We start from the raw sequence: 57,671 nt of genomic DNA, 5'->3' as shown, positions 1-57,671 counted from the left end.
CCCAGAAATCACGACCGACATGATTGAACACACCATCCAAAACGATGCGGATATCGGCTGCATGCAGGCTGTCGCATACCCTCTTGAAATCATCGTTTGTACCTAAGCGATGATCCAGCAAGCGGTAATCACTTGTGTCATAGCCATGCTCATGGCTTTCAAAAACCGGCCCCAGGTACAAGGCATTGACTCCCAGCTTTTTCATATGGAGAATCCAGTCCTCCACCTTCTTTATGGAGTGCGTGATCTCCTCCTCATGATACTGCGCTGCGCCAACAAAGCCCAGCGGATAAATGTGATAAAATACTGCTTCTTTGATCCAGCTTGTCATAAATTCACCTCTAATATTAGTATACCATGGAACCTGGTTGGCAAAAAGAAAAAGGATGCTTTTTACGCATCCTCTCACACTTATTCAATAGGAATAAAGCGTTTTTCTTCAACCTTGCGGCTCTCTTCCTTCGGGAAGGTGATTTTCAGTTCGCCGTTGTCGAAGCTTGCACGGATATCCTCCTCACGGATTGCATTTCCGACATAAAAGCTTCTAGCACAGGAACCGCTGTAGCGCTCCTGACGGATGATGTTTCCTTTGTCATCCTTCTCTTCGTTGGAACTGTTTTTTGCGGCTGTAATGTTGAGGTATCCATCCTTTAAATCCAGATGAATGTCTTCCTTCTTATAACCAGGCAGCTCCATGTCCAGCAGATAGTTACCGTCTAGCTCACGAACATCTGTTTTCATGCAGCTGTTGCTCTTTGTGAAAAACGGATCCTTCCACATGTCTTCAAATGTGTCTGTAAATACGTCAGGCAAAAATCTCATCATAAAGTCCACCTCTTTCTATCGTATTGTATGATTCAGATTTTTCAGATGTGTACAAATATCTGCGGGAAGCAATACTATATCCATCGCCTCGATTCCTAAAACCATGTCCTACAGGTACCTTACCTCATCTTCACTGTTATTATATCACATAATTTAGCACTGTCAATACCTGAGTGCTAAAAACATGATTTTTTTCTAAAGTCGTTATGATTTTAGGCTTTAAATAATCAGTGCAAAGGCTGTAAAACACTAGAGATAGAAGGACATGTACCTTCTATGCTCTTGTCATCATCAGAGGAAGCCTCACATATTTTACACGGGCAGTGAATTGAGTCCTTCACGAAAACGATGCCTGCAGGCTTTTTCGTTTAGCATCCGCACAAGAGAACTTATGCCGTTTTGCGTCTTGTGAAATAATAATACATAGCATATAATGATGAAAAAGAAGGGGAGGAAGCGATATGGCAGCTATTATTTTTCTGGCATTGGGTGCGCTGATGCTTTATTTTGCAGTGGAGATTGGCATGCGAAGGCGTATTGCATTTCTGCATGATTATCATTATCAGAATATGAAGGAAGAGGATATCACACCCTATCTGCATCTGATGGGAGTGGGGCTTGCTGTTGTGGGGATATGCTTTGTCAGCTCTGCAGTGATTCTGTCGTGCCAAAAGGTGCTTTTTCTGCCGGTGTTGTTTGGCGGTCTGCTTCCGGGAATCGGAGTTATGCTCTATGCTCAGTATCGCTATAACGGAGGTATCTTCAGCTGATCATACATATAATACATATAAATAAAGAAGCTGTCGGACTGTGAATCGTATAAAGCAGCGTGAAGCTTTAAGGGAAAATGCTGGCATACGGCATCTTTGAAAAGCTTAGCAGGCAGATAAAGAGTAGAAATCTTTGCTGCAGCTTCAGGATGGCAATCAAAAAAAACAGGCAATTTTGAATTTTGCCTGCTTTTCATCAGCCTAAGTCCCTGTTTCATTGCCCATATTGCTTATGGCTATGCTGCTTTTTTATAAATAGTACGGCCTTCCTTGATGGTTTCCATGACCTGAATGTCACGGAGCTTCATCGGCTCAGCCTTTAATGGATCCTCATTTAGAATAACCAGATCTGCCAGCTTTTCGGCCTCCAGTGTACCCTTGCGGTCCTCCTCGAAATACTGATAGGCGGCGTTAATGGTCACAGCCTTCAGTGCTTCCAGAACACTGATGCGCTGCTGTTCACCCAGTACGACACCATTCTTCGTGACACGATTGACTGCAGCCCATACACTTTCCAGCATATCCGGCAGAATAACCGGGGTATCCTGATGGAAGGTAAAGGGAATGTGATTTTTCAGGGCACTGGCGGTACAGGAGATATTTTCTGCCCGCTGTTTTCCGAAATTGACAAGGTGTACATCACCCCAGTGATATACATGGGCAACAAAATAGCTTGGCATCACGCCGGTTTCTTTCAGCTGCGGCAGCTGATCCGGACGCAGGGTTTGGGAATGTACCATGACCGGACGGGTATCTGTGGTTTTCTGTCTGCTGTGATGATAGCCGTTCAGCATCTGCTGGCTTGCGGCATCTCCGTTGCAGTGCACCAGCAGCTGGCGGTGTTCATCAAGAGCCTGCTGTACGTAGCCGTCCACCTGCTCATCCGTATAGATCGGATAGCCGCAATAATCACCGCTGTTTACATACGGCTTGCTCATCCATGCCGTCTTACCCTGTGGGGAGCCGTCCAGAAACAGCTTGTAGCCGCCGATGCGAAAGTGGTTCCTGTACTCCTTAAGGTCCTCTCTTTGCTGAACAACCTCGCTGTCCTCCACGATATCCACGTATGCAACCATATCCAGCAGCATCTGATCGCTGCGGCCAAGGCGTTCGTAAATATCCACCTCGCTCCTGTGCGCAAAGCCCTCCTGTGCTGTGGTAATACCGAAGCTGGCATAGATTTTCTGTGCCTCGACGGCATACGCATCAATGTTTTCCAGACTCATGACACGTTCTCCGGGACCACGCATGAAGGTAACCTCTTCCATATATCCGTTCAGGTGTCCCTGCTCATCACGGCCATAGCTTCCACCCTCCGGATTCTTCACGCTGTCATCCAGACCATAAGCCTGCAGAGCCATGGTATTTAAGACTCCCATGTGGAAGGAGGAGTGTGCAAGAATGATAGGATGCGTACGGCTTGCGGCATCCAGCTCATGGCAGTTTGGATGCCGGTGCTCAGCAAGTGCATTATGGTCATAGCCAAAGCCCATCACCCATTCACCATCCGCTAGCTGTTTCTCTTCAATGTAGCGTTTGATTTCCTCCTGAATATCCGCAACACAGGTGCAGCTTTTCAGCGGAACAAATTTCAGGGTGTTCGCAAACTGCAGCATGTGGGAGTGCGCATCGATAAAGGAGGGCATCAGGCATGCTCCCTGCAAATCGATTCGCTCACAATCTGCCTCGCATAGAGGCTCCAGATCCTTCCTTGTGCCGACTGCCTGAATACTTCCGTTCTTGATCAGCAGTGCCTCACTGTATAATTCGTTTTCCTTCATCGTAAGGATGGTACCATTTGTATATAATTTCTGCATCTTTCCTCATCTCCTTATCACTGATGCATGAATTTATGCCTGTTCTTTTTTTGTAATCGTAATGCCGCCGGTACTGAAAATACATACAAGGGAAAGAATTCCCAGTACATAGAGTGCATACTGTGTGGAATGCATGCGGGCCTGTGCATTCAGACGGACAAGCTCCTGCTGCTCCTGCGGCTTCATGGTGAGATCCGACAGGGAAGAGATAAAGGCCTCATCCGACATAAAGCTGACATTTTTTGCTTCCTCCTGCTGTACAAGGGAGGCGGAGAGCAATGCATCCTTTTCCATACTGCTTCCCAGATTGGCATTGATCGTGAAAATCATAACCATGCCAAGCACCGCAACACCGATTGCCTGTCCGACATTTCTTGCGGTAGCCTGTATGCCGCCGGATTGCTGGGCATCACGCTCATTGACAGCCAGTGCCACGACATTGCTTGCCTGTGCACTCAGCATTCCCTGACCGATACCGGCAATGATCAACCCGATATACATGCCGATGGATACTCCGTGCTCCTGCAAAGAGAATGCCATAGGGATCACGGAAACGGCAAGCAGGATATAGCCGATGCGAAGAATCGTTTTCGGATGTACCTGCGCTGCATATTTCGGAACCCCCATGGATGCCGCAAACATGGGAGCACCGACACAGATCATCGCAACCCCCGTCTGAACGGCATTGAACCCACCGACAACCTGCAGATAGGGATTTACCAGCATAACAGTACCTCCCAGATACAGGAATACAATGGCGCTGGCGAACAGTCCTGCACGGACCTGCGCGGATTTCAGAAAGGAGGAAGGAAGCAGGGCACATCCGTTCTTCTGTTCAATGCTTTTTTCCATAACGACCAGTAGAGCAAGAATGATGACACCAAGCAGCGCAAGCGGCAGGGATGGGGAGATTCCAAAAAGCGTAAACGGTGCCTGCAGCGGTGTTATAAGTCCCCATACGGAAATCTTGGAAATACCGATCAAAAACAGGAACAGACCGATTGCCGCAACGATCGTTCCGCGCACATCCATTTTCAGATTCTTTGTTGAACGCTCAACCTCGGGGATTGCCGTTGAACCGATGAGAATCAGGAAAAAGTAAACGGCGAGTGCACCAAAGGCAACCCGAAAACCAAATGCATCCAGCAGAAAGCCGGCTACGATGGGACCTGCGGCTGCCGCAATCCCGGTGGCTGCACCGATGGCACCAAACGCGAAGACGCGTTCCTTACCACTGTAGATTCCCGGGATCAGTCCGAGAACGGAAGGTATCATAAAGCTTGCGCCCAGACCGACCAGCAAACGGCCGCCCCAGGTAAACATAACAACATTGGTGGAGATGGCCAGCATGAGCTCTCCGATGATGGCAAGAATCACACCGATGCGGAAGTTCTTTTTCCAGCCGATGATGATTCCCAGCATTCCGCCGGCAACCATAAACGCCCCGGCACAGAGCGAATACACCATATTGGCAAGCTGAATGTCATTCATACTTGCATGCAATGCGGATATCAGTGCGTTTGTCGCGACACTGAGAACCGCATTATCCCCTGAGGTTCCAATCTGTGTAAACATGAGAACGATCAGTGGAAGATATATCATCTGTTTCTTTTGTTTTAGTACAGTTTCCATAGCTATTGCCTCCTCAAATACTTACTTTCTATACCATAGTCCATTATAGGCCTGTTGAAGGCGTTGTTAAGTAGCAAAATTACCGTAACTGTGGTAAAATTTTTACAAAGAGGAAAGCGGGAGATGTATGAACCAGCGACAGCGAAAACTGCTTCTGTATCTGCTGTCACAGAAGCATTATCAGCCAATTCAGGAATTATGCGGGGAATTCGGCTTCAGTGAGAAAACGATACGCAATGATATTAAGGCAATCAATGCCTATCTGCATATGAATGAGGTAACATCACGGATTCAGACCAAGCGGGGAAGCGGTGTACGGATGCTTCTGATGGAGCGGGAGGAGGAGTATGTCCGCTATCTGCTGGAATCCAGGGTTCTGGAAATCAAGCCGGATTTGGACAGGTTTTATCACGGTATGATCTTACTGCTGTTTCGACAGGAGCCGTACACGATGGATACGCTTGCCGATGAATTGTATACAAACCGTCTTCAGCTGAAGGAAGATTTGCTGTGCTGGGAAAGTATGCTGCGGATGTTTCATCTGAAAATCACGAAGGGGACACATTTGCATATCGACGGGGACGAGCGGCAGCTTCGTCTGTTTGTGCTGTACTATTTTTATCAGCGAGCGGATAAGGCGATGATTATGAGTATTGAACCGGTTTTTCTGCAGGAGCATCAGTCTCTGTTTCGCGATATTCTGCGGCTGTACGAGGATGCCTATCGGTATCGCTTTACGGCGAATGCGCTGCATCATTTCAGTATTTATCTCGGCGTTATGATGAAACGGATTCAGATGGGCTATGGCCTGCAGGAGCAAACGCCCTATGTGGGAAACAGACGGGTCCATACCATGCTTCAGGATTATTTCCATGTGGATGTTAACGGTGAGGAAATGCGGTTTCTGGAACAGCTGATAGAAAGCGGGGCACGGCAGTGGAATAGAAGCATGCTGCATGAATTTGTAGTGGATGAGGAAACCAGGCAGCTGAGTGCGCGTTTCTTTGCGTTGCTGAAGCAGGAATATCACGGGGAGCCGGATGAGGAGCTTCCGATTCTCTTTTCCATTCTGCTGCAGACAGCGATGATACGAAAGCATCATGCCATGCGGGTGCTCCATTATAATGATACACAGGTGAAATTTGATTCCATGGCGGAGTTCCTCAGTGTTATGCGCCTGTTTCATAAGGATGAAAAACTGCGCGGGCTGCAGCTGTACGAGAGCGAATATACACGCTTATCCATGCTTTTACTGCCATATTTTCATCAGCTGGATATGCAGGTGCGTTTTCGTGCGGGAATGATTGTCAACTGCTCCTTGGAGCAAGCATATTATGGCCGTATGCGGATCAGTGAAGCGCTGCCGAATATTGATATTGTGCGTATTCTGACGGAGGATGAAATTGATGCGGCTGCTGCAGAGGTTGATTTCTTCATAACATTCGATTATCTGCATAAACAGGTTCCCAATGTGGAGATCAGCAGTATGATACAGGACAGCGATATTCAAAAGCTCCAGCTTTATCTGAAGCAGCTGCGGCAGCAGCGATCAGCACTGCAGCCGATATCCTGCAGCATGTGTGCGCATCATGCCGCTGATGAGGATGCTCTTGTTTCGTATCTGTTTCAATGCTATCAGGAAAATTGCAAAACAGGTACGTATGAGGAATTCACTGCCATGCTTCCCATGCATCGGCTTCTGCTTCGCGACTGCATGCTGGTGGTGCTGTATGATGAGCGATTCAGCAAATCCTTTATCTCGATGATTGCGCTGAAAAAGCAGCTGTATATCGAAGGGAAGGGAATCCGTCAGGTATGTATGGCAGGCTTTGTCCATACCTCCTATGAGCGATTGCAGGAGCAGCTGATGCAGCTGAAGGAGTGTCTGCGCAAGCAGCTGCCGCATCTCATGTAACTTGCAGAAGCAGCTGTGTTCTGCGCTACTTCTAAGCATAATGCAGCCGCTGCCTATAATGGTATACAGAAAAAGGTACAGCGTCACAGGGAGTTTCATCTTTCAGTGTTCATAAAAAGAAGAATTCAATTTCTATTGATGAAATACAATAGGATTGAATTCTCCTTTTTTCATTATTTATATCGGGTAAGATCCGCAGGGATGCTGCACCTTTTGTGATATAGAAACAGCTTTTGCAATAGATACGGGTAGGAGCTGAGGAAACCTTTTTTACCTCACAGCATACTTTTAGCTGCCGTGCAATAGCGATGCTAAAGATTACTGAGCTTTCTGCGTATGTCTGCTTCGCAGATATCGCTTATCTGAAGTGCCGGCTTTCCAAGATAATAGCCCTGTACAAAATCCACATCCATGCGAATCAGCTGCTGCAGCTCTTCTTTGGTTTCCACACCTTCAGCGATTACACGGATATGCTGGCGATGGGCAAAGGTAATCATGTTTTCAACCAGTCGCTGCCTGTTTTCATCCTTATGAATATCACGTACAAACATCATATCAATCTTAATATAGTTTGCTGCGACGTTTAAGAGGGTGGAATCGTTGCTATAGCCGCTTCCGAAATCATCAATCGCGATATGTGCGTCCCAGCGCTTTGCAAACTGCTGCTTAGTTTCCAGATAATGCTGTTCGATTTCATCTGTTTCAATCATCTCGATGACCAGCAGCGGCAGATACTCTTTATACTGCTGTTCGAGACTCTGTGTCAGATCATCCAGCATCGGGATGCTGGGGATGGAGTTGATGAACAGACGGGTCTTGGGAAAGGCAGAGTGGAAGTCCGCAAACTGAGCGATTGACTGCGTCCAGGTCATGAATTCCACACGGTAAAGCTGACTCTGCGATCTGGCAACGCGCAGGATATCCACCGGAGATGTGATAATCGTACTGCGTGGACGCATCAGTGCTTCAAAGGCGTAGATTTCTTTTGATTTCAGGTGGACGATCGGCTGATATGCATAGCTGACCAGATTATGGTCCAGTATTTCATTCAGCTCATTGCGGCCGCTGAGCAGCAGCTTGTCCTTATGATAGGTGCTTGGCTGGAATTCTTCAATACCGCCCTTCTGTGTACTCTTGATGGAATACATGGCAAAGTCGGCATATTTACTGAGCGTATCAAAGTCCTGCGCATCCTTTGGATACCAGGCAATCCCCGCAGACAGGCGAATTCGGATTTCTTCTTTCCCTGTAAAAGTGATTTTGTGTGCGTTGATCTGCCGATGCATACCCTCAACAATCGTACGAATTTCACTTTCCTTTTGATAGTGATGGAAGAAGACAAGGAATTCATCCCCTGCCATGCGCGATACGATACAGCGGGAGGAGGAGAGCTTTTGCAGATAGCGGGCGGTGGCACAGATGAGCTGATCACCGGCGTCGTGTCCATAGGTGTCATTGATTACCTTCAGGTTGTCAAGATCCCATAAAATCATGGCGCAGATTCCGCAGGCATCTCCGCTCAGAATCGCTTCCACGCGGCTGCGGAAGGCCCTTCTGTTAAAGAGCTGCGTGAGTACATCGTGATCGCGCTCATAGGTCAGCTTGCGTTTTTCGCGGATTTCATCACTGACATCCATAACGACAATGACATGGGTTCCCTCATGTTGGGAAAGAATGAAGCGTAGCCATGTTTCATGCTCATCCAGCTGATGCGAGATCACATAGGTGTGGACCTGTCTGCCGTCCTGCCATTCCTCTTTTTCTTCAAAGATTTCTATACGCTTTTTGAAAACCTCGATTTCCTGTACAAATTCCTTATGTGTATAGGAGGTTCGTTTTCTGTTATGAAAGCAGAGCAGATGGGGAATTTCCTCCGTGCAGTAAACGAGTCCGGAATCATAGACCTCAATGGCGCCGATTGGCATATCCAGCGCATGGATGACCTGGGAAAGTCTGGATTCCGCTGTGGACAGATTTCTGCTTAATTCCTCAATGGAGGAAGCAAGCTCATCAACCTCCAGTACTTTCACTCTCGGCAGATGCATTTCATCATTCGGATCGAAATTCTTCAATACCTTGGCAAGCTGTGCAATCGGATGTGAGAATTTCATGCTTGTGAAAAGAGCGATGATGAAGGCGAGCAGTATCGAGCCCAGCATTGTCCAGAGAATGGTTTTCTGAAGACGAATTGCGCTGCTGTACAGTGCGTCGTATTCCAGCGTACCGATCAGATACCATTCCTGCTCGACAAAGGGCGTATTGCTTTCATAAAGGTGCAGCTGTTCCTGCTGCATGACAAGTAATCGATCGTTTACCGTCAGGGTGGAGCCGCGTTCACCGGCGGCATCCTCCAGCTCGAATTTCTTTCCGATAGGAAACAGACTGCGATAGTTGGGACCATTGCTGTATACCACTTCATAGGTGTCGGTATTCTTATTTTTGCATGCCAGCAGATAGGCATTGCTGGAATCATCGTTTAATTCTTCATAGGGAAGATATTTTTTTAGAAAATCAAGGGATATTTCCACACCGGCAACACCGTACACCTGATGCTCAGAGCTAATCAGAGGAAAGGAATAGGTGATGAACTCGGTTTCATTATCCTGCATACGTATGCTCGTACCCCAATAGCCGTAGCTTTTAATTTCTTCCCTTGGATTGTTTACCGCCGCCTGATAGGGACGGAAGTAAAAGCCGTCGTTTTCATCCTTTTCTGATAGCTTCATGAAGGTTTTCCACTCGGAATGCAGAGAGTAGCCTGCTTTTTTGAGAGCACTTGCATTGCCAAAGCGTGCAATGATATCGCTTTTATCATTATATGTGTCACCGGGGGTACCATCTGTCAGATAATAGGCAGGGTAGCTATCGGTATGAAAGACATCCTTATCAAATATAACATAGGAGCCTGTGATGTATTTCAGCTTGGAGAAGGCATCCATCTGCTTCAGGACGGATGCCGGCAGCTCCCTGCTGTTCTGATAGGCGGCAGCATTATGATAAACCTTTTCACATTCCTGTAGCAGTTCCTTGTAGGTATCCTGCTGATACAGATCGGTTGCCATGATTTCCTGCAGATCCGATACCCAGAATTTCACCCGCTGATGAAAGAGATGATAAGAGATATCCTTCAGATTGCTGATGGTACCACCGGCAAAAACCGTACCCATAAAGATCAGACAGATCGCGGCACCGGTCAGCGTGAGCGTTATCAGCAGCCTGCGAAACAGGGAATTCTTCTGCATTATGCATCACTGTCCTTCATCTTTTCGTTAATATCCTTTGTAATCTGTTCAAACCATGTATTGAAATTTTCATCGCTGAGATATTGCTTCCAAGCTTTTTCGCGGCTGTCTCCACGCTTTATTGCCTTTTGTATTTTAAGGGCATCCCCGGCGCATTTTTCATTCAGTGCTGTTTCCAGATAATTGCGGATTTCAAAGCTTTTGTTAAATGATTTCTGCGAGGTCAGAGTACTCTTTGAGACAGTTTCCATCGAGGTTTTGACGATATCTCTTACGAGCTGATTCGCAGTAACCTTTTCGGCTTCCGTAATGGAGTTCCAGGATTCAAAGGAGTTTGCCTCCTTTTTCACCGGCAGATAAGAGGATTCTGCGGAGAACAGCGTATTTCTTTCCTTTTCCGTGAACCATTTTAAGAACTGAATGGAAGCATATTCGTGTGTTTCATCGCTTTTACTGACAGCCATACCAGCTCCCTGTGTAATCGCATAGCTCTTTTTTCCCTCGAAGTTGGGAACCTGACATACGATATATTTCACAGCATAGCCTGTTCCATCATCACTGATGATTTCCTTCGGAAAGAAGGTTGCTCCTGCAGAGGAGGCAACACAGGCAATGACATCCTCGGTTTTCATGTCATCACTGGCAAACCGTCCGTTTTTGGTATAATAGCCCTTTACAAACGGAACATAATACTGATTCCAAAGCTTGCGCATGGTTTCTTTGCTGACGGTGAAGGAGCCGGAGTATCCGGTTATGGTAAATAGCGGTGTACCCAGCTGTTCGCTTCCGGCATTGAGATAATTCATGAGGGCATCTCTCGCAAAAAAGGCTTTTCCTCCACTGTATGTATAGTATTTCTCACTGACATGGGCAAGTCCCTCCCATGTATCCAGATCGGAAAGCTTTACATCTTCCTTTTTCGCAAATTCATCCCATTTATTCTTATTGATAACCATGACCTCCGTTGCCTTTGCTATTGGGAAGATATTGACATCATCATGATTGTGCAGAATGCCATCCTTCATATAGTCATCGACATATTCTGCCATTTCCTCATCTGACATATAGGCATTGATGGAAACGAGCTTTTCCGCTTTTTCCATATCCTCCGCCGTATCTCCATAGGCGGCAAAAATATTCGGAAGCTCCGGAGCATTTACTTTTTTCTCCAGAGAGCTTTTTAAATCTGCGGAAATGTTGGATATGCTTCCCTTTGCGACAGCATCCACACTGATTCCCTGCTTTTTCCCCTGTGTTTCATTGAATTCATCAACAAGCTCATCAAATGCCTGCTTCTGTGAACCGCTGTAATAATGCCAGAGGGTCAGAGTGATAGGCTTATCGGGGTCCAGTCCATGGTCATTAGCGGAACAGCCCTGTAAAACAGTAGCAGATAATAGGAGCATACAAACGGCTGCGAGTCTGAGTTTTTTCATGAAGGAATCCTCCCTTGTTATGATTTATATCCCCTCCATTATACCACATAATAGCTTTATAATTCTTTCTACATAAGGAAAAGCTGACATTTATGAAAAAAGCTGTTCCTGAACGGACAAGGTGTGGGCCTATGAGGGATGAGATAGAAGAAGATGGGATATCTGTGTCACGAATTATCAGTCAGATTCTAAGAGAGCCTGCATAAAATACGGAGATAGCAGGATTGTTGATAAAGTATAGCCCGTTTCTTTTTACTTTTATTGCAGTTTTATGTACCTCGTTATGCAATAGAGTTGAATAGGATTGTTAGTTGATTTTTTTAAGAAATTTCAGAGAAAGGATTGCAATTATCACAGGATATGTTATAATATTAAAGCATTTGCGGGCGTGGTGAAATTGGCAGACACGCTAGACTTAGGATCTAGTGCTTCGCGCGTGCAGGTTCAAGTCCTGTCGCCCGCACCATTTGAAATTATCAGGTTATATACATTTTGCCGAAAGGTTAAAAGGTCTTAAATAAGGGCTTTGGAAAATGTGTAGCCTGTTTTTTTAACCCTTATATGTAGGATCCTGTGTTTCACATTTTATGATTTTCACCTGGATACAGCTATCCTATGGGCAAATCGCAAATAAAAAGCGATGATTACGGAAGGTTTTCCAGGAAAAGTAATCATCGCCTTTTGGTGTTCGGGAAGGCTTGCATATAGTTGAAGCATTCAGCTCAAGGGCTATCTTATTATACAGGAGATAGCCCGGCTTTTTGATTGGAAATAGACAGGAAGGTTTTACTGCCTGCTAGATGAAGGTCATTGCACTAAGCACAAAGCCGATAGCGCCTGTTACTGGGAAGAGCAATCCGATACCAGCGGCTTTCTTTCTTCTCTCGATTTCCGATTGGGCATCTGAAGTGAGATTGACGAAAGGATAGTTTCTTCTGGTAATCAGATAAAGGATCAAACCGCTGGAATTATTTCCATTCATGGCTAATAATCCCCAGAGCTTTGGGTGCTTCAGACCTCTCGCATTTGCATCGGTGACGGTGATATGATAGATTTGATATACAATTTCAATGACACCTACAAAAAAAACTGCGCTGCATACCACTGCTGTTATTGTCGTATTGATATTCATAAGATACTCCTCCTTAAAGTTTTTTGATAATCTGATACAGTAAAATCGCCGAGCTCAATATGGCAAAGCAGAATACACCTATGAGATAATATAGATTGCCGGATAGAAACACATTACATATTCCAAGGAGTAATACAAACAGGATATTCAACAAAATTGCCATAACTAATTTTTGATTGCTTTTTACTACATTCGTATTTGTTTCTAAATGCTCCATCAATTTATCATCTCCTTTTAATATTTCGTCCAGGCTGATAGAATAAAGATTACTCATATCTATCCTATCTATGATATCCGGATAGGATTTTTCGTTTTCCCAGTTGGATATCGTTTGGCGGGATACATTGATTTTATCTGCAACCTGCTCTTGTGTCAGTCCGCAAGCTATGCGCGCCTTTTTTAATTTTTTACCTATTTCCATATGTACATGCTCCTTTCAGTTCCATCATGTCACCTGGAGGTAGAAAAGTCTATCAAAAATTTTTTACATCCATCATTTTATCGTCTGAATAAAGCTTGAATTATATCATTTTAAAAAAGGGGTGAAAAAAAGGGCTGTTCATGTCCAGCCCTTTCCCTCACGATTTTGTCGGTATACAGAACTTGTGAGGTATTGTAATCTGAGGATTACACTATTAGTATACCCTGTTTTCTAAAAAAAGCAATTCAAAAACGGATGAAAAAGCTATGTTTTTGCATGAAATACAGAAAAATGAAAAGGCTTTCTATAAATATCGTGTTTTATGCAAAGGATACGTGTTTTTCAACATTTGCTGTATATATAAATGGTTCGAAAAGAGCTTCAGTTCAAATTAGGGTGCCATATATGGGAAAGCTGAAAGAGGTTATGATCCCTAAGCTTTATAGCTTCTTTTCTAAAGCTTCACCAATCCGTCATAATTACGGAAGAATCCTGAAAAAGTGCAGTCCTTATAAATGTCACACTGTGTTGTCCAAGCGCTTTTATATTCACGTCCTCTTAACGGCAATCGCTTTATAAGGTAAAATAGGAACGAAAAGGAAGATAAGGTTGAATTGCTGTACCTGAACCTGTAATGCTCATCATTATGGTATCTTATGCGGTGAAGCTCTCTACGGGGAAATCGTGTTGACAGCCGGGAGAGAAAAGGATAAGATGGTCATAATAGAATAAATGTTCTCTATCAGACGACTAGGAAAAGAGGTTGATGGTATGGTGCTGCATTATGGAATTATATCGGTAGCTGCAATAACAGAGCGTTTTCTTCATGCCATTATCGAAGCCGGAGATACGATAGAAGCCATTGCCTCCCGTTCTTTGGAAAAGGCACAGGCAAAAGCGGAGGTGTATGGGGTACGTAAGGCTTATGGGACATATGAACAGGTATATACGGATCCGGATGTGGATATCGTTTATATTGCGGTAAACAATGCAAATCACGGAAAAGAAATAAAAGCTGCTCTTCACCATGGCAAGCATGTTGTATGCGAAAAGCCGATTGCTTTGTCCTGCGGGGAAGCAAAGGAGCTGTTTGCCTTAGCAAAGCAGAAGCAGTTGTTTTTGATGGAAGCACAAAAAAGTCTGTTTCTGCCTGTCACACAGGATATTCGCGATATCCTGCAGAAGCAGACACTGGGGAAGCTTCATCAGGTTGCGATGAGTGCAAGCTTTCCCAACCCGCGTGCCGCATGGATGCACGATCCTTTGCAGGGAGGGGTGGTGTATGGCAGCGCCAGCTATACGATTGAATATTTGCAGTATTTGCTAGAACCGCATAAGATTCATGCTTCTGCTATGGGAACAAGAGAAGTGCTGGGGGCTATTGACAGGGTAAGCATGAATTTCCTGTTCGACGATATTCTTGTCAACAGCAGGATTTCCATGAACGGGGAAACCCTGCAGCAGGCACTGTTTTATTTTGAAAAGGGATATATCCGCATTCCGAATTACTGGAAGGCACGGGAATACTTCCTTGTAGTGGACGGTGTAGAGCAAAGGATACAGCATCCTTGCGTCTATGAAATGAAATATGAAGCAGAACATATTCATGCATGTCTGGAAACCGGTCGGCTGGAAAGCCCGATCCTGCGTGCGGAGCAAAGCATTCTTTGTTGTTTTCTTGTAGATGAAATCCTGCGGCAGCTATCACAGCAGGAAGTACTATGCTGTATTGATTAGGAGGAACGTTATTATGATATATAAAATGAAGCATCCCGAACGGGCTGAGGCTCTGTTTGCACATGCACAGGATACGATGATTCTTTCCTGTCTGCAAAATGTGATGGGGGATATTTACGCAGATGATCCTGAAAATCCGAAATCAGCTATGGCGGTTTTGGGCGTCTTCTGCTTTTTCGCAGGAGAGGTCAATCATGAGCTGATTGCATATAAGCCGGACACATATACAATTCCCTTTATCATCATGAGCGCAGATACCACCTCTTTAAAAGCTGCCATTCAGGCGCAGTATGGGGAACGCGCCAAGGAGGTCACGCGATATGCCATAAAAAAGGAGGCAGGCATCTTCTCTTTGCGGCACCTTCAGCATATCGTAGAGAACCTCAGCTCAGAATATGAGCTGAAGCTGATCGACGAAACGATATTCAACTGGTCGCGGCAACAGCCTTGGTGCAAGGAATGGACCTCTTTATATAAGGATTACGAGACATATCGCACAACAGGGCTTGGAGTTGCTGTCCTGAAGGACAAGCTTCCGGTTGCCGGCGCCTCCTCCTACAGCTCCTATCGCGAGGGAATTGAAATTCAGGTAGATACAAAAAAGGAATACAGAAGACAGGGACTGGCAGCTGCAGCATGCGCAAAGCTGATACTGGAATGTCTGAAGCGTGGCTGGTATCCGAGCTGGGATGCCCACAATATGGATTCTGTACATCTGGCGGAGAAGCTCGGCTATCATTTTGACAAAGAATATACAGTGTTCGAAATTCACGGATACTGAAAAACAGCTGCCGACGCATAGGTTCTTACGCAAATTAAAAACAGGGAGAAATCAACACGATAGTAGTTATCAATAGAAGTTGATCTCTCCCTGTTTGCATACTCCCTAAAGTAAGAAAGAACCGGCGTATAATCAGCTGTTTTTTTATAAAAAGACCTCATCCGGTGTTTTCATATAGGATGCCTCAAAGAGCTGTAAATCGATCATATTTGAGCGGACAACATCCAGAATATGAGCATAGCATATGCACAGCTGAGTGGAAAATGCCTCCTGATTTCCTGCCTGCAGGTAGTTCACAGCTTCCATGCTTTTGCGGTTTAATACGGTAGAGCCGTGCTGTTTACTGGGGTAAAAGGAATAATAATAGCCCCAGCACACTATCCGGCCAAGCTCTGTCAACAGGGTACGCAGAGTTTCCAGCGGTACATATTGAAGTACAAGCGCCGTCAGACAATCCAAAGGAATCCGTTCTTCGTGCTGTAAATCATACTGCAGCTTAGACAGAGCCTGTTGTGTAATAAAAGGGAACGCTGAGCGTGCTGCAGGCTTCATAAGGAGGATCATAAGCTGCAGACCACTGAGGTAGCGCAGGGTGTCCTCCCGGTAAACCTTTATCTGCATGCATTTAGCGGCAGTATTCTCGTCCTGCATGCAGACTGTGGTTCCTTTGACATTCTGTGTTTTTGCATAGCCCAGCTCATTCAGTGAGGCGAGGGCCTTACGAATCGTTGCAACGCTTACCTTATATTGTGCAGCGAGTTTTGCCTCCGAGGGAAGCCGTGATCCTACCGTAATTCTTCCGGTACCGATCTTGTCAATCAAATCGCGTGTAATCTGGACATGCAGGTGGTCGCGTCCCCGATCGGAATGCCATATAAAAGGCTTTTTTGACTGTTCGATTTGCGGATACTGCTCCCTCAGGCGCTGCATCTGCAGCTCGGCTGTTTTTTGTACAGCAGTATACATCTGTGTAAGTCTGACCATGCTCTCTGTAAGCTGTCGGTTGTACATGGCTTCCTGAACCCATAAAATATTCTGAAACCGGTAGCTTTCTCGGTTAAGGCTTGAGCCCTGCTTTTCCTGAAAGAAGAATATCGGTCTTGCATACAGCGTAAGGCTGGAAAATAAGTCCCGAAAAAACATATTGTGCGTCTGATCCAGCAGTGCATTGAAGATTTTCAGATTGGTTTTCCAGCGTAATTCTGTATTTTTCTCTGCAGCCTCCTCAACTGATTCTTTCATACAGTGCAATGTGTAATCACTGCACACCTGAACAGAGAAGGAAAGAATACGCGGCATGATCAGTGTCATTGTGGCATAAGCATCCCGTAAGGATTGCTGATATTTTACGATATAAGTAACTGCTGCGGATTCCTGTTCCCTTTGATCCTGCCGATATATGACGAGCATTGGCTTTCGCTCTTCGGTTTTTATGTAGCCCTCCTGCTTCAGCCGTTCCAATACATCCCGCACGGTTCGAATTCCCACATGATAAAGCTCACATAATCGCATGATTGAGGGCAGTGTGGATCCAAAGGGCATTCTGCCACTGATGATTTCCTCCCGCAGACTGTGATACAGATATTCAAAAAGGGTTTCCTTTCTTTGCATAATTGACACCTCATTCATATTTTATCATGTTTTTTTGGGTCATGCTATATGTATATGTACACAAATTTTTCGTTGTCTTTTTGAAAGGGCATGATAAAATTTTGCTGAAATGAGTTAGGGAGGCTACGCTATGCGTCACATCAACATCATACCGGATGATCTGCAGGGTGCTTTTGTCCTGCTGTTTATGCTCCTGCTGCTTATTCTGTCATTTCTGGCGGGAGCGTATCTGGCAAACCGCGGAATCTGGCAGGGCATTTTTCTGCATGATCCGTTAACAAAGGGGATGAAGCTGGTTCACTTTCAGAATAGAATAAAGCGGCTGCTGGATAAGAAGCCGGACGTTGCGGCTGCTTTGGTGCTGTTAAATATCGAACACTTCCAGCGAATCAATCACCGCTATGGAATGCAGCTTGGAGATGAGGTGCTGTGTCTGGTGTATAAGGTATTGCAGCAGCATCTTGGAAGAGGGGAATTTCTGGCAAGAGGAGAGGGCGACTCTTTCTTCCTCCTCCTTCTCACACAAGATCAGAAGCAGCTGCAGGATCGGATCGATGAAATGCAGAAGGCAGTTCACATACAGACCGCCCATCTGCAGCCGATTATCCGCTTGCGTCAGGGGGCCTGTCTCATTGACAGCACGCAAAGGGACACTGGCATATTGCTGGATCGTGCAAAGCTTGCACTTCGTCAGTATGTAAGCGGAAAGGGCTGCGTATTTTATAATTCTGCCTTAATGGAGGCTATGCAGTACGAGGAATTGCTGAACAGCCTGTTTGAAGACTCCTTGCGGAAGCATGAATTTCAGCTGTATTTGCAGCCCAAGGTAACGCTGAAAACAAATCAATGCAGACATGCAGAGGCACTCGTTCGCTGGCAGCATCCACAAATGGGAATAATCTATCCGTCAGCGTTTATTCCTGTCTTTGAGAAAAACGGAAATATTCTGGAATTGGACCGTTACATGTTTGAAGAGGTTTGCAGATATCTGCAGACATGCAATGCAGTGAGTAAAGAAAAGCAGATGATTTCCATCAATGTATCCCGTCAGCATTTTCAGGAACCTGCATTTCTTGAGGAATATGCGGAAATCAAAGAACGCTATGGCATAGGGGATGATCAGATCGAGCTGGAGCTGACAGAGTCTGTTTTTTTCAATGAGGAACAGATTGCTTTGGTAAAGCAGGCGGTGCATCGGATGCATCAGCTGGGCTTTCGTTGTTCACTGGATGATTTTGGCTCAGGATTTTCTTCTTTGGGTTTATTAAAAAGCTTTGATGTGGATGCAATCAAGCTGGATCGTATCTTTTTCGAGGACATTGAACAAAAAAAGGCACAGGATATCCTGCACTGTCTGATAGAGCTGGCGCATCGGCTGCATATGCAAGTTGTTGCGGAGGGGGTTGAAACTGAGGAGCAGCTGGCGTTTTTGCGCACGACAACCTGTGACATGGTACAGGGCTATTATTACGCCCGTCCACTTTCAGCAGCAGCGTATACTGCATGGCTAAAGCAGTTTCATACTGTGAAGTGAACCTGTATGAATTGGGAATGCAGCATTTCTTGGGGCATCGGTACAGGCAGCGGTTAAAGGCTGTTTTCCTTTACCGGCTGCATCCGGCTGTGAAGCTGCCGCAGTCTATAGCGCCATGCAGGGTTACAGTATCATCAAAAGGGAACTTCTGATAAGGCTGTTTCTGCGGCTGCTTGTTAAAACTGGTATATTTCCTGCAAGGCCTTCGCCAACAAAAAGAGACTTCTCATCTATGGGTAGCGGCGCATCTGATTTGCGGATATCGGCAATCAGCCTACGTAGTTCCATTTGATAGAAATCTCTTTTATTTTCAGCCTGCCAGATGCCTTGCAGGTATTGCTTTATTCTGTTTCCAGACGGTGATAGAAGTCATTCTCACTGCACGGCTTTGCATAGATGAAGCCCTGAACCATATCGCAGCCGGTATCCTGCAGCATATCCAGCTGCTGTCTACATTCAATGCCTTCCGCAACGACCTTCATATCCAGCTCCTTGGCCATGCTGATCATACTTTTCAAAATCGTTTTATTGCGCTCCACATGACTGCTTTGGTCAAAGAATACTCTGTCCAGCTTTACCACATCCACCGGAAGATCCTTTAACGCATTCAAAGAGGAATAGCCGGATCCGAAATCATCAATGGAGCAACAGAAGCCGTGAGAGCGAAGCTTCTCCAGAATGGCGAATACCTCCTTCATGTTTTTTAACAGAATGTTTTCCGTAAGCTCCAGCTCTATGATGCCATCCGGAATGTGATATTGTTCCTTGATAGCAATATAGGTATCCGCAAAATCCTCCTGATATAAATGGATGCGGGATACATTGACAGAAATCGGAACGACTGCTTTTCCTTGCGCAAGCCGATTCTGAATGGTCTGACATACGGATATAAAAACATAGGTGTCCAGCTTGCGAATGAAGCCGTTTCGTTCGAATAATGGTATAAATTCACCGGGACTTGTAAAGCCGTGTTCCTTGCGCTGCCAGCGAAGCAGTGCTTCTCCTCCCAGTATCTGGCTGCCGTCCAATGCGTATTTCGGCTGAATGACATGCAGGAATTCTCCATCCTTTAAGGCCTGCTCCATATGCTGCTCCATCTCGGCATCGCGCAGCAGAATCTCACGCATCTCCTGATTATAGAATTGCCATGCAGCTGTGGAATCATCGTGAATCCCTGTCTGTGCCATACGGGCTCTGTCCACAAGCGTACTGATGGTGCTATTGATATCGGCATCCTCCTGCAAACAGATACCGATTCGAATCGGTATGTTGTGCTTGTTGTCAATCCCTGCAGCAGTGAGAGAAAGAAGCTGTCTGCATTTTTCGAGAACCTCCGCTTTTTGCTTGTACGGGGTAAGCAGGACAAAATCATCTCCGGAGATACGGCAGGAGATTTCCTGCTGCTTTGCGAGTGAGCGTAGAATATCCGCAACAAACAGCAGCACACGATCCCCGTAGCTATAGCCCTCCATATCATTCAAAAGCTTAAAGCCCATGATATCCAGATACAGTACGGCAAATGGCTGCTCCTTTTTCTCCAGAAGCTGCTGTCCGTCCAGCAGGAATTTTTCGTAGCGATATAGGCCGGTAAGATTGTCATAGAAGGCCAGCTTTTCAATTTCCTTCTGATGCTTTTTCCGATTTCTGTGATAGAAACAGCCAAACGCGGCCAGAAGCAGCAGGATGGACAAACACAATGCGATTGTCTGCCTGATAATACTGTTTGCCTGCTGCATAATAATACGATTGGGAATAATAGAGACGATATTCCAGTTATCCCCGTTAAGTAAAGGGACATAACAGAATATATATTCCTCATCCTGATAACGGAACTGTGCCGCCCCCGTCTTTTCCTCCTTTAATCGCTGCTTGAAGGAAGCTAGTCGTGCTTCATCATTTCCCTGCAGATTGATGATATCAAACAGATTCTGAAAGGTGCGGTTGCTGTCCTTATGCAGCGAGCGGATCAGGACATCGCCATTTTGATTAACAACATAGGAAAATCCGGTCTGATTGAAAAAGGAAAGTGAAAAGCGTTCGGTAATGGAAGACAGCGGCCTTGTTTTCTGGGCAAGTCCCTGTGTACCATCCCGGAAGGTAAAGCGTTCATATACACCGATCGTTTTCACACCGGTATAGTCATCAAGAAACGGGTCGCGTATACTGCTTCCGCTCATTGCCGAGTAGGTGTTTCTCTGCTTCTTGCTCATACGCGGTATCTGTTCCGGCAGATTGGAGTAGGTATCACCGCTGGAAAGATTGCTGCAGTAAAAGGAGGTTCCGTCTTTATTGAATACGTTGATGATTTTCTGGATGGATTTCTGATCTGCTGCATTTGTTTCCTGCAGCTCCCGGACAAACAGATGCAGAGTATCGTAGTCTTTTTCTATATAGGTATCCAGTGCATGAGAGCCCTGCTGTGTTACCTCGATAATATCGGTTACGGATTTTTCCCAAAGCAATGATTTCACATTTGTTACAAAGGCAATGGAAGCCAGCGCGATTCCAATGGCAGAGGCAATGGAGAACAGGATAAAGAAAGAGCGTTTAGTTATTGTCTTCATAGCTGTTTTCCTTTCGTATCTGTGCAAGCTGCTTGCTAAGGTCTGCAACAACAGAAGCACTGTCTTCTTTTTTTAATAGCCTTTGTGTACTTTCACGGGTGAGATTCCAGATGGGATAGAGCAGATTGTCATCGGCTCCTATCACGCTTCGACCGTTGGTGAGATAAGATTCCATCGGCTGTAGGGCACTGTCCTGCACCGCTTGCTTATCCTTCAGCGGACTGAAGGAGCTCTGGCTGTTGACAAATTTCAACAGGACATCCTGCTGTGTCAGGTACTCCACAAACTGCTTTGCTTCCTCCACATGCGGACTGTCTGCATTGACACTGATGCGGGTGTCGATATTGATAACCAGTGCACAGCCATCCTCCAGAACGGGGTAAGGATGTATGGAAAAGGTGAAATCCGGATGCAGGTCGCGCAGACGTGGAGCGGCCCATGCCCCACTCAGCATAAACGGCTGTTCCCCCCTGGCAAACAGCGTCAGGTCATCCTTTGTTTTTTCGCTTTTCAGAGCCTCCTGCGCATTGACATAGCCGCGATCAATCATTTTCTCCACCAGCGCAAAGCCGGGCTCCAGTGTCTTAGCCAGATCACGTTCCCCTGTATTAAACTGCTTTATTACCGCATCCTTGTCCTGCATCTGATAAATGGGAAACAGTCCCTTTGCCAGCACGATTGTCTTCAAGGAAATATCGTTATTCGCCACGATGGGGGTGATTCCTTTCTGCTTGAAATATTCACAGACCTCCATGAATTCCTGTAGATTCTTTGGTATCTTCTGCCCGTGCTTCTCCAGTAAATTCTCATTACAATACAGACCAAAGGCCGATATGGAGGTTGGAACATATTGCAAGCTGCCGTTTGCGTTCATTTGATTTTTCACAAGATCACTGAAATTATTGATTGTTGAAAGGTCGGACAAATCCGCAAGCGCGCCTTTTTTCTTCAGTGCCAGCACAGAGGCCTGATCCACCATGAAAATGTCATCACCGTTTTTGGTGTTGATCCGCTTGTCAAGCACCTCATAGTAATTCACACCCTTGATGCCTTCATAGGTGATGGAGATACGGTTGTTTTTCTGCATGAAGGAACGCAGACTGTCTTCGATCGCTGCGACATTGATTGCTTCATATTTAAAGCCGAAAAATGTCAGCTTCGTTTCCGTTGAGGATGCTTGTGTAGTTTCCGGTTCATATATCGTAGCATTCTGTCTGCTGCAGCCACTCAGTAGGAGTGCGATCATCAGAATACCGATTCCCAAGTGTTTCCTTTTCATCTTTACGTTCCTCACTTTCTGAATCCGCAATTTGAATTCAGATGCTGTATCTTGCTGTTAATTGATGATATTTGAAGCATAAATGCGATGTTTTCTGTATGAAAATTGTATCATAGAATACGTTTGAAAGCAATCAGACAGACAGGAAGGAATACGTAGTGACGGTTTTTTTTGTTACTGTTCTTTGATTGAATTCGAAAGAGCTGCACAAACCTGACGGTTGCTTTGCCATAGCCTGATGTACTCTTGGAACAGGGAAGCCATACGGTGAATCGCCATGCTTTTTTTGCAGCCTCCTGTCCGTTTTTGAAAACACGGCAACAGCTGCAATGAGTCTGACGCGGACGATGAGCGCAAAGGCTTTTCTATCTATACATATTCTTTATCAGGTCTGCTCATGCCGGTATTCCATTTAGAAATAAAGGGAGAGCGGTTTCACTTTCAGCCTGCGTACACCTGTTTCCATCCCGTTCACAGGTTTCCGCTTATCCAACAGTATCGCTATATTGTTAATCAAAGGAAATCTGCTGCGCTGTTTTTCTGCTTAGCAGAAGAGCGTATATGCCCCATGATCTCTATGAACAGGAATCACCTGCAGTTGCTGTTCACTGTATGCGAAGCGCTTTGCAGCTTACAGATTATGTTGTATTATGCATCCTCCTAAGGCACTGCCCAGCTCCAGCTGCTCTATACGACGTGCTATCTCACAGCTGATTCCTTTCAAAACCTGAACACGCGCTTTCCTGTCACCATAATACTTTTCAACGCTGTTTGCTTGCAAATACATACAACTTCCTCCTCGGTTTGATTCACCATCACATAACGGTGTTATGCTATGCCGCAAAAGAAAAGGGGAGTATACCCCTGATTTACTGCTTGACAGCTTGTTGATACAGACCTTCGAATCCGCTTCGCAGAAAGGTAACGACAATGCGATTCTGTTGCAATGCCTGTTCCTGCGCGTAGTGATGAGATACTATGTGCAGAAATGCCTCAACCTGTATCTGTGTAAGCCAGTGCAGCGTGCACGCATTGAATACCGTGTCATCATCCTTTCCCATTCCGGAGATGATTTTTGTATTGCGTTTCACCAGATAATCAATGATCTGATCAATGAAATCCTGATATGCAGAGCCCCAGGCACAGTTGAAAAGCAGCTCGACAGCCGTCTCATGTGCACATCCCTTGCCGGATTTTGTCAAGGCTTGTCGCCGATAAAGTGTACTGCTTTGTATATTTACGTAACCGCTTAACCGAATGTGTACATTCCGCCTTGCATAAGCGATTGCGGCATGCTATGATGAATTTATACGAGTGGGAGGGACCTATGGAACGTTATCAAATACAAAGCAAGGACTGTCTTTTACAGGTGTATGCCTGCGGGAGCTTTGACAGCGACACAGCAATCGTTTTTCTGCATGGCGGTCCTGGCAGTGGTGCACAGGCGATTCTGGAGCTGCCGGCGTTTCGTTCATTGGAAAAGGATGCCCTGTGTATCCATTTTGATCAGCGAGGAAGCGGTGCATCGAATTATGATTTGAAAAAGGGATTAAGCATAGATACTATTACAAGGGATGTACAGCGCGTAATACAGGATACCAAAGAGCGCTGGAGCGTAAAGCGCCTGTATATATGGGGCGGCTCCTTTGGAGGCTGTCTGGCTGCCTTGTGTCTGGAGAAATTTGCGCAGGAGCTGACAGGCTGTATTCTGAGCTCACCGGCAATCGGCTTCAGTCGTTCACAGCTGCTGGATCAGTTTGAACGCATGTCCGCAGCATTTCGTGTACGTATGCAAACGCTGCCTCAGGAAGCAGAGGTACATTTGACACCGGAGGAATTGTTTGCGAGCGAGGATTTTCGTGCCTTTATTTACAGTGAACACAATCCGTCAAAATCGCTTCGTCATATCTGTGCGATGTCCTCGTGGTTTTTCCAACACAGCTTTCACGGCCTGTTTGACAGCTGCGAGCTGCCGCTTTTGATTTTGCAGGGAAAGCAGGATGCTGTCTGCAGCTGGCAGCAGCTGTATGATGAGCTCGCATCCTGCGATAGGAAAACGATAATCACACGTTTCTATGAGCATTGCGGACACGAGGTGTTCACAGATCAAAGGTCTGCATTTCTGAAGGAGATACGAGCTTTTCTAAAGGAGGAACCCGTATGTTAGTTTATATATGCTGTGCTACCGGCAATACCAGTAGTATGTTTTGTAAGCAGATTCAAAAGGCGAGCAGCAGAGAACAGATTTATGTGGAGGAAATTCATGAGCTGGGGACGCATCTGGAGGATGCCCTGCGGGAGAATGATCTTGTTCTGGCTTACGGCTCAGCGGAAATCATTGATGAAAAATTCATTCGCCGTTATCATTTTGAATATCACATGCAGGCCATCTGGCTTGCACCGCAGATGCGGTATCTGAAGGATTCCATGAAAAAGAAGCTGAATTGTTTTGATATTCCTATTCATATCATCGACATGAAAACCTTTGGGAAAATGAACGGAAAGCAGGCTCTGCAGGATATTCTGGACGCTATGATTTGAACCCTGTGGAAATTGCATGGAAAAGAAGCTACCTTTATGCGGGAGGACTGCATACGGATATACGTATGAAAAGCTAAAGAAGAAGCAAATCCCTATGATGCGGGAATCATGGAGATTTCGATCAGGTATCATGAAAACAGTAAGAAGAATGATTGGAATTAGAATACGAAGATGATGAGTGCTTACCGCCCGGTCATCTTCTTTTTCTGTTCCCCTGATTCGACTTCACAACCTGAAAAGCCCTGCTTTGCAGGAGCTTTCTTCTTTCTTTACCGCTGGTCGATACCCAAATGCAAGAGCCCCATGATGCTGCCAGCTCTTTTTATCGGTGGTGTATCAAACATTACTGGATAGCTTTTTATCAAAGCAGTATCTGTGCTTTGTCATCTCCCACATATCTGTAAACACACAAAAGTGGCGGGAAGCAGATACGATCAGACGGTTACCTGATTTCTGTTGATTTCATCCCTCTTTTGTGAAGCCATTGCGGATATTCCTTTTTCAGAAGGCTGTAATAGCAGGCATCCGTAACACCGCGATTGCTGCGGTCTGCCTCTCTTGCCGTTCCTTCATAGGTAAGGCCGCAGGACAGCATGACCCTTCCGGAATTCGGATTTTCGGGATCGCGTTTTGATTCTATACGGTTTGCTTTCACCTTTTCAAACAGAAACGGGATGACGGCTGTAAATGCTTCACTGGTGACATGCCGATGCCACCATGCTTTCCCGATGCAATAGCCGATATGCACCATATCCAGATCCTCATTCTGAGCGACAACGCCAATACAGCCGATAACTTCCTGCGGACGATCCTTCCATGTAATGGCCCATTGATAGAAATCCGGCTGTGCATAGCTTGCAATCCAATTCTGCAGAATATGCCATGTGACATTTACATCCTGATGCGGCGGCCAGGTCAGAAATCTGCAAACCTCTTCATCACTGGCCCAGTTGTGAAACATCGCCTCTGCATCCTCTATGACAAATCGGCGCAGAAGCAGTCGCTTCGATGCGATAACAGCTGTTCCTTTATGCTCCATAAGAAATCCTCCCTTGCTATTGCAGTTCATTATGGCATACAGGTATAAAAACTGCAAGCAATTCTTCGTGTATGAAAACAGAATAGCTGTAGTCATAGCGCAGGATAGCAGGAGTTACACCTTTCAGAAATCATTGCAACGTGTAGGCTCAAGGCGAGTTGATTATCCTGTGGACAGCGTACCCTCAAAAGCTGCTCTCTGCATTCGTGAGCACCGGCTATGCTAAACGCTTTGCAGCCTGCTGTCTTCCTGTAATCCTTTGTATGAGCTTTGTGAGGTTTATAGCTATGTATATGCCATACGCTGGATAATCACTATACAGCATATTCAAATATGGAAAAAGGGCCTGTGGATCACAGACCCTTCAAGCCTGACTAGAATCCGCAGCGAGCGTTTTTCATGCAGCGAACGAATTCCCGGGCACAGCGGTTTTCTCTGTTTCTACGGCGCAGGGCAGCACGGGCTACACATTCCGCTTCATACAGCGCAGCGTTGTCGTTGTAGTAATCGTTGTTGCATCCGCATCCGCTGTTCCAATCAGAACGGTTGTTTCCCCAGCCATCGTTGAATCCGAATTCTCTGTTACATCCACAGTTGTTACACATAGTAAAATCCTCCTTTTATTTTCTGAGATCATCTTTGTATCTCAGTATAAGATATGTGAATAAGCATAGCCCAGCTAGGCGTATCGCGCGATTACAGAGAAAAGATATGTGGGGCTTTGCAAGGTAAGGAAACGAGCCTATGGACAAATGCACAAATTGGAGAAGAGGAATGTGTTTTCTTTGAATTGTAAAGTTTCTATTCCTATTCTTTGGGAATCATATTATAATATAGCTAACAGATATGAAGGTGTACAACATGAAAATACTATTGATGTCCGATACACATGGTGAACAAGAGGCTGCACGAAGAATTTTGCAGGAGCATGCAGCTGCGGATTTGAAAATTCATTTGGGGGATGTCGGCTTTCCGTTACAGGAAATTGATGAATGCTCCATTGTGAAGGGAAATCATGACCGTTCCCATCGCCTTCCAAAAAAAATGAAGCTGACGCTGGAGGGACGCAAGGCTATCTGTCTGCATGGAGATATTTTTGACGATGAAACCGTGCAGGAGGTTCTCGCAATGAAGCATACACAGAATGACGATATCATGGATCTGTGTATGCGTACCCTGTATGGAAAGCTGGCGGCCTATGCAAAACGTAAGGGCTGCGACACGCTGTTCTTCGGACATACGCATCATCAGTGCTTTACCGAGGTCGATGGTGTAGTTTTGATCAATCCGGGTTCTGTGTGCTATGGCACTCCGCACAGCGGCTATGCTGTGGTTGAGGTACAGGGTCGCTGTATCCGGGCAGAGCTTCTTGCCATTGAAAATTGTTAAGCTTTTGTTATCCGTATCCCCAAGACGATATCCCTGTGCTACACTGTCTTTATAAAGAGAAAGGAACGAAGCATATGTTCACAAAAATTCTGACAAAACTTGGCTTTACCAAAGAGGAAACCAGCTGGATTTTATATGATGTGGGAAATTCAGCGCAGGTGCTGACCACCTGTACTGTCATATTTCCTTTACTGATTGCGAAAATCACACCCGGGGACAGCAGTGTGTACGTCGGCTGGGCGAATGCAATCTATGCGATTATACTGGCTGTGATATCCCCTGTTCTTGGAACGATGGCGGATTACAAGGATAAGAAAATGAAGATGTTTAAGTTTTTCCTGTTTATGGGCATCTTCGGCGGCTTTGGTCTTGCTCTGCCCTTTATCGACTACCGTGCGGCGATTGTGATTTTCATTATCGCTATGCTCGGCTATAACGGCTCCATAATTTTCTACGATGCCTTTATTGTGGATGTCTGTGATGATGAGCGGGTGGATAAGGTAAGTGCTGCCGGCTATGCATGGGGATATATCGGCTCCGTATTGCCATTTCTGATTTTTGTAATACCCTTTGCGCTGGTAACCCTGCTCGGTGATCCGAAAACCGGGGATCTGGTACTAGGTTCCTTTACCTTGAGCTATCGAATGGCATGCGGTCTTACGATGGGAATGGCTGTGCTTTGGTGGCTTGTATATTCACGCCCTATGCTGAAAAATGTGAAACAGAAAAATTTTCATGAACCGGTACCGCATGTCGTTCGGGAATCGTTTTCCCATTTATATCACACATTCCGTGATATTAAAAAGAACAAAAATATCTTTTTGTTCTGTATATCCTACTTTTTCTATATTGACTGTGTGAATACGGTTATCAAAATGGCGGTTTCTCTTGCGACAGAGATGGGAATCAGTGATGTCATGAGTCTGGTAGTCGTAATTGTCATCAATATCGTTGCCTGTCCGTTCTCCATTCTGTTTGGAAAGCTGGTGGAGCATGTAGGCAGTAAGAAGATGATTTATGCCGGAATCCTTGGCTATGTCGGTGTTGTACTGGCGGGCTCACTGATTAAGACCTACCCGTCCTTTATCTGGGTGGTGGCATTGCTGGTCGGTATGTTTCAGGGCGGTATCCAGTCCGTTTCCCGTTCATATTTTGCCAAGCTGATTCCGGATAAAGCTGATTCCAATGAATTCTTCGGATTCTTCTCCGTATTTTCCAAATTCTCGGCAATCTTAGGACCGATGGCGGTATCCACAATTATCATGATTACCGGAGAAACACAATATGGTATTCTCGGTCTGATTCCGATGATGCTGCTGGGCATGCTGTTTCTGGCATTTGTCAAGGACCCGGAAAGCGAACAGAAATTCCATAAGAAAAAGTGACAAGAAAACACAATAGATGATAAGCAAGGGCTGACTTCATGCTATGGGAAGGCAGCTTTTTTTCAATGTTTCTGACAATGGAAAGCTACAATAAAGTCCTTTATATAATGCAGGTGCAAGAAGGGGATTGATTTTTATTCTTTAAGAAGCAGGATTACTGCATACGCCGATAAACAGGGGAAGCTCAATGCCATCCATGCGGGTGGAAATCACATAAAGAAATTCACGGTTCAGGTTTAGATGAAGGATTTTTGGATGCTTGATATTTGCGGCACCCGTCATCCCTATCTCGGTATATGCGCTTGCCTCGACGCCTTCCTCATCCAAGGCGATGCTTGTTTCCTGCTGAATGTTAGAAACAAAAAGGGGCTTTTCATCCGTTATACCATCCAGCTCTGCGGCGGTATCAAACAAAGAAGTAACACCCATGGCCTTTAAGGTATCCGCCAGCAGCAGCTTGGAATGGATTTTAAACTTCGGCAGAGACAGGTTCACAATACCGAATTCTGCTCCATCGCCATCATCCTCCAGCAAATTCTGTAGAAATCCCTTTTGTTCCATCAGCTTGCGGAGATCCTTTCCTTCCTTTGGCAGTACCAGCGTCAGGCTGGTGGAATTGCTTAATGCCAGAGAAGTTGCGGCATAGTCCTTGTTATCGATAAAGAAATGAGAATCCATGTTCTGATGCATGAAATCTGCAGCAACCTTCCCATCCTGCGCATAAAAGGTATCCTTTTTTGTTTTCTTTTTATCAAATACAGTATGAAAACGGGCTTTATAGTAGATTGCGTTGAGAATCGCCATGCGCATGGATTCATCTGTCCTTATAGAAGGAGACAGGTTAGCGTTGGTGTGCTCACGAATCCATGCAGCCATGAGGTCAGCAGTTTTTGACTGTGAAAAATCCACAATATAGGCGGCAGCATAGAATTGCTTGTTTGCGGCTTCTATAAATTCGTCTTTTACCGGATATGCATTTTGTATCCATAAGGAATTTGCAATTTTCATTTGTCCGCTTTCATTGTCCGTATACAGGCGGCGATATAAATTCCCCATATTTTTCGCATTATCACTGCGGTTTACATGAAGCAGCGTCTGCAGCTGCTCTGCAGTATTGCCCTTACTTGCCTGTAGCGTCAGCATCAGCGGATAATACAGACTCAGCGGGGAATAGCTGACATTATCAGAAGCGGTCTTTAGAATTGCGGAAAAGCTTTCCTGTGAAAAATCAGCATAGCCGCTCAGCATGGTAGGATCTATAGGATTATTGTCGCTTATGGTGATTTGAGCATCATAGTCCTCGATAGAAGGACTTTTCGGGTAGCGGATATCGGCAGGTGCCGCGATTTTTGGATTTGCCTGTTCCTGTGGCTTTTCCGCTTTGTGCTCAGCTGTCTTCTGCAAAGAGGAGTAGCTGGCGAGAAGCAGGAGCACACATAGGGCGAGTACAGCTTTTTTCATGAGTAATCCCTTCTTTCTATCCTATAAACGAAGCCTGGGTATGATTTATTTCATTCCTTTTCTTTATTGTAATGGAAATCACGGGATAAGCAAATAAAAGTGTGAAGAGAGGCTAGATGGTATAACCAGACCTATGGTGGCGGTATTTATATATTTAGATCCACTAACCTCAAGAGAGGCTAGACAAAGACATTAGCGAATCAGCAAAGCATGAACTTTTATTTAGATCAACTAGCCTCAAGAGAGGCTAGACACGATTGTATGCGTGAAGGGAACAGGGTACTTGTTATTTAGATCCCCTAGCCTCAAGATTGTATTGGAAAATATGCAAATAAAAGCTCTACCATACGAGAATGGGGAAAACAGTCTGTAAAAAGGTGCAAGCTTTAAGTGCCTGCACCCATTCATTAACTGTTTTGTTTGTGTGTTGAAATACCTGATGGATCAGATTTGCTTCTGACGAATCAAATTCAGTGTGCCTCCGGCCAAAATTGTTTCTATATCACGCTGTGTCAGATTGTGTGTGACTGAAAAGCTGCTGTTTTTCGTGATATTCATGACCTCTACCGGTGTATTTTCTGTCAATGTATGCAGGTGCGTCATTGTTAACTCATCCATTTCATCAATGGAATCATAATCCGTCTCATTGCAGAAGGTAAATGGAATGATACCGAAATTGATCAGATTGGCACGGTGGATACGTGCAAAGCTCTTGGCAATCACCGCTTTGATTCCCAGATACATCGGGGCTAATGCAGCATGCTCACGGGAGCTGCCCTGTCCATAGTTGGCACCTGCGATGATGAAGCCTCCACCGTTGCGTAAACAGTCGTCATGGAAGCTTTCTTTCACATTCATGAAAATAAATTCACTGATTTTTTCGATATTGGAGCGGTAAGGCAATACCTTTGCTCCTGCCGGGGCGATGTGATCGGTGGTGATATTGTCACCTACCTTAATCATGACCCGCTTGTCAATGCGATCCGCAAGCGGCGTATTGATCGGCAGCGGCTTGATATTCGGACCGCGCACAACATCGGTTTTGGCAGCTGCTTCTGCATCCGGAATGATAATCATGGAATCATCGACGGTAAAGGACTGCGGCTCCTGCGGCAGCTCATAGCTCACAGTACGCGGATCTACAATATAACCATGCAATGCACTTGCGGCTGCAGTTTCCGGGGAAACCAGGCATACCTTGGCACTCAGCGTACCGCTTCTTCCATAGAAATTCCGGTTGAAGGTACGAAGGGAGAGCGCATTGGTGATCGGTGACTGCCCCATGCCGATACAGGGTCCACAGGTGGATTCCAGAATTCTGGCACCGGCGGAAATCATATCGGAAAGGCCGCCGTTTTGCGAAATCATATGCAATACCTGCCGGGAGCCCGGAGATATAACCAGACTGACATTCGAATCTACGGTTTTATCCTTCAAAATACCGGCAACACTCATCATATCCATATAGGAAGAGTTCGTGCAGCTTCCGATGGCAACCTGATCTACCTTCAGACCAAGCACTTCATGAATGGGAAGGACATTGTCCGGAGAATGCGGCATGGCAATCATCGGCTCCAGCGTATTCAAATCAATATCTATGACAGCATCATACACAGCATCCGCATCAGCTTTAAGCTCCTCATAAGCATCCTCGCGCTGCTGTTTCTTTAAAAACTCCCGTGTGACTTCATCACTTGGGAAAATCGAAGTCGTCGCACCAAGCTCGGCACCCATATTGGTAATGGTGGCACGCTGTGGAATACTCAGACTGAGAACACCGTCTCCGCTGTATTCTATCACATTCCCCACACCGCCTTTTACACTCAGTATTTGTAATACCTTTAATATGATATCCTTGGAGCTGACACCCTTTGTGAGGGAGCCGTGCAAACGAACATTGATAATTTTCGGCATATTGAGATGAAACGGCATGCCGGCCATGGCACAGGCAACATCCAGACCACCGGCTCCAATGGCCAAGGCCCCCATACCTCCCGCTGTCGGGGTATGGGAATCACTTCCCAAAAGAGTGGCTTGCGGCTTCGCAAAGCGCTCCAGATGAACCTGATGACAGATTCCGTTACCAGGACGTGAAAAGCGGACACCGTGCTTCATTGCCACTGTCTGCAAATACTTGTGATCGTCGGCATTCTCAAAGCCGCTTTGTAATGTATTATGGTCGACATAGCTGATAGACAGATCGGTTTTGACCTGATCCACACCCATCGCCTCCAGCTGCAGGTAAGCCATGGTTCCTGTGGCATCCTGTGTCAGTGTCTGATCGATACGGATTGCGATGGGTTTTCCTCGCTCCATCACCCCTTCTACCAGATGCTTCTGTATGATTTTTTCGGTTATTGTTGGCATAACTTCCCTTCCTTTCTCGTATACATGGAATATTATATCATGAAAAATGAAAATATTTCATTGAATTTATGAAAATTATGATATAATGGTGAAAGAATACTGTAAAAGGAGGTAGAGGAAATGAATGAGCATTTGAATTCTTTTTACCAGAAGGCGCGGGAGCACAATGATATCGCAAATGATCTGTTTCGCAAATACGATATTAAAAAGGGGCTGCGTAATGAAGATGGAACCGGTGTACGTGTCGGACTTACGAAAATTGCAGACGTTGTCGGTTATAAATATGTTGAGGAAGTAAAAACGGATGATATAGGAAAGCTGTACTATCGGGGCATAGAGCTGCGGGATATAATCCATGGCAGAAATTATGAAACGATTTGCGGGTATGAGGAAACCTGCTTTTTATTACTCTTCGGCTATCTTCCGAAGAAGGAGGAGCTGCAGGAGTTCTGCGGCTATCTGCGTGCGCATTATGAGCTGCCGGATGATTTTCTGGAATCCAAATTTCTGCATATGCCGGGAAAGAATCTGATGAACCGTCTGCAGCAGGCAGTGCTTGCCTTATATGATTATGATGATGCCCCGGATAACATATCGGTGGAAAATACACTGGAGCAGGGTTTGAATATTCTTGCCAAGCTGCCCTCCATTATCTGTTATGCCTATCAGAGCAAAATGCACCGATATAATAAGGAAAGTCTGGTGATCCATCCGGCACAGGAGCATCTTTCCATTGCGCAAAATATTTTGTATATGCTGCGCAAGGACCATGCATTCAGCGATCTGGAGGCAAAGCTGCTGGACATGATGCTGATCGTACATGCGGATCATGGCGGTGGGAATAACTCAACGTTTACCAATGTGGTGATTTCCTCTACCGGTACGGATTTTTATTCCTCCATGGTCGGGGCAATCGGAAGTATGAAGGGGCCAAGGCATGGCGGTGCCAATTTGAAGGTGAGCGGTATGATGCGTGCCGTTATAGAGGAAATCGGCTATTGTGAAAATGATATTGAAATCAAGGCACTGATTTACCGCATCCTGCATAAACAGTTTTACGATTACAGCGGTCTGGTATACGGCATGGGACATGCTATTTATACGCTGAGTGATCCGCGAAGTGAGGTATTGCAGGAATATATCGAAAAGCTTGCCGAGAAAAAGGGAAAGGTCAAGGAGTATGAATTCTATCAGCGCTTTGAGCAGTGCGCAAAGGATGTCATTCTGGATGTTAAGGGTGTGCATGTATCCAGTAATGTGGACTTCTACAGTGGCTTTGTATATGGCATGATGGGGATACCGGAGGATTTGTTTACGCCGTTGTTCGTCATGGCAAGAACCGTCGGCTGGCTTGCCCACAATATTGAAAATAAGGAATATGATGGAAGAATTATGCGTCCGGCAACGAAATATGTCGGCAGTGTGAAGCAATATGTAAAGATGGAGGACAGATGAAATGAGAACGATTACAGTATTTAAGGGAGACGGTATCGGACCGGAAATCGTGGATGCGGTCATACGGATTCTGGAGGCGGCAAAGGCACCGCTTGCTTATGAATGCTTTGCGGTCGGAGAAGCGGAATATGAACGCAACGGGAAGCTGATTCCGGATGCGGCATTTGCATCCTTTGAGAAAAACCGTATCCTGTTGAAGGCTCCGATTACAACACCGATCGGAAAGGGATTTCGTTCCCTGAATGTTACACTCCGAAACAAATATGATTTGTATGCGAACATACGGCCCGCCAAATCCAATACGGCTGTCAAGACACCGTTTGAACATGTGGATATCGTGACCTTCCGTGAGAATACCGAGGATCTATATGTCGGTGTAGAGGAACAGATTGATGCAGATACGGTGCATGCGACTAAAATTATTACACGTAAGGCAAGTACACGCATCATACGGGATGCCTTTGCATATGCGCGGGCGAATGACAGAAAAAAGGTTACCTGCGTACATAAGGCAAATATACTGAAAATGAGTGACGGCATGTTTCTTTCCATTTTTCAGGAAATAGCAAAGGAATATCCGGATATTGAAGCAGATGATAAAATTGTGGATAATGTGTGTATGCAGCTGGTTATGCGTCCGGAAACCTTTGATGTTCTGGTGATGCCGAATCTGTACGGTGATATTGTAAGCGATCTGACAAGCGGTCTGATCGGTGGTCTGGGGCTTCTTCCGAGCAGTAATATGGGGACAGAATATGCAATGTTTGAAGCGGTACACGGCTCTGCCCCGGATATCGCAGGAAAGCATGTCGCAAATCCGACAGCACTGCTGTGGTCTGCCTGTATGATGCTGGAGCATTTACAGGAAGCGGAATGCGCAGCGAAAATTCGTAAAGCGGTGAATGCGGTGCTGATGGAAAAGAAACATCTGACACCTGATCTGCATGGGAATTCTACAACGGAAGCATATCGTGATGCTGTTATAGCAAAATTATAATAGCGATAAAGATAAATAGAAGCAGCCGTATCTGCAGGGAGGATGCGGCTGCTTTCATGAAGGAGTCTGTGAAGCTGCTGTATGATAAGCGCAATGACTACGCTTTGCACGTCTTGCTTCTGTTTGCGTGATATAGATAGGGATATCAGAGTAGCCACAGGCCATAGTCGGATAGGAAGGTAAGCCGCAGGAAGAAGGGATTGCGCTAGCCGAGGGGGGGGAATAGCGCAGCATAGGGAATCCTCTACGGTATCTAGATAGCCGAAGTATCCCGGTTGTAATCGCAAAAGTGAAGCTGATAGAATTGAAAAAAGGACCTCGTATGAAGTCCTTTTTGCTATACGGAGAAAAAGGATCAGGGACGTATCTGTCCTTCTCCCAGAATAATGTATTTCTTGGTTGTTAAAGCCTGCAGCCCCATCGGTCCGCGTGCGTGCAGCTTCTGTGTGCTGATTCCGATTTCCGCTCCCAGACCAAATTCAAATCCGTCCGAAAAGCGTGTGGATGCGTTGGCATATACACAGGCGCTGTCGACTTCCTTTAAAAACTTTTTAACCGATGTGTAATTTTCGGAAAGGATGGCTTCACTGTGATGCGTGGAATAGGTGTTGATATGGGAGATTGCCTCCTCGATGGAGGACACTGTTTTGATAGAGATTTCCAAATCGAGATATTCGCGTCCGTAATCCTCCTGCGTTGCCGGAATACAGGCTGTATCCAGACGGCAGATACGAGAATCTGCATGAATTTTGACATGATATTGCTTTAGAGCCGCAAGCAGCTCCTGAATGAAACTGTCACTGATATCCTTATGAAGCAGGATGCTTTCACATGCGTTGCATACGCTTGTCCGCTGTGTCTTGGCATTGATGATAATAGGAATCACCTTGGCTGTATCTGCATCCTTATCGACGTAGACATGGCAGTTTCCGGTTCCTGTTTCAAGCACGGGTACGGTTGCATTTTTAACCGTATTGGCGATCAGTCCGGCACCGCCGCGGGGAATCAGTACATCGAGATATGCATGTAGCTTCATAAAGGCAGTCGCCGTTTCCCGTGAGGTATCCGCGAGAAGCGTGATGATATCCGCAGAGAATCCACATGCAGCCGCAGCTCTTCGCATGCTGCCTGCGATTACCAGATTGCTTTGCAGAATATCCTTACTGCCCCTCAGCATGACTGCATTGCCGGCCTTTAAAGACAGAACCGCCGCATCCACAGTCACATTCGGTCTTGCTTCATAAATCATGCCGACGACGCCCAGTGCAACACGCATCGTACCGATCTGCAATCCGTTTTCTGTGGTATGCATATCCGTGATTTCACCGATGGGATCCGGTAATGCACATACCTGACGGATCCCTTCTATGATTTGCCGCATCCGCGCTTCATTCAGCAGCATGCGGTCGATCAGCCCTTCCGCCATCCCGTTTTCCCTTGCGTTTTTTATATCTTGTGCATTTGCTTCCAGAATGGCAGGGATATCCTGCTCCAGCTGCTTTGCAATCGTGTTTAAAAGCGCATCCTTCTGCTTCCTGTCCGCATTCATAATCTGGTGTGAGGCCTGTTTACAGGCTTTTCCCAGCTCTGTCAGTGTTTTCATTTACATTTCCTCCCTCATAGTAAACAGCGTTCCGCGGTAATCATCACGCAGAATATCATATAAAATCGACGGCTGCCGTCCATTTGCGATGATCATCGGGATACCATGCTCATTCGCGAACTGTGCCGCAGATATTTTGGTAACCATACCTCCGGTACCGCGGGAGGAACCGGCTCCCTTTGCCATGCGGAAGACGGTATCATCAATAGCTCTTACGACCGGAATCAACCGGGCATCCTTGTTTTTCATGGGATCATCGTTAAACAGTCCGTCGATATCAGATAGCAGCACCAGCAGATCGGCATTGGTCAGATAGGCGGTGACTGCACTGAGTGTATCGTTATCTCCATAGGCGATTTCATCAACGGCCACACTGTCATTCTCGTTGACGATGGGAATGACACCATATTCCAGCAGTGTCTCCAGAGTATTTACGGCGTTTGCGCGCAATACTTCATTTTTGGTGACGGTTTTGGTGAGTAACAGCTGTGCGATGCTTTGACCGTATTGGGAAAAGAATTTATCATAGATAAACATCAGCTCACATTGTCCTACGGATGCTGCCGCCTGTTTTTCTCGCATCAGCTCCGGACGCTTGCGCATCTGCATCTTGGCAACTCCTGCCGCAACCGCCCCACTGCTTACCAGAACAACATCCAATCCTCTGTTTTTTATATCGCTCAGTACCATAGCTAAAGCATCTATGCGTTGAAAATTCAAGCCTCCGCCGGGATGTGTCAGCGTGGAGGAGCCGACTTTGACAACGATTCTTTTAATTTGTTTCATATCTTTCATTTATTTACAACTCCTTTGAAAATTGTTTCTTCTATTATACCCAAGAAGAATCAAAGACGCAATGCTTTCTATATATTATATTTTATGGTTGCAGTGGATATTGTTGCTAAAAGCACCGGATAACAGGATAAATGCTGTAGGTATACCTCTGCACTCTTCCGCTTCCGCAGGCAGCCGAGTGTTTTATCGTATACATTTTGGCGAACTATGTATGCTGTCATGATCAGTGCAGGCTTTTTATGTTCACGGGATAAATTCTGAGAGATCCTATGGCTGTTGATTTGTCTTCCCTTCATTTGCAGCCTTATGATCATCTGTATAGTAGCTCAGGAAAAGGAAATGCTTTTCTATGAAAAAATTATGGTTTTTAGCACTAACCTATTGACAGTGCTAAAATATTGGCATATACTATTAGCAGACTTAAAGAGCGAGTGCTAACAGGAGGTAATTACGTATGGCGAGAAAGAAACAATTCAAGGCTGAGTCCAAACGTCTATTAGATCTGATGATCAACTCTATTTATACACATAAGGAAATTTTTTTAAGAGAGCTGATTTCAAATGCAAGTGATGCGATCGACAAGCTGTATTATCAGGCACTGTCAGATAACCTGAGTGATGTGGATACATCCGGCTTTAAAATTTATCTGGAGGCAGATAAGGAAAACCGCACCCTGACCATCCGGGACAACGGTCTGGGTATGAACAAGGATGAGCTGGAGGATAATCTGGGAACGATTGCGAAGAGTGGTTCTCTGGCGTTTAAGCAGGAGATGGAAGAGGCAGAGAAAAATGATGATGTGGATATCATCGGACAGTTTGGTGTCGGCTTCTATTCCGCATTTATGGTTGCGAGCCGCGTGGAGGTAACGACGAAGAAATACGGGGAAGAAACAGCATATCTGTGGAGTAGCAATGCGGTAGACGGCTATTCCATTGATGAATGTGAAAAAGACGAGCATGGAACGCAGATTGTTCTTTATCTGAAGGATAATACGGAGGATGAGAATTATGATGAATATCTGCAGCAGTATGAGATTGAGCGTCTGATTAAAAAATATTCTGACTATATCCGTTACCCAATCGAAATGTGGGTGGAATCCAGTAAGCGCGTAGAGGATGCGGAAGGTGAAAACGAGGATACGGACAAGCCTGCAGAGCCAAAGTATGAAACCGTGAAGGAGCTGAAAACGCTGAATTCCATGATTCCGCTGTGGAAAAGAAACAAATCCGAGATTACAAAGGAAGAATATGATGAATTCTATAAGAGTAAATTCAATGATTATACAGAGCCGCAAAAGGTGATTCATACAAGTGTTGAGGGGGCAGTTTCCTTTACAACACTGATGTTTATTCCGGGTAAGGCACCATTCAACTATTATTCTCAGGATTACAAGAAGGGGCTGCAGTTGTATAGCCGTGGTGTCTTCATCATGGATAATGCGGAAGAGCTGATTCCGGAGCATTTCCGTTTCGTGAAGGGACTGGTGGATTCTCAGGATCTCTCTTTGAATATCTCCCGTGAAATGCTGCAGCACGATCGTCAGCTGAAGGTAATCGCTAACCGTATTGAAAAGAAAATCAAATCCGAGCTGCTGCTGATGCTGCGCAATGATCGTGAAGAATATGAGAAGTTCTGGAAGAATTTCGGTCTGCAGATCAAATTCGGCGTATACAATGATTTCGGTGCAAACAAGGAAACTCTGCAGGATCTGCTGATGTTCTACTCCAGCAAGGAACAGAAGCTGGTTACACTGGATGAATATATCAACCGCATGGAGGAAGGGCAGGAGCACATCTACTTCATGAGTGGTGATAAGGTGGAACTGATTGACAATCTGCCACAGGTCAAGAAGGTGAAGGAAAAGGGTTATGAAATCCTGTATCTGACAGACAATGTGGATGAATTTGCACTTCAGGCTTTGATGAATTATAAAGAGAAAACCTTTAAGAACATTTCTCAGGGCGATCTGGACCTTGATAGCGAAGAGGAAAAGAAGGAGCTGGAGAAAAAGGCTGAGGAAAATAAGGATCTGTTAAGCGGTCTTAAGGAAGTGCTGGGGGATAAGGTGAAGGATGTTAAGATTTCTTCCCGCCTGGTGGATGATCCTGTTTGTCTGAGTAGTGAGGAAGGCATGTCCTTTGAGATGGAAAAGGTGTTAAGTGCTATGCCGGAAGGAAATCCGTATGGTATGAAGGCATCCCGCATTTTGGAAATCAATCCGAAGCATGAAATCTTCAATGCCCTGCAGAGGGTATACGAGCAGGATAAGGATGCAGTGAAGGATTATGCAGATTTACTGTACGATCAGGCATTACTGATTGAGGGCTTCCCGATTGAAAATCCTACAGAATTCTCTAAGAAAATCTGTGATTTCATGGTAAAGGCCAGCAAATAAGAGCATTATAAAATTTAAACAAGGAAACAACCTGTTTCAGTGAAGCTGTGCACTGTGACAGGTTTTCTTATTCCTTCAAAATTTCGAAGCAGGACAAAATGATGAAGAGCCTGTATGACGCGACGGAATATTTACAGATATAAAGAATCCCGGGCAGTGATACATGTATATCAGCAGCACTCACAAACAAGCTGTCTTTCTGAGGTATATCAGGAAACATCATGGAAAGGGACAAGGAATCAACGTACAGCCAGTGGAAATATATGCTGCTGTATCAGCTGAACGCAAATGATACGATGATAATGGAAAATAGAAATCTGAGAGACTGTATGCTATATTGGAAGAAAGACTGCTGAATACGCTGCAGGGTCAGGGGATAAAGGAAAGCACCCTGCTGTTCTATCAGCTGATGTACTCTGCTAAGGAAGGCAGGATTGCCGCATGCCCTGTGTGAACGCACCAAAGGATGGCTCATTCCTGTGAAAACATTTGTTTTATCACACAGAAGCCTGATTCTATGGTACAATTAGAACACTTCCGGTAACGGGTATGGTTTTACCGGATATAGCATATCATACGACGAGGGAGGTGCCTGTATGAGACGAAGAAGTATATTTGGCATTATTGTGCTGTCCATTATAACCTGCGGTATTTACTATCTGATTGCATGGGTACAGATATTCAGTGATATCAATTACGGGGCAAGAGAAAACGATACCGCCATAACCGATCTGCTGCTGTCCATTGTGACCTGTGGTATCTGGGGGATTTTCTGTTTCTGGAAATATTCCAAAAAGCTGTATGCGATGGGAGCCGAGGATAACAGTTTGATCACTGTTCTGTTAGCTGTGTTCGGCTTGCCGATTATATCGCTCTGTATAATGCAAAGCAGTATCAATGATTTGATTGATCGCACGTACTGATATGAGCCGTGATATAAAAAATGCACTGGGAATCGGAGTGATCCTGTTTCTGGTGCTCTTCGTTTTCGGAAGCTTCTGTCCGATTGAGCGGATATTTGGAATACCATGTCCGGGCTGCAATATGTTTTCTGCCATATACTGGCTGTGTAAAGGAAATCTTTCTGCCGCCTGGTATTTCCATCCGGCTGTATTCCTTCTGCTTCCTTACGCCGCTATGTGTGTAGTGCTTTTTGTGAGAAACAGAGAAGGTATTGTGAAGGGCAGGGTATTTCGTGTGATGAGTGTGCTTTTGCTGGGGACTATGCTTGCAGTATACCTGTGGCGAATGCTCTATGTGTTTCCCCATGCTCCTATGCAGCTGAATGAGCATGCACCGCTTATTCGCCTGCTGCAGCTGTTTTTTTGAGAAGAGCTTCTTCCTGCACGGCAATATAACAAGTATGCATGCCTGTTATAAAAGCTTCCTTGTATATGAAAGGAGATATCCCAACTTGTGAAAAAATGTGAAAAGCAAACAACAGAGGAGAGCTTGATAAGTCGATAGATATCGGCTTTTTTTTGTTATGATAGAAAGACCATGTGGTCTGTTTGTGAAAAAGTGATAACGGTTACAGCTATTTCGTTGAAAAGTTCCGAATGATTTTAGTGAATAAGGTAAAAAATAGGGTATTTTGCTTGTATAAAAGGTTAAAATATGCATGTATATTCAAAAATTTACGTAAATTAATTAGAATTTTACTTAAAAAGATAGACAGCCTCACTTGTGAAATATATAATAATCATGTAAAGAGGTGTTGCTGTATATGAATAAAAATATTGGTGAACTTATCAAACAGAAGCGGACAGAAAATAAGATGACACTGAAGGATATCAGTGAAGCTACCGAGCTTTCCATCGGCTATCTGTCTCAGCTGGAACGTGGACTGACCTCCATTGCTCACGATACGCTGAAGAAGGTCGCAAAGGCGCTTGGGGTTGAGATGACGTATTTCATGGAACAGCCGAAAACGAAGGAAAAAGCGGTATTGCGCAGCTATGAGCGGGAAATTCTGCGTATTGAGGGAAGCTCAATCATCGAATATGCAATGACAAATATGGCTGATCGCGGGGAAATGCTGCCTAAGCTGGTCGAGATTTTGCCACAGAAGGAAGTGGAGGAATCGCTGCCGTATCCGCATGAGGGTGAAGAATTCGTCTATGTGCTGGAAGGCATTCTGACTCTACAAATCGAGGAGGATATCTGTGATCTGTATCCGGGAGATTGTGCCCATTATAAATCAACAAGAACGCATAACTGGAGCAATCAGACGAACAAGGTTGTAAAATTTATCACCATCAATACACCGAACCTTTTTCAGGAAGCAGGGGAGAAGCTATGAAAGAGCCTACCATAATCAATATTCAGAAATATTCTGTGCATGACGGAGATGGTATCCGTACAACGATATTCTTTAAGGGCTGTCTGCTGAACTGCTGGTGGTGTCATAACCCGGAAAGTCAGAAGTATGCACCGGAGCTGATGTTCAATCGCGAAAAATGCAGTGGCTGCGGATATTGCAGGAAGGCGTGCAGTCATGGAGCCATTACGATTGAGGAGGATGGAACAGCACATACCGATACGGAAAAATGTGTGCTATGTGCAGACTGTCTGGATTACTGCCTGCACAATAACCGTGAAATCGTCGGAAAGCAGTACAGCATTAAGGAGCTGATGACCATCGTAAACAAGGACGCGCAATTCTATGAGGAAAGCGGCGGGGGCGTAACGCTTTCCGGAGGAGAGGTCATGACGCAGGATATCGATTATCTGGAAGAGCTGTGCAGACAGCTGAAGGATAAGGGATACAATGTCGCGATTGACACCTGCGGCTATGCACCAAAGGAAAGCTATGCGCGCTTGCTGCCGTATGTGGATACCTTTCTGTACGATATCAAGACGCTGGATGATGATAAGCATAAAAAGTATATGGGAAAATCCAACGCTGTCATACTGGAGAATCTGGAATTTCTGGCAGACAGCCGTGCGAATATCAACATCCGCATACCGGTCGTTGTTCCGGTGAACAGTGATGCGGATACAATGCTGGATATCATTACATATTTGAAAAAGCGTATCGGAATCGTCAAGGTGAATCTGCTGCCGTATCACAATACGGGAAGCAGCAAATATGAAAAGCTGGGTCGCGTCTATCCCGCAGCGGATTTGGGAGTACCGGCACAGGAGCATATGGAAATGCTGAAATCTCTGTTTGAGGAACATGGTTTTCAACAGGTGAAGATAGGAGGATAAACAATGGAACTCAGAGGAATGAATGATCGAATCAAGAAGCTAAGAAAGCAGAGCGAGGAAACTACACCGCATATCTTTATGGAGCGTGCTATGCTCATGACGGATGCCTACAAAAAATACGAGGGTGAGGTATCGATCCCGGAGCTGCGTGCTTTGTCGATGAAGGAAATCTTTTCCCGCAAGACCATCACGATTGAAGACGGCGAGCTGATTGTCGGAGATAAGGGGGCAGGACCGCAGTCAACGCCTACTTTCCCGGAGCTGTGCTGCCACACGCTGGAGGATATGAAGGTTATGAATGACCGTGAGCTGATTTGCTTTAAGGTCAGTGATGAGGATATGAAGCAGCAGGAGGAAACGATTATCCCGTTCTGGGAAAAACGTTCCATCCGTCATAAAATTATCAATTCCATGTCACAGGAATGGAAGGACTGCTATGAAGCAGGAATATTTACAGAATTTATGGAGCAGCGTGGTCCGGGTCATACGGTCGGTTCTGAGAAAATCTACGCAAAGGGATTTCTGGATTACCAGCAGGACATTGAAAAGGCAATTGCTGCTATCGATTTCCTGAAGGATCCGGAGGCAATCGAAAAACGCGATGAGCTGCGCGGTATGAGCATTATGTGCGATGCCATTATGATTCTGGGAAAACGCTATGCAGCGCTGGCCAGAGAGCTTGCGGAAACGGAAAGTGATCCTGCACGTAAGGAAGAGCTGCTGCAGATTGCCGTAAATTGTGATGTCGTTCCGGCACATAAGCCGCAGACCTACTGGCAGGCAATTCAGATGTACTGGTTTGTTCACCTCGGTGTGACAACCGAGCTGAATCCATGGGATGCATACTCCCCGGGACGTCTGGATCAGCATCTGAATCCGTTTTATGAAGCAGACATTGAAGCAGGACGTCTGGATAAAACAAAGGCTAAGGAGCTTCTGGAATGTCTGTGGGTGAAATTCAACAATCAGCCGGCACCTCCAAAGGTGGGAATCACGCTGAAGGAATCCTCCACCTATACGGATTTCGCAAACATCAATACCGGAGGAATCACACCGGACGGAGAAGACGGGGTGAATGATGTATCCTATCTGATTCTGGATGTTATGGATGAAATGAAGCTGCTGCAGCCATCCAGCAACGTACAGATTTCCAAAAAGACACCGATGAAATTTATCAAGAGAGCATGTGAAATCAGCCGTAAGGGCTGGGGGCAGCCTGCCTTCTACAATACGGAGGCTATCATTCAGGAGCTGCTGAATGCCGGCAAATCCATTGAGGATGCACGGCGCGGAGGAACCTCCGGCTGTGTGGAAACCGGTGCCTTCGGACGTGAGGCATACATTCTGCAGGGATATTTCAACCTGCCGAAGATTTTGGAAATCACACTGCACAACGGACTTGATCCGGTTGGTGGAAAGCAGCTTGGGTTAAAGCTTGGAGAAGCAGAAGACTTCAAGAGCTATGAGGAGCTGTTTGACGCATACAAAAAACAGATTGAGCACTTTGCGGATATCAAGGTGAAGGGAAGCAATATGATTACCCGCATCTATGCGAAATACATGCCGGCACCATTCCTTTCCATCATCACGGATGACTGCATCACAAACGGTAAGGATTACAATGCCGGAGGAGCACGCTATAATACGAACTACCTGCAGGGGGTAGGAATCGGAACGATAACCGACTCCTTATCCGCAATTAAATATAATGTGTTTGACAAAAAGAATTTCACCATGGGTGAGCTGATGAGGGCATTGCAGGACAACTTCGAAGGAGAAGAGCATGTGCGTATCTTCAATCTGGTATCCCGCAAGACTCCGAAGTACGGAAATGATGATGATTATGCCGATGCGATTATGAAGGAGGTCTTCACCTTCTATAAGAATACGATTACAGGTCGTCCGAATATGCGTAACGGTCAGTGGAGAATCAATATGCTGCCAACGACCTGCCATGTATATTTCGGTGAGGTCATGCTGGCTTCTCCAAACGGCCGTCTTGCACATAAGCCGGTCAGCGAGGGAATCTCTCCGGAAAAGGCAGCGGATGTGAACGGACCGACCTCTGTTATTCGCTCCGCGAGTAAAATGGATCATCTGTCCACCGGCGGTACGCTGCTGAATCAGAAGTTTACACCAAGTGTTGTTGCAGGTGAAGACGGTTTAAGCAATATGGCGGATTTGATCCGCTCCTACTTCAATATGGACGGACACCACATTCAATTTAATGTCATCGATCGTGAAACACTGATCAAGGCACAGCAGAATCCTGCGGAATACCGGGATCTGATCGTACGTGTTGCAGGATACTCCGATCATTTCCGAAATCTGAGCAAGGAGCTGCAGGATGAAATCATCAATCGTACGGAACAAAGCTTTGCATAAACAATATTAGGAAAGAAGGAAAAACATTTATGAACAAGACCATTGGATTTATCGGCAGCGGGAATATGGGCGGTGCGATGATAGGGGGAATCATCAAAGCCGGTCTGACTGCCAGAGAGAATATTTATGTATCCGACATCAATGAGGATAGCCTTGTACGCGTAAGGGAAAGCTATGGGGTTCATACGACAACGGATAATGCAGAGCTGGCAAAGGTGTGCGATATCATCGTGCTGTCTGTTAAGCCGTTTTTGTATCCGGTAGTCATCGACCAGATCAAGGCTGTTGTAAAGGAGGATGTCATCATCGTCGTTATCGCTGCCGGACAATCCTCTGCAGCTGTTGCCCATTTGTTTGGAAGAGAAATCAAAATCGTGAAGACGATGCCGAATACACCGGCGCTTGTCGGAGAAGGAATGGCTGCCATTGCACCTGCAAAGAATGTGACAAAGGAAGAAACAGAAGAAATTACGGCCATCTTCAACAGCTTTGGTAAGAGTGAAATTGTTTCAGAGCACCTGATGGATGCAGTAACTGCAGTCAGTGGTTCATCACCGGCATATGTTTATATGATGATTGAAGCAATGGCAGATGCTGCAGTTGTGGAAGGTATGCCAAGACCACAGGCATATAAATTTGCGGCACAGGCGGTATTGGGAAGTGCTCAGATGGTTCTGGAAACAGGAAAGCATCCGGGAGAGCTGAAGGATATGGTATGTTCACCGGGAGGAACAACCATCGCCGCTGTCGCAAAGCTGGAGGAAACCGGATTTCGCTCCAGTATTATGCAGGGCATGAAGGCTTGTGCGGATAAATCGAGAGAGATGTCAAAATAAGAAAAAGAATTTTGGATGAAGACTGTGATTCACAATGTGGTTATGGTAAGGAGTTGCGGCGGGCAGGGATGTCTTTGCATGCAATCCCTGCTCCAGCTCAGACGGCGTGCTGTTACAGAGGGATGCTGAACAGCGCGTCGGTGATGAACAGTCAAGCAGTATCGGAGTTAAATAACAGAGAAGACGCAAGAGCGTATATTGGGAGTTAAAGAGAAGATTATGGATATTACTACTATTATTATTGGATTGCTGATCGCACTGCTGATCGGATACACTGCATTTTTAGCTTATGACCTGTTCAAACACAAGGATGAGTTTGAGGGGGATACTTCCTGGTGGAAGACCGGTGCTATCGGTGCTCTGGTTAATTTCTTTGATCCGCTGGGAATCGGAGCATTTGCTCCACAGACAGCACTGCTGAAATTTACGAAACAGACACGGGATAAGCTGATTCCGGGAACGATGAATGTTGCTAACTGTATTCCTGTGTTGCTGCAGGCACTGATTTTTACAACGGTTGTCAAGGTAGAGGCATGGACACTCGTTGTCATGCTGGCTGCCGCAATGCTTGGTGCAGTTCTCGGAGCCGGTGTGGTTTCCCGTATGTCAGAGAAAAAAATCCGCCTGGTGATGGGCTTTGCTCTGGCATGTACAGCATGCATTATGCTGGCAAGCCTTTTAAATTTGATGCCAATCGGAGGCGACGCCATTGGTTTGGCAGGAGGAAAGCTGGTAATTGCCGGTTTTGTTAATTTCATTCTGGGGGCATTGATGACAGCAGGTGTCGGCCTGTACAACCCTTGTATGGTACTGGTGTATCTGCTGGGAATGTCACCGGATGTGGCATTTCCAATCATGATGGGCTCCTGTGCCTTCCTGATGCCGCCTGCATCTGTGAAGTTTATCAAGGAGGGCGCATATAATCGAAAATCAGCACTTTCCATGGCGATTTTCGGATCGATTGCAACACTGGTTGCATCCCTTCTGATTAAATCCCTGCCGCTGGATGTGTTGAAATGGATCGTTGTATGTGTAACGGTATATACGTCCACAGTTATGCTTCGTGCCGGATTCTCCAAGGGGAAGGCGCATTCCACAGCGGGAAAAGCTGAAGCAGTGGAAATTGTAGATTGAGATAGAAAAGAGATTCTCCGCTATATAAAGTGAGGATCTCTTTTTGTTTTCGGGTATGTTAAGAAAGGAGATGCAGTTGCCGGATAGCCGCAATACGAAGCAGTATGCACATATCGTCATGCCTTCAACCAAACCGATTTTTGTAATATCGGTATAAGATGACTGGGAAGCAGAGGCTTCTTATAGTATAATAGGTAAGAGAGCAAGGAGTAAGGAACATGATAAAGCATATTGTATTTGATATAGGAAATGTATTGATGAGCTTTGCGCCGGAAGCCTATTTTAAACGCTGGTTTCAAAGCGAAGATAGGACACATCGTATATGCAGCCGCATATTTACGCATGAGGCCTGGGAGAAGTATGATCAGGGTATCTGGATGCTGGAGGATTTGTATGCAGTATATCACAAAGCATATCCGGATATGCTTGAGGAAACGAATATCGTATTGCAGAACTGGCTGCAGCTGATGAAGCCGATGCAGGAAAGCATTGCGTTCATGAAACAGGTGAAGGATGATGGCTATGGAGTATATATCCTATCCAATATCAGTCAGGATTCTGCGGATTTTCTGAAGAAAACCCAGCGATTTTTTTCGCTCGCAGATGGGGCAGTATTATCCTATGAGGAGAAAATCAACAAGCCGGATCCCCATATTTATGAGGTACTGCTGCAGCGCTATGAGCTGAACGCCGGGGAGCTTCTTTATCTGGATGATAATGTGGAAAATGTCAGGCAGGCAGAGCTGCTGGGCATTCATGGTATAGTGTTTCGTGATGTGTCATGTATCAAAGAAGCGAAGAGGCTGTTGAAAGAGGAATGTCATGCTAAAAATTGATCAGATGGTAACCGGAGTCATATCCGGTATGGATGAAGCGTATAACGGCTTGCTGCGTTGCGGAAAGGACGTCGTGCTTGTACGCCATGTAATGAAGCAGGAGGAGGTACGCGTCCGGATTATCAGGCGTATAGCGAAGGGATATATCGGAGAGATAGTGGAAATAAAAAAAGCATCTCCTTACCGTATCGCGGTAAAATGTCCGATCTATGAGCGCTGTGGAAGCTGTCAGCTGCTGCATATGAATGCGAAGGGTCAGCAGGAGTTTAAAAACCGCAGCATCCGGACGCTATGTGCAAAGGCTAAGATAGGAAAGCTTAAAGCAGAGGAAATCGTAGCGATGGAGGAGCCGTGGCATTACCGTAATAAAATGATTATCGGCTTTCAAAGGGATAAGCAGCGTCGTATTCAGGCAGGCTTTTATGAGGAATTTTCCCACCGTATTATTCCCTATAAGCGTTGTCTATTGCATCCTGAGGTCTGTGATGATATCATTGCGGGCATTGTTGAGCTGATGGGAAAGCTGCGTATTGAACCGTACGATGAGGATAAGCGAAGAGGGCTTATCCGGCATGTCGTCATGCGTTATGGTGCAGTGAGCGGGCAGATTATGATCGTTCTTGTATTGAATTCCAATGTGTTTCCGGCCAGAAAGAATTTCATACAGGAATTAAGAAGGCGATATCCTCAGATTACAACGATTGTGCAGAATGTGAATACCAGAAAAACAAGTGTGGTTTTAGGGGATGAGGAGCGTGTGTTGTACGGTCCCGGATATATCGAGGATGTCCTGTGTGGCATGACCTTCCGTATTTCTGCAAAGTCCTTCTATCAGATCAATCATGAGCAGACAGAGGTGCTGTATCAGCGTTCGGTGGAGCTGCTGAAGCTGAATGGAGGGGAAACGGTGCTGGATGCTTATTGCGGCATCGGGACAATCGGGATGTATGTGTCGCGCTTCGTGAAGCAGGTGATCGGTGTGGAAATTAACGGCGATGCTGTAAAGGATGCCAGAATCAATGCAAAGATCAATCAGATCAACAATATCCGTTTTGTCTGTGATGATGCAGGGCGCTATATGTCAAGGCTTGCGGCTGAGAAGAAGCGGCTGGATGTGGTGATTATGGATCCTCCGCGGAGTGGGAGCTGTGAGGAGTTTATAAAAAGTCTGGTGCGGATGAAGCCAAGGCAGGTACTGTATATCTCATGTAATCCGCAGACGCAGATACGCGATTTGCAGGTGTTTGAGCGTATGGGGTATCGGGTGCAGGGGGAGATGGTTCCAGTGGATTTATTTCCGCATACCGTGCATGTGGAGACGGTCTGTTTGATGTCAAGAAAAGATAAATAATTGCCAGAAAGCGGCGTATTTCCGGGCTTTTTGCGAGGTAAGCATCATCAGAGGAGCCTTGCGAAAAGCTCGGTTTTCTTATATGGAAACATATCCACTAAGCGAATTTGCCGGACAGCAAAAAATGAGTGGTAGGGTTTAGGCTGTGGATTAGATGTCAGGGGTTGTGGCAGTGATATGGATAACAAGGCTGACCGCAGTTCAAGCCACTCGATACTCGAAGGGGTAGTAGGCAGTGGATTGGATGTTTGATACGGAAAACAAGAGGAGCTGTATGGATTATGATGTGCTTCATAATTTTTTTATCCGTTTTTTGAAAAAACCATTGCTTTGCCCTTGGGACAATGTTGTATAATGAATTCAACAGGAGGTGATGGTATTGGGGTATAAGGTTAAATGGGTTGAAGATAACTTGGGTGTTACAAGAAAGGCACTTCGCGTATTTGAGAAAGCTGGTCTTATGCCTGAAAATAAGGGTGGTCAATATCGAGATTATGACGATGATGATATAGACCGCATTTGGACGATACGAGTTTTACAGGGTATGGGATATTCAATTAAAGAAATTTGCGATATGGTCTCTGATGATGAGTTTGATTTCGATACTTCTATATCTCAGAAGGTAGAGCAGTTAGAAGAAAAAAAGGTAGAGCTGGAACGCCATTTAGGATATGCGAAGACCATTAAACTAACCGGGCGATTTCCATCACGACCTAAAAAAATGGGTGAGGTAAAGTTTGAGGATTTTCAAGATGATGCCATTGAAAGATGGAATATTTCAGGGGATCCACAAGGTGAAGCATATGCACAATTGGCTGAAACGATGTTATCAAAATCCACCGAAGAATGGGATAATAGTGATTTGGGACGTATGCTATCTGCATTAGAGATGATGAAAAATACAGACTTGGATTTGTTGCTTGCAGAATACGTATTACCTAAATCGATTTGTAAGCGCAAGGCCCGGGGAGCTAACCATCCAGAGATTCAATTAATGATTAAGCTCATATATGAAAATCAGAATATATTGGGCCAGGCTTATGGTATGGAAGGAAAAATGACCATAAAACAGTTTTCACGATTTTATTCGTCGAGCTATTTGGCAGGTGATGTTGCAAAGTTAAAAGCTGGTGAATATAGTGAGGAGGATTGTGAATTTATAGCTGAAGCGATTTCTATATTTGGTGGTTATAAAAATTACGATGAATTAGTCGAGGAAGAGATGCGCTATGGTAGACGAGATGGAGGAGGCGAAAAGAATGAGTAATCTAGGTGGATATCAATGGTTAACTACTGCAGCAAAGAAGGTCGGAGGTCCTAAAAACCTTGTTTTAATGATAGCAGGAGCAGGTGCAGTGGTTTATAAAGGCGGCGAGGTGGCTGTTAAACGTACTGTAAAAGCAATAAAACAGAGGAAAAATAAAGAACAATTGTCGGAGATAGTTAATACAAAAATGTATACTGTAACAGCTGAGGGTATGAGCAATGAGGGATTGGAATTTAAAATCGGAGACCAATTTAGAGTATTGCAATCAGATAAAGATGCTATTCTGATAGAAAAAATTGGCGATAATGATAATCCCTATTTTGTGTCAGCAGAATTGCTGAAGAATATATCAGATTTCGAGTGCTAGGAGGTAATTGTTATGAGATGTGCAAACTGTGGAAATGAAGATGAGAATACTCTATGGGATGAAGGAGATACGATTTACTGTTCTCGATGTACTCATAGAACAAGAACTTCTGACGGAGAAGAGGATCTGGTTGAATGTCCTCATTGTCATGAGATGAGAGATAGCAAGGCTTATTATTGTAGACATTGCAATATGCCTTTTTAACAGGGGGTGAAAAAATGACCAGAGATGAACTGAAAGACCAGATTCATGAGTTAATGAGACAGTATGCAGATGAGGAAATTGATGGAGATACATATAAACAAAAGATAATGGATTTAACCACATCTGCTCAGAATGCAAACGACGAAGATTAATTTTTAGATGACAAGATAGAAAAGAGGCGGAATTATGCAGCAGTGTCCATTTTGTGATAAAGTCTATGATGAATCTGAATATAGCCATTGTCCATATTGTTCGGGCGAATTAGAGGATGACGATGATGAAGTTCGTCCATGCCCTGAATGCGGTGGTTGCTTACATTGGGATGGAGAAGTTTGGGAATGCTCAAACTGTGACTACTCAGAGGAAGACTAAAAAAGAAAAACTCCCCATCACCGGATTAGTTTCTAGTGGTGAGGAGCCTTTTTGTGTCTATGGACTTATGCCAGAATATCAATACTCACTCCGGATTTCAGTTCCACGGTGAAATGGTCATCCCAGACGGTTATCTGCTTGACCCAGCGTCGTACCAGTGACTCATCAAAGTCGGTGAGGTGGGTGGTCTGCTGGGAGATGTAATCCTGCAGATCGTTGATTCGTTTTATTTGCTCATCCCTTGCAGCAGTATCGACTGTTGTCTGCTGGCGGAGCTCTCGGAGTCTGAAAATCTCATCAGCAATCTCGTCGTAGGCTTCTTTGCTCTGGGCTTTCTGGATGAGCTCTTGTTACAGGGCCATCAGCTTCTCGTCGATGTTCTCAACGGAAGTGGCCTGCGAAGCTCGGATAACCGAAGCGATGTTAAGCTGCAGCTGTGCCTGATAGCTACTTTTGTTTCCAAGCATCTGGTTGATTGCCTTGACGACGGCATCCTGAAGAACCAGCTCATTGATGGTTCGGGCGTGGCATTCCAGTCCAGTGGATTCCAGCCTGCTGATGCAACGCCAGACGATAGATTTAACTCCACGATTGTTCCAGTGGAGCCTTCGGAACATTTCACCACATTCTCCGCAGATAATGATTTGGGAGAAGCAGTGATTGCAGCTATAGCTACGTTTCTTGCCATTGGCACTGGTTTTGACCACTCGCCTGCGGACTAGTTCTTCTTGAACCTGTAAGTAAATGTCTTTCGGAATAATAGCTTCGTGGTTACCTTCTACATAGTATTGAGGAACGAGACCGTTATTCTTGACTCTGGTTTTGTTCAGAAAGTCAGTTGTGTAGGTTTTCTGGAGCAGGGCATCGCCGATGTATTTCTCATTGCGCAGGATCTTGTTGATAGTGCTTGTGTGCCACCTTTTTCCTCCTGCACCGGTAAGAATACCATCACGCTCCAACCCGGCGGCAATCTTATCCATGCTGAGTCCTTCTAAGTATTCTCGATAAATACGCTTTACGATTTCTGCTTGTTCTGGGTCAATTATGAGGTTGCCGTCCGCGTCCTTCGTGTATCCAAGAAAACGATTGTGGTTGATTTGTACCTTGCCTTGCTGATAGCGGAACTGGATGCCCATCTTCACGTTCTGGCTCAAGGATTGTGATTCCTGTTGGGCCAGTGATGCCATGATGGTGATTAGGATTTCTCCTTTGGCATCCATTGTGTTTATGGATTCCTTCTCGAATATGACCGGAATATTCATGTCCTTGAGTTCTCTGATGTATTTCAGACAGTCCAGAGTGTTTCGGGCAAATCGGCTGATAGACTTGGTAATAATCATATCAATTTTACCGGCCTTGCAGTCATCAATCATGCGGTTGAATTCTTCACGCTTTTTGGTGTTGGTGCCGGAGATGCCGTCATCGGCATAGATTCCGGTGAATTCCCAATCCGGGTTCTTCTGAATATATTCTGTATAGTGTTCTACCTGAGCTTCATAGCTGGTAGCCTGCTCATCGCTGTCTGTACTGACACGGCAGTACGCTGTGACTCGGAGCTTCGGTTTTTCTTCTTCCTTCTTGCGAGCGTTACTTCCAACTTGGCGTCTCGCAGGAATCAGCATTACATTTCCCATTATTGACTCTCACTTTCTATGAGGCTGTACAGGTATTCCGCTTGTCTGACGGGGTTATCATGTAAGACAACACCGTCTTTCATATAAAAGTGGGTAGGTATCTGTATTTTCCTCATTTGTGTTTTCTTATTATTCCGTCCGAGCTTAGTGGCCCGGCGTATACGCTCTTCTTGCGCTTTCTGGTAAGTATCCTTATCAATGATAGCTGGGTAGAAGTCATCACCAAGATAATGGGCTGTTTCCATCAATCGCTTAGCGGTTCCATGATAGGTTGGAATTCCGGCTTCTGCAGCTGCCTTCGATAAGGACATACCACTCAAATAATTCTTATAGAGCTGTCGGAGCTTAGTGGCAGCAGGTTTATCAATGACGGCAGTGCCGTTTTCAATCCGATAGCCAAAGGGTGTGTGTCCCATTTAATCACCAATCCTTTCTGTGAATGTCAGTCCACATTTCAACACAAACTTGATTTCATTTCTTCCGGTAATCTCAATGTGGTCTGCGTAGCTTTCAAAAAGCTCCTCATTGTAGGCTGTCAACATTTCGGTATGAGATACGAAGTGGAGCAGCAGGTTTGTTTCTGTAACCTTTACTGAGTCACCGGTCATGCAGATGGTGATAGCTTCAATATCAGAGCGGTAAGTCTCTGCCTGCAGGAGGAGGGCATTTGTTTCTTGATTGTATAAAATCTGGTCAATATAGCCTTGTGCCATCAGCTTTGTCAGGGTTTCTCGCTGCTCGCTATTCTGGGCCAGAAAAAGCTCCAAGTGCTGAATTCGCTGTACCGCTTCATCTCCAGAAGAATTCTCAAGGGCTTTCAGATAAGGAGCAAGTACTAGGCGATGCCCGTAGATGAGCTTGTTCAGCATCGTTATAAATGCAGCTTTTATCTCATCATCCCTTGCATACTTCATGCCGCAGGTGGCCTTATCCTTCAGGTGGGTATTGCAAGCCCATGCGACATACTTGTAGGTAGTGCAGGTATGAATCCTGCGCTTGAAGGTGTCGCCACATTCTCCGCAAATGATTTTTCCTGAGAATGCGTAGCGTTGCTGGTATTTACTATTGCCTTTTTCGATACCTTTCTCAGAAGCTCTTTGTGCGACCAGTGCATTAGCAGCGTCAAAATCTTCATGGCTGATAATCGCTTCATGGTGGTCTGGAGCCATGTACTGGTCAACCTCACCGTAATTGATGTGACGATTGAAGTTCTCATCGGTATAGGTCTTTTGAAAAATAACGTCACCAGTATATTTCTCGTTGGCAAGGATGGCTCGAATGGTAGTAGCGGTCCATTTGCTGTTTTTCTTGGACGCAATACCATCTGCATTTAGCTCATCAGCGATAGCCTGAGTTCCTTTGCCGGAGAGGACATCAGCAAATATCTTTTTTACAATTTCGGCCTGTGCTGGATTGACGACCATATTTTCTCCGTCCCAATCGTAGCCGTAGGGCGTATAGCTCAGCTTGAAGGTTCCGTTCTGGAAGCGGCGCTTAATGGACCACTTGGCGTTTTCGGAAATGGAAGTGGATTCACCTTCAGCCATACTACTGAGAATGGCAAGGAAGAGCTCACTTTCCATTGAGCCGGTGTTTATATTTTCCTTTTCAAAGGAAAGCGGAATATCCAAGCTCTGCAGTTTTCTTACAAGTGCCAAGCAGTCGGTCGTGTTTCGAGAAAAGCGGCTGATGGATTTGGTGATAACAAAGTCAATTTTCTTTGCTTCACAATCTGATATCAAGCGAAGTAACTCCGGACGTTTTTCAGCCTTGGTTCCTGTGATACCTTCATCGAAGTAGAGACCGGCGAACTGCCAATCCTCACGGGAATTGATGTATCGCTCATAATGGGCTTTCTGTGCTTCCAGACTTTCCAGCTGGGCATCACTGCCTGTCGAAACACGGCAGTAGGCAGCAACTCTGAGTTTCTTTTTTATAGTGATGTTATTCTGTGCACCTTCGATTTTTGTTACCTTCTTCACGGTAGTTCACCTCCCTTCGTTAGTGTCACATATTAGCTCTGAAAGCCTTATATATCAACGGATTTCTGGCATAATCTCCACCCAAAATGGAGAGAATGTCTCACGAATTTTCAGCGATAATTTGTTGAACTCTGACAAGGAAATAAGTCCAAGCTCCAGCATGTTTTCAGCCACTTTCTGCGCCTGAAAGAAGTTATAATCCTGTTCGATATCGGCCTGCTGGATGGGCTTAGGAGCAGCAGAAACCGGAATTGATGTTGTGATATTCTCTTGCATAATTGCCTCCAATCTGAGGAAGTTCCTCACTACTAAATGGAGGCGAGATAGTGGTTTGGCCGAAAAAAGATAAAATTATCTGCCTCCACTATCCAATGGAGGTGAAGTGAGCTTTTGAGCCATCAAAAATAAAAAAAGAGGGCCCGCAGGAGATAACTCCCACAGACCCTGTGAAAAGGTGTGCCTTATAACTTCTTTGCAAAATCAAGAGAAATCCATCCAGCTCCGGATTTGAGCTTACCCCAAAGAGTAGCGCCTGCTCCCTTGGACTCTTGAACAATGGTAAAGATGCCCTTGCCAGTGAACTGACCGGTTCTGTCGTAGTTGGTACCCGGACCCTTACGGATATTCAGATTGGCGATGCTGACCTGAACCTTATAGGAAGTGTCCTTGGAAGGAGTGGGTGCCGGTGTGGATGCTACCGGGTAGACAACATTTCCAGAGGCATCAAAAACCTTGTAGCCAGAATTCTCGTCTACCTTTTTATTGGCATTGTCCAGTACCTTATAAGCTCCAATCTGACTCTTGGCATCAGACCAAGACTTGCGTACACGGTACATCTGAGTGGTAGGAGCAGTGCTGCCGCTACCAGAAGTAGTTCCAGAAAGCTCTGCGGTAACCTTCGTAGCCAAATCTCCAAGTCTGGCATAGAGCCAGTCACCCGGACAGGACTTGTTCGCAAACCATCTGTGGACAGTAAGTACCATCTCATCAGACTTCGGTACATAATTTAAGGTCTTGTCCTTATTGGCAAACCATAAGAGCTTCTTCTTACCGTTACGCTTGCAGATATCCACGCAGAGCTTGATGAGAGATGCGTAGACTTTATCGTTCATCCAGTAAGGCTCCTTGGTATCAGAAGCGCACTCGATGGTAACGGCTCTTTGGTCGTTGGCATTGGAAGAGGAGCACCAAGAACGGTTCTTCTCCTCGACATACAAGCCGACTCTGCCGTTTTTATCGATACCGTAGTTGCTGGATGCCTGCGTAGAGGCCTTGGCAAACCAGTCACCAAGGCCTTCTGCAGTACACTGACCCACAACACAGTGAGGTGTGATGCGGTCAATGGAATGAGTTCTCTGTCCAGAATGATTTGGACTCAGTTTGGTATACGCTACCATTTTGCTGTTTGTGTAAGCCATGTTAGTTTTCCTCCTTTGCGCTTCTGTCATGAAGCTGTTCTAATACGACCTTGATTTTTTCAGGGACCGGAAGTCCGAGACGGGCTGCATTTTCCAGAATGCTGACACCTTCATTGGAAATGTAGAAGAAGATGACTGCTGTACGAAGAACGCTGCCAGAGCCGATGACGTGAGCATCAAGAATACTGCCAATGCCAACGAGCAAGAAAATCAGCACCTTTCTACAGATACCTTTGAAGCCTACTTCGCTGGAGAGGGTGTGATTGCTAATGGCGCACATGACGCCAGTGACATAGTCGATGGCTACAAATGCGATGAGTGCGTAGAGCAATCCATCCCAACATCCGAGGAAGTAGCCGAGCCAGCCGCCAATGCCGGTAAAGATGAGTTGAATCGTGTTCCAGAATTCTTTCATGATAAATTCCTCCATTTCTGAAATTTGTTATAAAAAAAGCAGCTACTATCTGATAGCAATGTCATCAACTTAAGGTATCTTGACAAAAAAAGAGTATTCAGTATAGAGAACAATCAATATGTTCCTATAGA

At 45.4% G+C, this 57,671-nt stretch carries 48 protein-coding genes, 1 tRNA gene and 1 pseudogene (1 of these 50 running past the window's edge); 25 read left to right on the top strand and 25 right to left on the bottom strand.

The features are described 5' to 3' along the window. A protein-coding gene (locus ACESPQ_RS20300) for a DUF1653 domain-containing protein (protein WP_109771018.1) crosses the window boundary here: on the bottom strand, window positions 1–331 show its beginning. It extends 1,352 nt beyond the left edge of the window; only the first 331 of its 1,683 coding nucleotides appear in the window; its start codon is at window positions 329–331; its stop codon lies off the left edge, out of view. An 80-nt stretch (window positions 332–411) separates the two neighbouring features. Then, on the bottom strand, window positions 412–825 hold the full coding sequence (locus tag ACESPQ_RS20295; protein ID WP_002609751.1) for an Hsp20/alpha crystallin family protein: 414 nt from the start codon (window positions 823–825) through the stop codon (window positions 412–414). 461 nt (window positions 826–1,286) lie between these two features. On the opposite strand from ACESPQ_RS20295, the gene ACESPQ_RS20290 reads away from it, so the two are divergent. Next, window positions 1,287–1,595 (top strand): hypothetical protein, encoded by a 309-nt coding sequence (locus ACESPQ_RS20290; protein WP_002609754.1) that lies wholly within the window; start codon window positions 1,287–1,289, stop codon window positions 1,593–1,595. Window positions 1,596–1,831: 236 nt separating this feature from the next. Here the strand turns inward: ACESPQ_RS20290 and ACESPQ_RS20285 are convergent, their stop codons facing one another. Beyond that, window positions 1,832–3,412, bottom strand: coding sequence for an amidohydrolase (locus tag ACESPQ_RS20285; protein ID WP_109771019.1), 1,581 nt, complete (start codon window positions 3,410–3,412; stop codon window positions 1,832–1,834). Window positions 3,413–3,445: 33 nt separating this feature from the next. Continuing rightward, window positions 3,446–5,044: an MFS transporter gene (locus ACESPQ_RS20280; protein WP_002609758.1), complete on the bottom strand. Its 1,599-nt coding sequence runs from the start codon at window positions 5,042–5,044 to the stop codon at window positions 3,446–3,448. Between the two features lie 127 nt (window positions 5,045–5,171). On the opposite strand from ACESPQ_RS20280, the gene ACESPQ_RS20275 reads away from it, so the two are divergent. Continuing rightward, complete coding sequence (locus tag ACESPQ_RS20275; protein ID WP_373144843.1) at window positions 5,172–6,959, top strand: BglG family transcription antiterminator; 1,788 nt, start codon at window positions 5,172–5,174, stop codon at window positions 6,957–6,959. Between the two features lie 311 nt (window positions 6,960–7,270). Here the strand turns inward: ACESPQ_RS20275 and ACESPQ_RS20270 are convergent, their stop codons facing one another. Further along, window positions 7,271–10,201 carry an EAL domain-containing protein gene (locus ACESPQ_RS20270; RefSeq protein ID WP_373144841.1) on the bottom strand — a complete coding sequence of 977 codons (2,931 nt, stop codon included), beginning with the start codon at window positions 10,199–10,201 and terminating at the stop codon, window positions 7,271–7,273. Further along, window positions 10,201–11,637 (bottom strand): extracellular solute-binding protein, encoded by a 1,437-nt coding sequence (locus tag ACESPQ_RS20265; RefSeq protein WP_257379503.1) that lies wholly within the window; start codon window positions 11,635–11,637, stop codon window positions 10,201–10,203. The genes ACESPQ_RS20270 and ACESPQ_RS20265 overlap by 1 nt, the downstream gene beginning before the upstream one ends. A gap of 382 nt (window positions 11,638–12,019) precedes the next feature. Here ACESPQ_RS20265 and ACESPQ_RS20260 point away from each other — a divergent pair. Then, window positions 12,020–12,103: transfer RNA gene (locus ACESPQ_RS20260), tRNA-Leu, on the top strand. 330 nt (window positions 12,104–12,433) lie between these two features. Here the strand turns inward: ACESPQ_RS20260 and ACESPQ_RS20255 are convergent. Next, on the bottom strand, window positions 12,434–12,769 hold the full coding sequence (locus ACESPQ_RS20255) for a hypothetical protein (RefSeq protein WP_118002804.1): 336 nt from the start codon (window positions 12,767–12,769) through the stop codon (window positions 12,434–12,436). A gap of 13 nt (window positions 12,770–12,782) precedes the next feature. After that, window positions 12,783–13,190, bottom strand: coding sequence for a helix-turn-helix transcriptional regulator (locus tag ACESPQ_RS20250; RefSeq protein WP_002609766.1), 408 nt, complete (start codon window positions 13,188–13,190; stop codon window positions 12,783–12,785). A gap of 771 nt (window positions 13,191–13,961) precedes the next feature. Between ACESPQ_RS20250 and ACESPQ_RS20245 the strand changes: the two genes are divergently transcribed. Further along, window positions 13,962–14,927 (top strand): Gfo/Idh/MocA family protein, encoded by a 966-nt coding sequence (locus ACESPQ_RS20245; RefSeq protein WP_118002802.1) that lies wholly within the window; start codon window positions 13,962–13,964, stop codon window positions 14,925–14,927. Window positions 14,928–14,940: 13 nt separating this feature from the next. Beyond that, a complete protein-coding gene (locus ACESPQ_RS20240; protein ID WP_002609770.1) occupies window positions 14,941–15,708 on the top strand; it encodes a GNAT family N-acetyltransferase in 768 nt (255 codons plus the stop codon). A 144-nt stretch (window positions 15,709–15,852) separates the two neighbouring features. Here the strand turns inward: ACESPQ_RS20240 and ACESPQ_RS20235 are convergent, their stop codons facing one another. Then, a complete protein-coding gene (locus tag ACESPQ_RS20235; protein WP_373144839.1) occupies window positions 15,853–17,319 on the bottom strand; it encodes a GntR family transcriptional regulator in 1,467 nt (488 codons plus the stop codon). A gap of 130 nt (window positions 17,320–17,449) precedes the next feature. Here ACESPQ_RS20235 and ACESPQ_RS20230 point away from each other — a divergent pair, with 130 nt between their 5' ends. Further along, complete coding sequence (locus ACESPQ_RS20230) at window positions 17,450–18,853, top strand: putative bifunctional diguanylate cyclase/phosphodiesterase (RefSeq protein WP_373144838.1); 1,404 nt, start codon at window positions 17,450–17,452, stop codon at window positions 18,851–18,853. Window positions 18,854–19,194: 341 nt separating this feature from the next. Here ACESPQ_RS20230 and ACESPQ_RS20225 read toward each other — a convergent pair whose 3' ends face one another. From ACESPQ_RS20225 to ACESPQ_RS20210, 4 genes are all read right to left on the bottom strand, one after another. Continuing rightward, a complete protein-coding gene (locus tag ACESPQ_RS20225) occupies window positions 19,195–21,417 on the bottom strand; it encodes an EAL domain-containing protein (protein ID WP_257379506.1) in 2,223 nt (740 codons plus the stop codon). Next, the gene (locus tag ACESPQ_RS20220) at window positions 21,401–22,696 is read right to left on the bottom strand and encodes an ABC transporter substrate-binding protein (protein ID WP_257335004.1); all 1,296 of its coding nucleotides are present in this window, start codon (window positions 22,694–22,696) and stop codon (window positions 21,401–21,403) included. The genes ACESPQ_RS20225 and ACESPQ_RS20220 overlap by 17 nt, the downstream gene beginning before the upstream one ends. A gap of 631 nt (window positions 22,697–23,327) precedes the next feature. Next, complete coding sequence (locus tag ACESPQ_RS20215) at window positions 23,328–23,483, bottom strand: hypothetical protein (protein WP_002609781.1); 156 nt, start codon at window positions 23,481–23,483, stop codon at window positions 23,328–23,330. Window positions 23,484–23,565: 82 nt separating this feature from the next. Continuing rightward, on the bottom strand, window positions 23,566–23,898 hold the full coding sequence (locus tag ACESPQ_RS20210; RefSeq protein ID WP_002609783.1) for a hypothetical protein: 333 nt from the start codon (window positions 23,896–23,898) through the stop codon (window positions 23,566–23,568). Between the two features lie 125 nt (window positions 23,899–24,023). On the opposite strand from ACESPQ_RS20210, the gene ACESPQ_RS20205 reads away from it, so the two are divergent. After that, window positions 24,024–24,863, top strand: a complete 840-nt coding sequence (locus ACESPQ_RS20205; RefSeq protein ID WP_002609785.1) for an alpha/beta fold hydrolase — start codon at window positions 24,024–24,026, stop codon at window positions 24,861–24,863. Beyond that, complete coding sequence (locus tag ACESPQ_RS20200) at window positions 24,857–25,237, top strand: PTS sugar transporter subunit IIB (RefSeq protein WP_109771029.1); 381 nt, start codon at window positions 24,857–24,859, stop codon at window positions 25,235–25,237. Before ACESPQ_RS20205 ends, ACESPQ_RS20200 begins: the two co-directional genes overlap by 7 nt. Window positions 25,238–25,679: 442 nt before the next feature. Here ACESPQ_RS20200 and ACESPQ_RS20195 read toward each other — a convergent pair whose 3' ends face one another. Continuing rightward, complete coding sequence (locus tag ACESPQ_RS20195; RefSeq protein ID WP_373144835.1) at window positions 25,680–26,276, bottom strand: GNAT family N-acetyltransferase; 597 nt, start codon at window positions 26,274–26,276, stop codon at window positions 25,680–25,682. Window positions 26,277–26,650: 374 nt separating this feature from the next. Beyond that, the gene (locus ACESPQ_RS20190) at window positions 26,651–26,881 is read right to left on the bottom strand and encodes a hypothetical protein (RefSeq protein WP_002609791.1); all 231 of its coding nucleotides are present in this window, start codon (window positions 26,879–26,881) and stop codon (window positions 26,651–26,653) included. A gap of 256 nt (window positions 26,882–27,137) precedes the next feature. Between ACESPQ_RS20190 and ACESPQ_RS20185 the strand changes: the two genes are divergently transcribed. Together ACESPQ_RS20185 and ACESPQ_RS20180 are read left to right on the top strand one after the other, a co-directional pair. Then, window positions 27,138–27,665 carry a metallophosphoesterase family protein gene (locus ACESPQ_RS20185; RefSeq protein WP_002609793.1) on the top strand — a complete coding sequence of 176 codons (528 nt, stop codon included), beginning with the start codon at window positions 27,138–27,140 and terminating at the stop codon, window positions 27,663–27,665. A gap of 74 nt (window positions 27,666–27,739) precedes the next feature. After that, window positions 27,740–29,050 carry an MFS transporter gene (locus ACESPQ_RS20180; RefSeq protein ID WP_109771031.1) on the top strand — a complete coding sequence of 437 codons (1,311 nt, stop codon included), beginning with the start codon at window positions 27,740–27,742 and terminating at the stop codon, window positions 29,048–29,050. A 141-nt stretch (window positions 29,051–29,191) separates the two neighbouring features. Here the strand turns inward: ACESPQ_RS20180 and ACESPQ_RS20175 are convergent, their stop codons facing one another. After that, a complete protein-coding gene (locus ACESPQ_RS20175; protein ID WP_109771032.1) occupies window positions 29,192–30,511 on the bottom strand; it encodes a serpin family protein in 1,320 nt (439 codons plus the stop codon). A gap of 444 nt (window positions 30,512–30,955) precedes the next feature. Beyond that, window positions 30,956–32,878, bottom strand: a complete 1,923-nt coding sequence (locus ACESPQ_RS20170) for an aconitate hydratase (protein WP_109771033.1) — start codon at window positions 32,876–32,878, stop codon at window positions 30,956–30,958. 120 nt (window positions 32,879–32,998) lie between these two features. Between ACESPQ_RS20170 and ACESPQ_RS20165 the strand changes: the two genes are divergently transcribed. Next, complete coding sequence (locus ACESPQ_RS20165; protein WP_109771034.1) at window positions 32,999–34,333, top strand: citrate synthase; 1,335 nt, start codon at window positions 32,999–33,001, stop codon at window positions 34,331–34,333. A 1-nt stretch (window position 34,334) separates the two neighbouring features. Further along, window positions 34,335–35,330, top strand: coding sequence for an isocitrate/isopropylmalate dehydrogenase family protein (locus ACESPQ_RS20160; RefSeq protein ID WP_002609803.1), 996 nt, complete (start codon window positions 34,335–34,337; stop codon window positions 35,328–35,330). 355 nt (window positions 35,331–35,685) lie between these two features. Here the strand turns inward: ACESPQ_RS20160 and ACESPQ_RS20155 are convergent, their stop codons facing one another. Both ACESPQ_RS20155 and proB read right to left on the bottom strand, forming a co-directional pair. Further along, window positions 35,686–36,933: a glutamate-5-semialdehyde dehydrogenase gene (locus tag ACESPQ_RS20155; RefSeq protein WP_002609805.1), complete on the bottom strand. Its 1,248-nt coding sequence runs from the start codon at window positions 36,931–36,933 to the stop codon at window positions 35,686–35,688. Then, a complete protein-coding gene (proB, locus tag ACESPQ_RS20150) occupies window positions 36,934–37,728 on the bottom strand; it encodes a glutamate 5-kinase (protein WP_002609807.1) in 795 nt (264 codons plus the stop codon). A gap of 454 nt (window positions 37,729–38,182) precedes the next feature. Between proB and htpG the strand changes: the two genes are divergently transcribed. From htpG to ACESPQ_RS20085, 13 genes are all read left to right on the top strand, one after another. Continuing rightward, window positions 38,183–40,126, top strand: coding sequence for a molecular chaperone HtpG (gene htpG / locus ACESPQ_RS20145; protein ID WP_109771035.1), 1,944 nt, complete (start codon window positions 38,183–38,185; stop codon window positions 40,124–40,126). 596 nt (window positions 40,127–40,722) lie between these two features. Beyond that, entirely contained in the window at window positions 40,723–41,049 is a 327-nt protein-coding gene (locus ACESPQ_RS20140; RefSeq protein ID WP_002609812.1) for a DUF4234 domain-containing protein, read from the top strand. Between the two features lies 1 nt (window position 41,050). After that, window positions 41,051–41,455, top strand: coding sequence for a DUF2752 domain-containing protein (locus ACESPQ_RS20135; protein WP_002609814.1), 405 nt, complete (start codon window positions 41,051–41,053; stop codon window positions 41,453–41,455). Between the two features lie 397 nt (window positions 41,456–41,852). After that, complete coding sequence (locus tag ACESPQ_RS20130) at window positions 41,853–42,428, top strand: helix-turn-helix domain-containing protein (RefSeq protein WP_002609816.1); 576 nt, start codon at window positions 41,853–41,855, stop codon at window positions 42,426–42,428. Further along, a complete protein-coding gene (locus tag ACESPQ_RS20125; protein WP_257334996.1) occupies window positions 42,425–43,339 on the top strand; it encodes a trans-4-hydroxy-L-proline dehydratase activase in 915 nt (304 codons plus the stop codon). Before ACESPQ_RS20130 ends, ACESPQ_RS20125 begins: the two co-directional genes overlap by 4 nt. 3 nt (window positions 43,340–43,342) lie before the next feature. Next, window positions 43,343–45,724: a trans-4-hydroxy-L-proline dehydratase gene (gene hypD / locus ACESPQ_RS20120; RefSeq protein ID WP_118002788.1), complete on the top strand. Its 2,382-nt coding sequence runs from the start codon at window positions 43,343–43,345 to the stop codon at window positions 45,722–45,724. 29 nt (window positions 45,725–45,753) lie between these two features. Further along, entirely contained in the window at window positions 45,754–46,560 is an 807-nt protein-coding gene (proC, locus tag ACESPQ_RS20115; protein ID WP_257334993.1) for a pyrroline-5-carboxylate reductase, read from the top strand. A 219-nt stretch (window positions 46,561–46,779) separates the two neighbouring features. Further along, window positions 46,780–47,694, top strand: a complete 915-nt coding sequence (locus tag ACESPQ_RS20110) for a sulfite exporter TauE/SafE family protein (RefSeq protein WP_373144830.1) — start codon at window positions 46,780–46,782, stop codon at window positions 47,692–47,694. A gap of 218 nt (window positions 47,695–47,912) precedes the next feature. Continuing rightward, complete coding sequence (locus ACESPQ_RS20105) at window positions 47,913–48,530, top strand: HAD family hydrolase (RefSeq protein WP_002609824.1); 618 nt, start codon at window positions 47,913–47,915, stop codon at window positions 48,528–48,530. Further along, the gene (gene rlmD / locus ACESPQ_RS20100; protein ID WP_109771040.1) at window positions 48,517–49,881 is read left to right on the top strand and encodes a 23S rRNA (uracil(1939)-C(5))-methyltransferase RlmD; all 1,365 of its coding nucleotides are present in this window, start codon (window positions 48,517–48,519) and stop codon (window positions 49,879–49,881) included. Before ACESPQ_RS20105 ends, rlmD begins: the two co-directional genes overlap by 14 nt. Before the next feature lie 379 nt (window positions 49,882–50,260). Next, window positions 50,261–51,148 carry a MerR family transcriptional regulator gene (locus tag ACESPQ_RS20095; protein ID WP_181392551.1) on the top strand — a complete coding sequence of 296 codons (888 nt, stop codon included), beginning with the start codon at window positions 50,261–50,263 and terminating at the stop codon, window positions 51,146–51,148. After that, the gene (locus ACESPQ_RS20090) at window positions 51,141–51,515 is read left to right on the top strand and encodes a hypothetical protein (protein ID WP_109771042.1); all 375 of its coding nucleotides are present in this window, start codon (window positions 51,141–51,143) and stop codon (window positions 51,513–51,515) included. Before ACESPQ_RS20095 ends, ACESPQ_RS20090 begins: the two co-directional genes overlap by 8 nt. Before the next feature lie 218 nt (window positions 51,516–51,733). Then, window positions 51,734–51,871 carry a hypothetical protein gene (locus tag ACESPQ_RS20085; RefSeq protein WP_181392552.1) on the top strand — a complete coding sequence of 46 codons (138 nt, stop codon included), beginning with the start codon at window positions 51,734–51,736 and terminating at the stop codon, window positions 51,869–51,871. Window positions 51,872–52,156: 285 nt separating this feature from the next. Here the strand turns inward: ACESPQ_RS20085 and ACESPQ_RS20080 are convergent. The 6 genes and pseudogenes from ACESPQ_RS20080 to ACESPQ_RS20055 all read right to left on the bottom strand — a co-directional run bounded on the left by ACESPQ_RS20080 (window position 52,157) and on the right by ACESPQ_RS20055 (window position 57,540). Further along, a pseudogene (locus tag ACESPQ_RS20080) lies at window positions 52,157–53,725 on the bottom strand (recombinase family protein). Beyond that, window positions 53,725–54,141: an integrase gene (locus ACESPQ_RS20075; protein WP_373144829.1), complete on the bottom strand. Its 417-nt coding sequence runs from the start codon at window positions 54,139–54,141 to the stop codon at window positions 53,725–53,727. Before ACESPQ_RS20075 ends, ACESPQ_RS20080 begins: the two are co-directional and overlap by 1 nt. Then, complete coding sequence (locus tag ACESPQ_RS20070; RefSeq protein WP_373144828.1) at window positions 54,142–55,707, bottom strand: recombinase family protein; 1,566 nt, start codon at window positions 55,705–55,707, stop codon at window positions 54,142–54,144. 54 nt (window positions 55,708–55,761) lie between these two features. Then, the gene (locus ACESPQ_RS20065) at window positions 55,762–55,983 is read right to left on the bottom strand and encodes an SHOCT domain-containing protein (RefSeq protein ID WP_109771045.1); all 222 of its coding nucleotides are present in this window, start codon (window positions 55,981–55,983) and stop codon (window positions 55,762–55,764) included. Window positions 55,984–56,168: 185 nt separating this feature from the next. Next, window positions 56,169–57,125: an N-acetylmuramoyl-L-alanine amidase gene (locus tag ACESPQ_RS20060; protein WP_109771046.1), complete on the bottom strand. Its 957-nt coding sequence runs from the start codon at window positions 57,123–57,125 to the stop codon at window positions 56,169–56,171. Window position 57,126: 1 nt separating this feature from the next. Then, complete coding sequence (locus ACESPQ_RS20055; protein WP_109771047.1) at window positions 57,127–57,540, bottom strand: phage holin family protein; 414 nt, start codon at window positions 57,538–57,540, stop codon at window positions 57,127–57,129. Between the last annotated feature and the right edge of the window lie 131 nt (window positions 57,541–57,671).

The sequence above is a fragment of the Clostridium sp. HGF2 genome (assembly GCF_964240115.1).
Lineage (GTDB): Bacteria > Bacillota_I > Bacilli_A > Erysipelotrichales > Erysipelotrichaceae > Clostridium_AQ > Clostridium_AQ innocuum.
Note: the sequence above shows the minus strand (reverse complement) of the source record. Positions and strands in the feature narration are given on the sequence as shown.

Excerpts from the sequence above, each read along its gene's own strand:
- ACESPQ_RS20295 (WP_002609751.1), bottom strand. The coding sequence starts at position 825 with ATGATGAGATTTTTGCCTGACGTATTTACAGACACATTTGAAGACATG.
- ACESPQ_RS20290 (WP_002609754.1), top strand. The coding sequence starts at position 1,287 with ATGGCAGCTATTATTTTTCTGGCATTGGGTGCGCTGATGCTTTATTTT.
- ACESPQ_RS20285 (WP_109771019.1), bottom strand. The coding sequence starts at position 3,412 with ATGCAGAAATTATATACAAATGGTACCATCCTTACGATGAAGGAAAAC.
- ACESPQ_RS20280 (WP_002609758.1), bottom strand. The coding sequence starts at position 5,044 with ATGGAAACTGTACTAAAACAAAAGAAACAGATGATATATCTTCCACTG.
- ACESPQ_RS20275 (WP_373144843.1), top strand. The coding sequence starts at position 5,172 with ATGAACCAGCGACAGCGAAAACTGCTTCTGTATCTGCTGTCACAGAAG.
- ACESPQ_RS20270 (WP_373144841.1), bottom strand. The coding sequence starts at position 10,201 with ATGCAGAAGAATTCCCTGTTTCGCAGGCTGCTGATAACGCTCACGCTG.
- ACESPQ_RS20265 (WP_257379503.1), bottom strand. The coding sequence starts at position 11,637 with ATGAAAAAACTCAGACTCGCAGCCGTTTGTATGCTCCTATTATCTGCT.
- ACESPQ_RS20255 (WP_118002804.1), bottom strand. The coding sequence starts at position 12,769 with ATGAATATCAATACGACAATAACAGCAGTGGTATGCAGCGCAGTTTTT.
- ACESPQ_RS20250 (WP_002609766.1), bottom strand. The coding sequence starts at position 13,190 with ATGGAAATAGGTAAAAAATTAAAAAAGGCGCGCATAGCTTGCGGACTG.
- ACESPQ_RS20245 (WP_118002802.1), top strand. The coding sequence starts at position 13,962 with ATGGTGCTGCATTATGGAATTATATCGGTAGCTGCAATAACAGAGCGT.
- ACESPQ_RS20240 (WP_002609770.1), top strand. The coding sequence starts at position 14,941 with ATGATATATAAAATGAAGCATCCCGAACGGGCTGAGGCTCTGTTTGCA.
- ACESPQ_RS20235 (WP_373144839.1), bottom strand. The coding sequence starts at position 17,319 with ATGCAAAGAAAGGAAACCCTTTTTGAATATCTGTATCACAGTCTGCGG.
- ACESPQ_RS20230 (WP_373144838.1), top strand. The coding sequence starts at position 17,450 with ATGCGTCACATCAACATCATACCGGATGATCTGCAGGGTGCTTTTGTC.
- ACESPQ_RS20225 (WP_257379506.1), bottom strand. The coding sequence starts at position 21,417 with ATGAAGACAATAACTAAACGCTCTTTCTTTATCCTGTTCTCCATTGCC.
- ACESPQ_RS20220 (WP_257335004.1), bottom strand. The coding sequence starts at position 22,696 with ATGAAAAGGAAACACTTGGGAATCGGTATTCTGATGATCGCACTCCTA.
- ACESPQ_RS20215 (WP_002609781.1), bottom strand. The coding sequence starts at position 23,483 with ATGTATTTGCAAGCAAACAGCGTTGAAAAGTATTATGGTGACAGGAAA.
- ACESPQ_RS20205 (WP_002609785.1), top strand. The coding sequence starts at position 24,024 with ATGGAACGTTATCAAATACAAAGCAAGGACTGTCTTTTACAGGTGTAT.
- ACESPQ_RS20200 (WP_109771029.1), top strand. The coding sequence starts at position 24,857 with ATGTTAGTTTATATATGCTGTGCTACCGGCAATACCAGTAGTATGTTT.
- ACESPQ_RS20195 (WP_373144835.1), bottom strand. The coding sequence starts at position 26,276 with ATGGAGCATAAAGGAACAGCTGTTATCGCATCGAAGCGACTGCTTCTG.
- ACESPQ_RS20190 (WP_002609791.1), bottom strand. The coding sequence starts at position 26,881 with ATGTGTAACAACTGTGGATGTAACAGAGAATTCGGATTCAACGATGGC.
- ACESPQ_RS20185 (WP_002609793.1), top strand. The coding sequence starts at position 27,138 with ATGAAAATACTATTGATGTCCGATACACATGGTGAACAAGAGGCTGCA.
- ACESPQ_RS20180 (WP_109771031.1), top strand. The coding sequence starts at position 27,740 with ATGTTCACAAAAATTCTGACAAAACTTGGCTTTACCAAAGAGGAAACC.
- ACESPQ_RS20175 (WP_109771032.1), bottom strand. The coding sequence starts at position 30,511 with ATGAAAAAAGCTGTACTCGCCCTATGTGTGCTCCTGCTTCTCGCCAGC.
- ACESPQ_RS20170 (WP_109771033.1), bottom strand. The coding sequence starts at position 32,878 with ATGCCAACAATAACCGAAAAAATCATACAGAAGCATCTGGTAGAAGGG.
- ACESPQ_RS20165 (WP_109771034.1), top strand. The coding sequence starts at position 32,999 with ATGAATGAGCATTTGAATTCTTTTTACCAGAAGGCGCGGGAGCACAAT.
- ACESPQ_RS20160 (WP_002609803.1), top strand. The coding sequence starts at position 34,335 with ATGAGAACGATTACAGTATTTAAGGGAGACGGTATCGGACCGGAAATC.
- ACESPQ_RS20155 (WP_002609805.1), bottom strand. The coding sequence starts at position 36,933 with ATGAAAACACTGACAGAGCTGGGAAAAGCCTGTAAACAGGCCTCACAC.
- proB (WP_002609807.1), bottom strand. The coding sequence starts at position 37,728 with ATGAAAGATATGAAACAAATTAAAAGAATCGTTGTCAAAGTCGGCTCC.
- htpG (WP_109771035.1), top strand. The coding sequence starts at position 38,183 with ATGGCGAGAAAGAAACAATTCAAGGCTGAGTCCAAACGTCTATTAGAT.
- ACESPQ_RS20140 (WP_002609812.1), top strand. The coding sequence starts at position 40,723 with ATGAGACGAAGAAGTATATTTGGCATTATTGTGCTGTCCATTATAACC.
- ACESPQ_RS20135 (WP_002609814.1), top strand. The coding sequence starts at position 41,051 with ATGAGCCGTGATATAAAAAATGCACTGGGAATCGGAGTGATCCTGTTT.
- ACESPQ_RS20130 (WP_002609816.1), top strand. The coding sequence starts at position 41,853 with ATGAATAAAAATATTGGTGAACTTATCAAACAGAAGCGGACAGAAAAT.
- ACESPQ_RS20125 (WP_257334996.1), top strand. The coding sequence starts at position 42,425 with ATGAAAGAGCCTACCATAATCAATATTCAGAAATATTCTGTGCATGAC.
- hypD (WP_118002788.1), top strand. The coding sequence starts at position 43,343 with ATGGAACTCAGAGGAATGAATGATCGAATCAAGAAGCTAAGAAAGCAG.
- proC (WP_257334993.1), top strand. The coding sequence starts at position 45,754 with ATGAACAAGACCATTGGATTTATCGGCAGCGGGAATATGGGCGGTGCG.
- ACESPQ_RS20110 (WP_373144830.1), top strand. The coding sequence starts at position 46,780 with ATGGATATTACTACTATTATTATTGGATTGCTGATCGCACTGCTGATC.
- ACESPQ_RS20105 (WP_002609824.1), top strand. The coding sequence starts at position 47,913 with ATGATAAAGCATATTGTATTTGATATAGGAAATGTATTGATGAGCTTT.
- rlmD (WP_109771040.1), top strand. The coding sequence starts at position 48,517 with ATGCTAAAAATTGATCAGATGGTAACCGGAGTCATATCCGGTATGGAT.
- ACESPQ_RS20090 (WP_109771042.1), top strand. The coding sequence starts at position 51,141 with ATGAGTAATCTAGGTGGATATCAATGGTTAACTACTGCAGCAAAGAAG.
- ACESPQ_RS20085 (WP_181392552.1), top strand. The coding sequence starts at position 51,734 with ATGACCAGAGATGAACTGAAAGACCAGATTCATGAGTTAATGAGACAG.
- ACESPQ_RS20075 (WP_373144829.1), bottom strand. The coding sequence starts at position 54,141 with ATGGGACACACACCCTTTGGCTATCGGATTGAAAACGGCACTGCCGTC.
- ACESPQ_RS20065 (WP_109771045.1), bottom strand. The coding sequence starts at position 55,983 with ATGCAAGAGAATATCACAACATCAATTCCGGTTTCTGCTGCTCCTAAG.
- ACESPQ_RS20060 (WP_109771046.1), bottom strand. The coding sequence starts at position 57,125 with ATGGCTTACACAAACAGCAAAATGGTAGCGTATACCAAACTGAGTCCA.
- ACESPQ_RS20055 (WP_109771047.1), bottom strand. The coding sequence starts at position 57,540 with ATGAAAGAATTCTGGAACACGATTCAACTCATCTTTACCGGCATTGGC.